General features: G+C 59.3%; 48 protein-coding genes and 2 tRNA genes (1 of these 50 running past the window's edge). 23 read left to right on the top strand and 27 right to left on the bottom strand.

Translation table 11 applies throughout. The features are described 5' to 3' along the window. Both NW806_RS01810 and NW806_RS01805 read right to left on the bottom strand, forming a co-directional pair. A partial coding sequence (locus tag NW806_RS01810) for a hypothetical protein (protein WP_414409789.1) occupies positions 1-193 on the bottom strand: 193 nt, incomplete at its 3' end. Between the two features lie 182 nt (positions 194-375). Next, the gene (locus tag NW806_RS01805; RefSeq protein ID WP_414409788.1) at positions 376-1,770 is read right to left on the bottom strand and encodes a malic enzyme-like NAD(P)-binding protein; all 1,395 of its coding nucleotides are present in this window, start codon (positions 1,768-1,770) and stop codon (positions 376-378) included. A gap of 97 nt (positions 1,771-1,867) precedes the next feature. On the opposite strand from NW806_RS01805, the gene NW806_RS01800 reads away from it, so the two are divergent. Then, positions 1,868-2,440, top strand: a complete 573-nt coding sequence (locus tag NW806_RS01800) for a chromophore lyase CpcT/CpeT (protein WP_414409787.1) — start codon at positions 1,868-1,870, stop codon at positions 2,438-2,440. Between the two features lie 23 nt (positions 2,441-2,463). On the opposite strand, the gene NW806_RS01795 is transcribed toward NW806_RS01800, so the two are convergent. From NW806_RS01795 to argC, 7 genes are all read right to left on the bottom strand, one after another. Further along, positions 2,464-2,772, bottom strand: a complete 309-nt coding sequence (locus tag NW806_RS01795; protein WP_414409786.1) for a hypothetical protein — start codon at positions 2,770-2,772, stop codon at positions 2,464-2,466. Positions 2,773-2,792: 20 nt separating this feature from the next. Then, the gene (locus NW806_RS01790) at positions 2,793-3,404 is read right to left on the bottom strand and encodes an ATP-dependent Clp protease proteolytic subunit (RefSeq protein WP_414394862.1); all 612 of its coding nucleotides are present in this window, start codon (positions 3,402-3,404) and stop codon (positions 2,793-2,795) included. Between the two features lie 117 nt (positions 3,405-3,521). Beyond that, positions 3,522-4,157 (bottom strand): ATP-dependent Clp protease proteolytic subunit, encoded by a 636-nt coding sequence (locus NW806_RS01785; protein ID WP_414405295.1) that lies wholly within the window; start codon positions 4,155-4,157, stop codon positions 3,522-3,524. 108 nt (positions 4,158-4,265) lie between these two features. Further along, entirely contained in the window at positions 4,266-6,740 is a 2,475-nt protein-coding gene (locus NW806_RS01780; RefSeq protein WP_414394865.1) for an ATP-dependent Clp protease ATP-binding subunit, read from the bottom strand. 119 nt (positions 6,741-6,859) lie between these two features. Continuing rightward, positions 6,860-6,933: transfer RNA gene (locus tag NW806_RS01775), tRNA-Arg, on the bottom strand. A gap of 145 nt (positions 6,934-7,078) precedes the next feature. Continuing rightward, entirely contained in the window at positions 7,079-8,542 is a 1,464-nt protein-coding gene (locus tag NW806_RS01770) for a hypothetical protein (protein ID WP_414409785.1), read from the bottom strand. 5 nt (positions 8,543-8,547) lie between these two features. Continuing rightward, positions 8,548-9,654, bottom strand: coding sequence for an N-acetyl-gamma-glutamyl-phosphate reductase (argC, locus tag NW806_RS01765; RefSeq protein ID WP_414409784.1), 1,107 nt, complete (start codon positions 9,652-9,654; stop codon positions 8,548-8,550). Positions 9,655-9,869: 215 nt separating this feature from the next. Between argC and NW806_RS01760 the strand changes: the two genes are divergently transcribed. Beyond that, positions 9,870-10,154 (top strand): hypothetical protein, encoded by a 285-nt coding sequence (locus NW806_RS01760; RefSeq protein ID WP_414409783.1) that lies wholly within the window; start codon positions 9,870-9,872, stop codon positions 10,152-10,154. Here the strand turns inward: NW806_RS01760 and NW806_RS01755 are convergent. Together NW806_RS01755 and NW806_RS01750 are read right to left on the bottom strand one after the other, a co-directional pair. Then, complete coding sequence (locus NW806_RS01755; protein WP_414409782.1) at positions 10,151-10,879, bottom strand: 2-phosphosulfolactate phosphatase family protein; 729 nt, start codon at positions 10,877-10,879, stop codon at positions 10,151-10,153. The two genes, NW806_RS01760 and NW806_RS01755, sit on opposite strands and share 4 nt — an antisense overlap. A 25-nt stretch (positions 10,880-10,904) precedes the next feature. Further along, complete coding sequence (locus NW806_RS01750) at positions 10,905-11,678, bottom strand: ABC transporter permease (protein WP_414409781.1); 774 nt, start codon at positions 11,676-11,678, stop codon at positions 10,905-10,907. A gap of 59 nt (positions 11,679-11,737) precedes the next feature. Between NW806_RS01750 and purS the strand changes: the two genes are divergently transcribed. Continuing rightward, positions 11,738-11,995 carry a phosphoribosylformylglycinamidine synthase subunit PurS gene (purS, locus tag NW806_RS01745; protein WP_414409780.1) on the top strand — a complete coding sequence of 86 codons (258 nt, stop codon included), beginning with the start codon at positions 11,738-11,740 and terminating at the stop codon, positions 11,993-11,995. A gap of 65 nt (positions 11,996-12,060) precedes the next feature. After that, entirely contained in the window at positions 12,061-12,738 is a 678-nt protein-coding gene (purQ, locus tag NW806_RS01740) for a phosphoribosylformylglycinamidine synthase subunit PurQ (protein WP_414409779.1), read from the top strand. Here the strand turns inward: purQ and NW806_RS01735 are convergent. The 3 genes from NW806_RS01735 to psbB form a co-directional block, all read right to left on the bottom strand. Then, entirely contained in the window at positions 12,735-13,142 is a 408-nt protein-coding gene (locus tag NW806_RS01735; protein ID WP_414405289.1) for a response regulator, read from the bottom strand. The genes purQ and NW806_RS01735 overlap by 4 nt on opposite strands. Positions 13,143-13,305: 163 nt before the next feature. Next, positions 13,306-13,404: a photosystem II reaction center protein T gene (locus tag NW806_RS01730; protein ID WP_414405288.1), complete on the bottom strand. Its 99-nt coding sequence runs from the start codon at positions 13,402-13,404 to the stop codon at positions 13,306-13,308. 85 nt (positions 13,405-13,489) lie between these two features. Then, positions 13,490-15,022 carry a photosystem II chlorophyll-binding protein CP47 gene (psbB, locus tag NW806_RS01725; RefSeq protein ID WP_414409778.1) on the bottom strand — a complete coding sequence of 511 codons (1,533 nt, stop codon included), beginning with the start codon at positions 15,020-15,022 and terminating at the stop codon, positions 13,490-13,492. Between the two features lie 351 nt (positions 15,023-15,373). Here psbB and NW806_RS01720 point away from each other — a divergent pair, with 351 nt between their 5' ends. From NW806_RS01720 to cobS, 8 genes are all read left to right on the top strand, one after another. Continuing rightward, on the top strand, positions 15,374-15,670 hold the full coding sequence (locus tag NW806_RS01720) for a 2Fe-2S iron-sulfur cluster-binding protein (protein WP_414394882.1): 297 nt from the start codon (positions 15,374-15,376) through the stop codon (positions 15,668-15,670). A gap of 78 nt (positions 15,671-15,748) precedes the next feature. Then, entirely contained in the window at positions 15,749-15,856 is a 108-nt protein-coding gene (gene psbM / locus NW806_RS01715; RefSeq protein ID WP_414394884.1) for a photosystem II reaction center protein PsbM, read from the top strand. A 342-nt stretch (positions 15,857-16,198) separates the two neighbouring features. Further along, complete coding sequence (locus NW806_RS01710) at positions 16,199-18,043, top strand: NAD(P)H-quinone oxidoreductase subunit F (protein WP_414409777.1); 1,845 nt, start codon at positions 16,199-16,201, stop codon at positions 18,041-18,043. Between the two features lie 18 nt (positions 18,044-18,061). Further along, on the top strand, positions 18,062-19,555 hold the full coding sequence (locus tag NW806_RS01705; protein ID WP_414409776.1) for an NADH-quinone oxidoreductase subunit M: 1,494 nt from the start codon (positions 18,062-18,064) through the stop codon (positions 19,553-19,555). A gap of 58 nt (positions 19,556-19,613) precedes the next feature. Next, the gene (locus tag NW806_RS01700; RefSeq protein WP_414409775.1) at positions 19,614-20,924 is read left to right on the top strand and encodes a CO2 hydration protein; all 1,311 of its coding nucleotides are present in this window, start codon (positions 19,614-19,616) and stop codon (positions 20,922-20,924) included. A gap of 141 nt (positions 20,925-21,065) precedes the next feature. Beyond that, positions 21,066-21,530: a fasciclin domain-containing protein gene (locus NW806_RS01695; protein WP_414405283.1), complete on the top strand. Its 465-nt coding sequence runs from the start codon at positions 21,066-21,068 to the stop codon at positions 21,528-21,530. A gap of 690 nt (positions 21,531-22,220) precedes the next feature. Then, a complete protein-coding gene (gene rpoD, locus NW806_RS01690) occupies positions 22,221-23,426 on the top strand; it encodes an RNA polymerase sigma factor RpoD (protein WP_414409774.1) in 1,206 nt (401 codons plus the stop codon). An 81-nt stretch (positions 23,427-23,507) separates the two neighbouring features. Then, positions 23,508-24,272 (top strand): adenosylcobinamide-GDP ribazoletransferase, encoded by a 765-nt coding sequence (gene cobS / locus NW806_RS01685; RefSeq protein WP_414409773.1) that lies wholly within the window; start codon positions 23,508-23,510, stop codon positions 24,270-24,272. Here cobS and NW806_RS01680 read toward each other — a convergent pair. Both NW806_RS01680 and NW806_RS01675 read right to left on the bottom strand, forming a co-directional pair. Then, positions 24,203-25,216: a bifunctional riboflavin kinase/FAD synthetase gene (locus NW806_RS01680; protein ID WP_414409772.1), complete on the bottom strand. Its 1,014-nt coding sequence runs from the start codon at positions 25,214-25,216 to the stop codon at positions 24,203-24,205. The genes cobS and NW806_RS01680 overlap by 70 nt on opposite strands. Before the next feature lie 24 nt (positions 25,217-25,240). Next, a complete protein-coding gene (locus NW806_RS01675; protein WP_414394899.1) occupies positions 25,241-25,726 on the bottom strand; it encodes a CGLD27 family protein in 486 nt (161 codons plus the stop codon). A 131-nt stretch (positions 25,727-25,857) separates the two neighbouring features. Between NW806_RS01675 and NW806_RS01670 the strand changes: the two genes are divergently transcribed. Next, complete coding sequence (locus tag NW806_RS01670) at positions 25,858-26,877, top strand: FHA domain-containing protein (protein ID WP_414409771.1); 1,020 nt, start codon at positions 25,858-25,860, stop codon at positions 26,875-26,877. A 31-nt stretch (positions 26,878-26,908) separates the two neighbouring features. Here NW806_RS01670 and NW806_RS01665 read toward each other — a convergent pair whose 3' ends face one another. Both NW806_RS01665 and NW806_RS01660 read right to left on the bottom strand, forming a co-directional pair. Then, on the bottom strand, positions 26,909-27,157 hold the full coding sequence (locus tag NW806_RS01665) for a hypothetical protein (protein WP_414409770.1): 249 nt from the start codon (positions 27,155-27,157) through the stop codon (positions 26,909-26,911). Further along, entirely contained in the window at positions 27,157-29,013 is a 1,857-nt protein-coding gene (locus NW806_RS01660; RefSeq protein WP_414409769.1) for a S8 family serine peptidase, read from the bottom strand. Before NW806_RS01660 ends, NW806_RS01665 begins: the two co-directional genes overlap by 1 nt. Before the next feature lie 337 nt (positions 29,014-29,350). On the opposite strand from NW806_RS01660, the gene NW806_RS01655 reads away from it, so the two are divergent. The 3 genes from NW806_RS01655 (at position 29,351) to NW806_RS01645 (ending at position 31,992) form a co-directional block, all read left to right on the top strand. Then, positions 29,351-30,046: a TPM domain-containing protein gene (locus tag NW806_RS01655; protein WP_414395147.1), complete on the top strand. Its 696-nt coding sequence runs from the start codon at positions 29,351-29,353 to the stop codon at positions 30,044-30,046. A gap of 114 nt (positions 30,047-30,160) precedes the next feature. Further along, positions 30,161-30,233: transfer RNA gene (locus NW806_RS01650), tRNA-Thr, on the top strand. 169 nt (positions 30,234-30,402) lie between these two features. Next, on the top strand, positions 30,403-31,992 hold the full coding sequence (locus NW806_RS01645) for a DUF6930 domain-containing protein (protein ID WP_414409768.1): 1,590 nt from the start codon (positions 30,403-30,405) through the stop codon (positions 31,990-31,992). Between the two features lie 5 nt (positions 31,993-31,997). Here the strand turns inward: NW806_RS01645 and thiL are convergent, their stop codons facing one another. Both thiL and atpC read right to left on the bottom strand, forming a co-directional pair. Further along, entirely contained in the window at positions 31,998-32,957 is a 960-nt protein-coding gene (gene thiL / locus NW806_RS01640; RefSeq protein WP_414409861.1) for a thiamine-phosphate kinase, read from the bottom strand. Between the two features lie 139 nt (positions 32,958-33,096). Next, entirely contained in the window at positions 33,097-33,504 is a 408-nt protein-coding gene (atpC, locus tag NW806_RS01635) for an ATP synthase F1 subunit epsilon (protein ID WP_414394905.1), read from the bottom strand. Positions 33,505-33,755: 251 nt separating this feature from the next. Here atpC and NW806_RS01630 point away from each other — a divergent pair, with 251 nt between their 5' ends. Next, positions 33,756-34,388 (top strand): Crp/Fnr family transcriptional regulator, encoded by a 633-nt coding sequence (locus tag NW806_RS01630; protein ID WP_414409767.1) that lies wholly within the window; start codon positions 33,756-33,758, stop codon positions 34,386-34,388. A gap of 486 nt (positions 34,389-34,874) precedes the next feature. Here the strand turns inward: NW806_RS01630 and NW806_RS01625 are convergent, their stop codons facing one another. Both NW806_RS01625 and NW806_RS01620 read right to left on the bottom strand, forming a co-directional pair. Further along, positions 34,875-35,429, bottom strand: a complete 555-nt coding sequence (locus NW806_RS01625) for a Uma2 family endonuclease (RefSeq protein ID WP_414409766.1) — start codon at positions 35,427-35,429, stop codon at positions 34,875-34,877. A 94-nt stretch (positions 35,430-35,523) separates the two neighbouring features. Continuing rightward, positions 35,524-36,348, bottom strand: coding sequence for a creatininase family protein (locus NW806_RS01620; protein WP_414395149.1), 825 nt, complete (start codon positions 36,346-36,348; stop codon positions 35,524-35,526). Between the two features lie 133 nt (positions 36,349-36,481). On the opposite strand from NW806_RS01620, the gene NW806_RS01615 reads away from it, so the two are divergent. Next, positions 36,482-36,901, top strand: coding sequence for a hypothetical protein (locus tag NW806_RS01615; protein ID WP_414409765.1), 420 nt, complete (start codon positions 36,482-36,484; stop codon positions 36,899-36,901). A 5-nt stretch (positions 36,902-36,906) separates the two neighbouring features. Here the strand turns inward: NW806_RS01615 and NW806_RS01610 are convergent, their stop codons facing one another. Further along, the gene (locus NW806_RS01610; protein WP_414409764.1) at positions 36,907-38,169 is read right to left on the bottom strand and encodes an aspartate aminotransferase family protein; all 1,263 of its coding nucleotides are present in this window, start codon (positions 38,167-38,169) and stop codon (positions 36,907-36,909) included. A 96-nt stretch (positions 38,170-38,265) separates the two neighbouring features. Here NW806_RS01610 and cysC point away from each other — a divergent pair, with 96 nt between their 5' ends. The 3 genes from cysC to lspA all read left to right on the top strand — a co-directional run bounded on the left by cysC (position 38,266) and on the right by lspA (position 39,728). After that, positions 38,266-38,793 (top strand): adenylyl-sulfate kinase, encoded by a 528-nt coding sequence (gene cysC, locus NW806_RS01605; RefSeq protein ID WP_414394914.1) that lies wholly within the window; start codon positions 38,266-38,268, stop codon positions 38,791-38,793. 90 nt (positions 38,794-38,883) lie between these two features. Next, positions 38,884-39,108 carry a hypothetical protein gene (locus NW806_RS01600; RefSeq protein ID WP_414405271.1) on the top strand — a complete coding sequence of 75 codons (225 nt, stop codon included), beginning with the start codon at positions 38,884-38,886 and terminating at the stop codon, positions 39,106-39,108. Positions 39,109-39,242: 134 nt separating this feature from the next. Further along, positions 39,243-39,728, top strand: coding sequence for a signal peptidase II (lspA, locus tag NW806_RS01595; protein ID WP_414409763.1), 486 nt, complete (start codon positions 39,243-39,245; stop codon positions 39,726-39,728). A 10-nt stretch (positions 39,729-39,738) separates the two neighbouring features. Here lspA and NW806_RS01590 read toward each other — a convergent pair whose 3' ends face one another. Then, positions 39,739-40,587, bottom strand: a complete 849-nt coding sequence (locus NW806_RS01590) for a carotenoid biosynthesis protein (protein WP_414409762.1) — start codon at positions 40,585-40,587, stop codon at positions 39,739-39,741. A gap of 364 nt (positions 40,588-40,951) precedes the next feature. Here NW806_RS01590 and NW806_RS01585 point away from each other — a divergent pair, with 364 nt between their 5' ends. Further along, complete coding sequence (locus NW806_RS01585; protein ID WP_414409761.1) at positions 40,952-41,776, top strand: M23 family metallopeptidase; 825 nt, start codon at positions 40,952-40,954, stop codon at positions 41,774-41,776. 8 nt (positions 41,777-41,784) lie between these two features. On the opposite strand, the gene NW806_RS01580 is transcribed toward NW806_RS01585, so the two are convergent. The 3 genes from NW806_RS01580 to NW806_RS01570 all read right to left on the bottom strand — a co-directional run bounded on the left by NW806_RS01580 (position 41,785) and on the right by NW806_RS01570 (position 44,650). Continuing rightward, entirely contained in the window at positions 41,785-42,432 is a 648-nt protein-coding gene (locus tag NW806_RS01580) for a hypothetical protein (protein WP_414394924.1), read from the bottom strand. Positions 42,433-42,492: 60 nt separating this feature from the next. Further along, positions 42,493-43,581 carry a polysaccharide deacetylase family protein gene (locus NW806_RS01575; protein ID WP_414409760.1) on the bottom strand — a complete coding sequence of 363 codons (1,089 nt, stop codon included), beginning with the start codon at positions 43,579-43,581 and terminating at the stop codon, positions 42,493-42,495. 73 nt (positions 43,582-43,654) lie between these two features. After that, positions 43,655-44,650 carry an NAD(P)/FAD-dependent oxidoreductase gene (locus NW806_RS01570; RefSeq protein ID WP_414409759.1) on the bottom strand — a complete coding sequence of 332 codons (996 nt, stop codon included), beginning with the start codon at positions 44,648-44,650 and terminating at the stop codon, positions 43,655-43,657. 119 nt (positions 44,651-44,769) lie between these two features. On the opposite strand from NW806_RS01570, the gene NW806_RS01565 reads away from it, so the two are divergent. Continuing rightward, positions 44,770-45,601: the 5' portion of an SPFH domain-containing protein gene (locus NW806_RS01565; protein ID WP_414409758.1), read on the top strand. The gene runs 143 nt beyond the window's last position; the window shows 832 of its 975 coding nt (coding positions 1-832); its start codon is at positions 44,770-44,772; the stop codon falls past the right edge of the window.

Genomic DNA, 45,601 nt, shown 5'->3' with positions numbered 1-45,601 from the left:
CCTCAATCTGGCTTCTCAAAGCTCGAGCCCGACTGCCGTGACGTTGGGCAACTTCCGCGGCTACCGCACTCCCAATTCCAGCGACTAGACCCACTCCCCCGGCCTTACTGAGTCGATCCAGGGGCGCGGCAGCTATACCAGCAGCGGCGAGGGCAGTAACGAGGTGAACATAGAAGGGCTTGCGTAAGTCCATTGAGAACCCCAGCTAGGCAGGAAGCTAGAGCTCAAGATATAGAGAACTCCACTTCCAGAAGAGGCGCTCTGAAGAATTGTTAAATTACGAAAAATTACGAAAAAGAGGCCCGCTGCTGCCTTTCCCCGAGGACTTGCAAGCCGTGATGCTCGTGTGCTGAATTAGCCTGTTTATTGAACAAGTTATGGGATCCCGGCCACTCCCGTTTGGCGGGCCGCTTGGATCACGGCGGCAGCTACCTGAGGAACCACTCGCCCATCGAAGACTGAGGGGATGATCCACTGGGGATCCAAGTCTTCAGGTGAAATCAAATTGGCGATGGCGTGGGCGGCAGCCAGGCACATCTCGGTGTTGATCTGCTTGGCGCGGCAGTCAAGAGCGCCGCGAAATACCCCCGGAAAGGCCAGCACGTTGTTGATCTGGTTGGGGTAGTCGCTCCGACCCGTAGCCATCACGGCGACTCGATCCGCCACTAGCTCGGGCTGGATCTCGGGCACTGGGTTGGCCAGGGCAAAGACGATGGGATCTGGCGCCATTGTCTCCACCATCTCCGGCGTCAGGGCATTGGCCACGCTTACCCCAATGAACACATTCGCTCCCACCAAAGCCTCTGCCAGGGATCCGCTCTCCTCAACGGCGATGGCTGCCTTTTCCGGGGTGAGGTCAGAGCGGGAGCGGCTGAGGATCCCTTGGCGGTCGCAGACAACAACATGGGTAGCCCCCGCCCGCTGCAGCAGGTGCGTCACGGCAATTCCAGCTGCCCCTGCACCGTTGATGACAATACGCACCTGGTCCAGGTTTTTTTTGACCACCTTCAAGGCATTCAGCAGAGCTGCTAGCACCACAATTGCCGTGCCGTGCTGATCGTCGTGAAACACGGGCAGGTTGAGGCGGGCTTTGAGCTGGGATTCAATAGCAAAGCAGCGGGGGGCGCTGATGTCTTCCAGGTTGAAGCCGCCAAACCCCGGCGCCAGGCGCACCACTGTCTCCACGATTTCTGCCACCTCCTGCGTGGCCAGGCAGAGCGGGAAAGCATCGATATCGGCAAAGCGCTTAAACAGGGCTGCTTTCCCCTCCATCACGGGCAAAGCGGCCTCCGGGCCGATGCTTCCCAGGCCCAGCACGGCACTGCCGTCGGTAACGATGCCCACACAGTTCCCCTTGATGGTGTACTCATAGACAGCGCTGGGATCGGCGGCAATCTCCAGCGCCACCCGGCCCACGCCCGGGGTATAGGCCATGGCCAGGTCAGCGGTGCTCTCCAGGGGGCTTTTGGCCACCACCTGCAACTTTCCTCCCCTGTGCAGCTCAAAGGTGCGATCCACCACCCGTTCCACCTTCACATTCGGCAAAGAGGCAACGGCGGCCTGAATTTGCTGGGCGTGCTCGCTGCTAACGGCATCGACACAGATCTCCCGCACGGTTTCAGCAGCCGATTGGTGGATGAGGTCGATCCGGCTGAGGCTGCCGCCCACCTCGGCAATGGCTTGAGTGACACGGGCCAGGGCTCCGGGCCGGTTGGGCAGACGTAGGCGTAGGGCAATACTGTAGCTGGCGCTGGGAGTGAGCTGGGTCATAGTCAAACTGCCCTTAGCAGAGTCAAGAGGCTACCCCCGCCGCAGCACCCGCGGGGGAGTAGAATTGGGAAGCGCAAGAGACTCTTTCGCGTTAGCCTTGGCAACTTTCGATCCCGACCTCAACACCTTAGCCAATTGGCTGGAAGGCTACTACAGCAACCGCGCTCAGGCAATGGCGGAGCCGGTGTGGTTTGTGCCAGTAAGCCTTTGGTACGTGCGTCTGCCTCACCTGTTTCCCGAGGGAATTGGCTTTTTTACCGAGCAGTTTAACGAACACACACCGGGCCGATTCTACCGCAGCCGAGTGCTACAGTTGCTGGCGGATCCCTTGCGGATAGAAAACTACAAGTTGCGAGATCAAGCGGCTTGGGCAGGCGCCTCCCAGGATCCGCAGCGTTTAGCGCAGCTGTCACTCTCAGACCTCGAGCATTTGCCGGGCTGCCGTATTTTGGTCGAGAAACGCCCAGGCTGTTTTCACGGCGAGATGCTGCCAGGGGGAGCTTGCCGCCTCAACCCCGGCGACAGTACCTATATCCACATTGAGTTCGACCTCACAGCTCGGGAATTCATCAGCTGGGATCGCGGCTTCGACGCCACCACTGGTCAGCAAACTTGGGGATCCCGCGCTGGCCCCTACCGCTACCAGAAAGGGATCCCTCCCCGCCCATAGAAATAGATAGAGGGTAGGCTGGATTAGGGGAGCAAGAAAGGAAACAGGTCGCGAACTCCTTTGCGCAGCTTGAGTAGAAAGATCAGCCGTTCCACCTTTGGCGAAACTGATCCCATGGCGGGACGGGTTGCTAGCTCTGCCTGCAGCTTCTGTGCTTCGCTGGCAGTGAGGAGCTGGTTATCAACCGGCGAACGGGCACGCAGGTCAGGTTGAGCCCGCAACACCTCCTCGGGAATCTCGGAAGCTGGCGGCAATGACCAGGCTTGGCTACCCCAAAGCAGCAACAAGCCGCTGCAACCGCCCAGTCCCAGCCTCCAGAGCTGTCGGCCCATCCGACCGCTTCCCCTCGCGTTTAGCTGGCCATGGCTTCCGAGCGCTCCTGGATTACCCGGTCGACAATTCCATAGGCCTGGGCTTCTGTAGCCGAGAGGTAAAAGTCTCGCTCCACGTCCCGCTCAATTTTCTCCAGCGGCTGGCCGGTCATTTGCGACAGCAGCTCGTTCATGCGCCGTTTGACCCGCAGCGTTTCGCGGGCTCGAATTTCAATGTCGCTGGCTTGGCCTTGGATCATTCCCAGCGAAGGTTGGTGCAGCATGATGCGAGCGTGGGGCAGGGCAAAGCGTTTTCCCTTAGTGCCGGCAGCCAGCAAAAAGGCTGCCATTGAGGCCGCTTGGCCCACGCAAACCGTAACGATGTCCGGCTTGACGTGGTTCATGGTGTCATAAATGGCCATCCCTGCCGTCACAGAGCCGCCGGGGGAATTGATGTACATCACGATATCTTTTTGGGGGTCCTGGGAATTGAGGTAGAGCATTACCCCCACAATGGTATTGGCCAAGTTGTCGTCAATCGGCTCGCCGATAAACAAAATCCGCTCTTGGTAGAGGCGGTCATCGAGGCTAATCCATTGGGTGTAAGGATCGCCGGGCAAACGGTAGGGAACGCGAGGCACTCCAATTGGCATAGATGTCTCCTGGCAAAGTTTGAACCAGAATAGGGCGCTTGCCAAATTGCTCCCGCACTCAGGCTCAGCCAAGGCAAAACCCGCCACAGCCCAGTGCGGGTATTTCAAGGTCGACCCTTAGGTTTTGGCTGCTGCCAACTTTGGCAAGCCTTTGGAGCTGGTCAGCACCTGGTCAATGAGGCCATAGGCCTTAGCCTCTTCCGGGGTCATGAAAAACAGTCGCTCCGTGTCCTTTTTAATGCGCTCCACGGGCTGACCCGTGCTGCGGGAGAGTTCCTCCAGCATCATGTTGCGCAAGGTCAGGATCTCGCGGGTGCGAATTTCAATGTCGCTGGCCTGTCCACGGGCACCCCCATAGGGCTGATGCAGCACAATCGTGGCATTGGGCAAGCTAGCCCGAAACCCCTTAGCACCCGCTGCCAACAGCATGGCCGCCATGCCGATGGCACTGCCAATGCAGATAGTGTGCACTGGCGGCTTGATGTAGTTCATGGTGTCCAGAATGGCAAAGGCTGCCGTGTCGTAGTTATAGGTGCCCGTTGAGTTGATGTACATCTTGATCGGCTTTTCCCGATCCTCGTACTGCAAGTACAGCAGCTGCTCAATGATTAGCTTGGTGACGTTGGCATTTGACTCTTCCGCCAGAGGTAAACCCAGGTAAACAATGCGCTCCTGGAGCAGCAGGGAAGCTAGATCCGGGGGAGGCGTCCGAACCGGAGCGCCACCGTAGTAATAGTAGGTAGATTGCACCATGCCAGAGTTCTCCTATAGCCAATCCCTTGTTAGTCAAGAACAAGGGATCCGGAAATAGCAGCGGATCCCTTGTCCAGTAACCAGCAACAGAAGAGCGTCCTGGCGACCTTACTCAGCTCCCTGCGGCAAGAGCACCCGATCTGACTGCGTGACTAGGACTTTGGGCTTGCGCTCCTCGTCCACGTCGATGAGCACTTCAGATCCCTCTTTGACGCGGCCAGTCAAGATCTCCTCTGCCAGCAGGTCTTCCAACAAGCGCTGGATGGCCCGGCGCAGGGGACGTGCCCCGTAGCTGGGGTTGTAGCCCTCCTCCACCAGCAGGTCTTTGAAGCGATCGCTGACCGTGAGGTGAATTTTCTTCTCCTTCATGCGGTCGAAGACTTCCTTGAGCAGGATGTCGGCGATCTGCTTCACCTCGTCCTTGGTCAGTTGCCGGAAGACGATGATCTCGTCCACCCGGTTGAGGAACTCGGGCCGGAAATACTGCTTCAGCTCTTCGTGCACCAGGTTGCGGATGCGGTTGTAGTTGGCCTCTTCCTCATTGGTGTTGAACTCAAAGCCAAGGCTGCCGCCGCCCTTCTCGATGACCTTGGAGCCAATGTTAGAGGTCATCACGATCAACGTGTTCTTGAAGTCCACCGTGCGACCTTTGGCATCTGTCAGGCGGCCATCTTCGAGAATCTGCAGCAGCAGGTTAAACACATCCGGGTGAGCTTTCTCAACCTCGTCAAAAAGCACCACCGTGTAGGGGCGGCGCCGCACCGCTTCGGTCAGCTGACCCCCCTCGTTGTAGCCGACGTAGCCGGGCGGGGATCCAATAAGCTTGCTGACCGTGTGCCGCTCCATGTACTCCGACATGTCAAGGCGGATCATGGCTGACTCGGAGCCGAAGAAGTAGGCGGCTAAGGCCTTGGTCAGCTCCGTTTTGCCCACCCCAGTTGGGCCGCAGAAGATGAAGCTGGCGATGGGGCGATTGGGATTTTTCAATCCCACGCGCGCGCGACGAATGGCGCGAGAGATAGCCCGCACAGCCTCATCTTGACCGACAATGCGCTGGTGCAGGGTCTCCTCCATGTGGAGCAGCTTCTCCGACTCACTTTCGGTGAGCTTGGCCACCGGCACCCCTGTCCAAGCGCTCACCACCTGGGCCACATCTTCCTCCGTTACCTCTGGCAGCTCCGTGCGGCTGCTGTCCTCGGCTTTCTTGGCCGCTGCAATGGCGCGGATCTGCTGCCTAATCTCCATCTCCCGGTCCCGCAGCTCACCAGCCCTGTCGAAGTCCTGGGCTCGCACTGCGGCATCCTTCTCCCTGAGAACCCGCCGCAGCTCCTGATCCAGCTCCCGCGCCGCTGGCGGCAGTTGGGAGTTGATCAAGCGCACTCGCGAAGCCGCTTCGTCGATGAGGTCAATGGCCTTGTCGGGCAAGAAGCGGTCGGAGATGTACTGGTCGGCCAGCTTGGCTGCCGCCTCCAGAGCCGCATCGGAGATCCTCAGCTTGTGGTGCTGCTCATAGCGCTCCCGCAGGCCATAGAGAATCTCAATGGTCTCAGCCACGCTTGGCTCGCCCACCATGATGGGCTGGAAGCGGCGCTCCAGAGCCGGATCTCGCTCAATGTGCTTGCGGTACTCATCCAGAGTGGTGGCCCCGATGCACTGTAGCTCGCCGCGAGCCAAAGCCGGCTTGAGGATGTTGGCAGCATCGATAGCACCCTCCGCCGCCCCCGCCCCAATCAGGGTATGCACCTCGTCGATGACCAGGATGATGTTGCCGGCGTTGCGGATCTCATCCATGATCTTCTTGAGGCGCTCTTCAAACTCGCCGCGGTACTTGGTGCCAGCCACCAACAGGCCGATGTCCAAGCTGATCACTCGCTTGTCGGCCAAGATGTCGGGCACATCGCCTTGCACAATGCGCTGGGCCAAACCTTCGGCAATGGCGGTTTTGCCAACCCCCGGCTCGCCGATGAGGACGGGGTTGTTCTTGGTGCGGCGGCCCAAGATTTGGATCACCCGCTCGATCTCCCGCGTCCGGCCTACCACTGGATCCAGCTTGCCTTCCTGAGCCAGTTGAGTCAGGTTGGTGCCAAATTCATCCAGGGTAGGTGTCTTAGTACGGCTAGAGGAGCCACCGCCTGCCGTTACTTCGGCGGTTTCGCCCAGCATGCGGATGACTTGGGTGCGCACCTTGGACAAATCCACCCCCAGGTTTTCCAGAACGCGGGCGGCTACTCCCTCCCCTTCTCGGATCAGGCCCAGGAGTAGGTGCTCCGTGCCAATGTAGTTGTGGCCAAGCTGGCGCGCCTCTTCTAAGGAGAGCTCCAGCACTCGCTTGGCGCGAGGAGTAAAGGGGATCTCAACCGCCACAAAGCCGGATCCCCGACCGATAATTTTCTCAACCTCAATTCTGGCGTCTTTTAAGTTGACCCCCATAGATTTGAGGACTTTGGCGGCGATCCCCGTGCCCTCGCCAATGAGCCCCAGCAAAATTTGCTCAGTGCCAACGAAATTGTGACCTAACCGCCTGGCCTCCTCCTGGGCCAGCATGATCACCTTGATGGCCTTTTCTGTAAAGCGTTCAAACATGATCCTCGAGCTCCCTACGCCTGCATCAAGGCGGACCTGATAGGCCTGATCCTAACACAGGATTCAGGCCAGCTAAGGGACAGCGAACACCCCAGACGAAAAATCATCTGGGACTGGAACGCGCCTGGAGAGATTTGAACTCCCGACCGCGTGGTCCGTAGCCACGTGCTCTAGTCCACTGAGCTACAGGCGCAAGAGGGGTAGACTAGACTATCTGGCTGTCATCTACTGATGGACATCCCTAAACATGGCTTACCCATTGTAGCACAAGAGCATCTCTTGATATCCGCCACCATTCAAGAAGGCCCTGCCCAGGAGGGGGGGTACCCTTGAATGGCTCAGTCGTCCGAGGGTTCTATCTCGGGATCCAAGCTCTTGGCGGTAAGGCGCAGGGCCTCTGCCTGCTCCATCACCCGTGGCGCTTGCACTGCCGCCTCAACCCCTTGCCGATAGCTCTCCCACAGGGGCATTTCCGGGTAGGTCTGCTGCAATTCCTTGATCTGATCCAGCAGAGCCTCTAGCCAGCCAGACGTACCCCAGGTGAGCAAAAACTGCAGGGGATTCCAGAGGTTGAGCTGCCGCCCCAACTCGTTGAGGCTTTCGTTGCGAAGGGGCGGGTCGAAGATGTCGGCCACCGTCATCAACTGGCGCCCCAGTAGTGGCCTGAGGGTTGTCTCAGCAGCCTCCACAACGGCGGGAAGGGCGGCTTGGATGCGCTCGGGACTGGGAATGTGCCGGGCCTGGGGCAAAGCTTGCAGCAGCAGCTCCAGGCGTCGTTCAGCTTCTGCCGACTCTAAAGCCGCTTCTAGGGTTGTGCCCACACTGAGAAACACTTCCCCCGTCAACAGCCGCACAGCGTCGATAACCAGGTGATACAGGGGAGGGATCACCAGCTTGATCCATTCGCTTTGGAAAAACTCCCGCAGCCGTCGCGCCAGATAGTCCCCCACCTGCGTGGTTTGGATCCCCAGTTGGGTGAGGGAGAGGTACCAGTCGGGGGGGGATCCTTTGGGATCGAGCCACTGGCGCAGGGTTTGCCACTCCTCTTCGGTGAGGGCAGTTCGCCCCTGCTTTAAGACGCTGCGCCGCAGCTTGCCCTCGGCATTCAAGAGCTTGCGCAGCTCCGGCGTGCCCAGCAGAGAGAGGGCCCCTGCCGATCCCACGCTGCCGATCTCGACGGCAATGAGGGCGGCCAAGAGGGCGGCTGAGGCTTTCACCTGGATCTCGCCGCTTTTGTCCACCACCAGAGGTAGGCGGCTATTGCCATAGGCCCGCAGGCTCATCGCCTCCAAGGTGGAGCGTTGCTCAGCGGTTAAGGCCCCTGCCCAAGAAGGGATGCCGTTGGTTTCTGCCCCAGAATAGGCCTGGTCCTGCAGGCTGTGATACAGCAGGCTGGCCAGCCAGGCGCGGTCGGCGGCCCGTTCCAGAGAGCCAATGACCACCTCCCATTGGCGGGGGCTGAGCAGAGGCAAAAGCGCTTGCAGGTCTTGCTGGAGCGGCTCTGGAGAGCTGGTGGCTCTAGCTTTGTCTAAAGTTGCCTGCAGCCGATCCCTCGCCTCACGGCACAGGCCGCCCCACTCCAGTTGCAAACGAGCTAGGGTTTGCTGCAGGGTTTCTTCAGAGCGCCGGGGCAGCTCCTGCCAGCCCGCTTCCAGTTGCCGCCACAGCCCCTCCCAGTTCAGGTCCCCAGCCCTACCGGATGAAGGTGGAGAGTTCGCCGGCGTGGCGGGCCTGTTGAGATCAAGATTGGGGGAGAAGAGGTTAGGCATGGGCAAACTGGGCTGCAGGGGAATTACCGGCATTATAGCTAGGGGTAAAAGGCAAGCTGCGGTAAGCCCAAGGTTTCCGGCCACCCCATCATGAGGTTGAGGCATTGCACCGCCTGCCCGGCCTGTCCCTTCATGAGGTTGTCGATTACCGACAGGACAATGACTCGGTTGGTGCGGGTATCCACTTCCACCCCGATCATGCAGGTGTTGGTGCCGGCAACCCACTTGGTTTGCGGGTAAACGCCGCGGGGCAGCACCTTGACCCAGGGGGATTGGCGATAGAAGGCGTTGTAAATGGTGATGAGATCTTCGCCCACGAGGCCGGGATCCCGCAGGTTGGCGTACAAGGTGACGTGGATACCCCGCACCATCGGCACGAGGTGGGGCGTAAATTGTACAGTGATGGGGGTGTGGGTGAGGTCACTGCAGGCCTGCTCGATCTCGGGCGTGTGCCGGTGTTGGGCCACGCCATAGGCCCCCAGAGAGCCATCTACCTCGGCAAATAGGGATCCCAGCTTGGGGGTGCGGCCCGCGCCAGAGACGCCGGACTTGGCATCGAAAATAAGGCTGTCCAGCTCCACCAACCCCTGCCGCAGCAGGGGGGCAACCGCCAACAGGGAGGCGGTGGGGTAGCAGCCGGGGCAGGCTACCAGTTGGGCTTGGGCAATGGCCTCCCGGTAGAGTTCTGGCAGCCCGTAGACCGCTTGCTCGTTGGCCTGGCGATAGGCAGGGCTGGGCCAGTTGGGATCCGTCTGCCCCAGGCGATACCAGGATTGGTAGGTGGCCAGGTTGCGAAAGCGATAGTCTGCCGAGAGATCTAGAACTTTGCACCCTTTGGCTAGCAAAGGCGGCGCCAAGCCTGCTGCCAGGCCATTGGGCAGAGAGAGGAAGACAACGTCGCTGCTGGCGGCAATGGCCTCCACATCTACCGGCTGGATGGTCAAATCCACCGCTTGGGCCAGGTGAGGGTAGAGATCCCCGTAGCGTTTGCCGGCGCTGTCTTGACCGGCCAGGTAGGTGATCTGCACGCCGGGATGCTCGCTGAGCAGCCGCACCAACTGCACCCCTCCATAGCCGGAGGCCCCGACGATGGCGACGCGGACAGGATTGGTGGGAGGAAGAGAGTGAGGCGCCGTAGTGGCCATGGGGGCTGCCTGTGCAGAATTGCAAAACTGACGGTTTGCCTTACTATTTATCGCATTTGCCGCTACCTTGGTTGAACTCACCTGCTCTGTTGGGCTCAGTGTTGCCTGAGCCGGGAAGTTATACTGGGCTCACGCGAGCCGCCCAAGCCTCGGCAGCCGCCTTGGCTGTTGAGGTCTTGCCCAGGGATGTTCCCTACCTCGTCGGGAAGGGTTGTATGTACTACGAACAATTGATCAACATGATCCTGCGAGCCCGCGGCCAAAGCAGCTGTCACGGCCTGGATCAGGAAACGTTGACCCTCTACTCCGAAGGCCCCTACACCCTCTACAAGCTCACCTCCCATTTCGACCGCCGCTCCATTTTGGTTTTGGCCCAAAACCAGCAGGAGGTGTTTGTCTCCGGAGATGCGTTTCACAGCAAGTTGATCCCGGGAGAATGGCAGGAGTGGCTGCACCAGAAGGCTTTGGCTGTTGCCGCCGAGACACCCCAGGCCAGCTAGCCGGCGAGGGCCAAAACGCCGGGCTGAATCTGCCGGGGCACCACTGAGAGCCGATCCAACTCCGCACAATAGGCCAGGTCGCTGTCGCTTTCAGGGCTAATGGCCAGTAGCCGCTGCCCATGGCTGGAGCGCCGCAACAGGCTCAGGAGATTGTCTTGCCAAGTTTGGTAGAGGGCCAGGGCGGCCACCGCCTCGTCGTTGCCCAACTGCTCCTCCGAACAGCCCAGGCGATGCAGAATGGCTCCGGCACAGGCGGTGTCTTCCAAAGCAAAAGCCCCCTCCCAGCCAGCTCCCACCAGCCACACCTCGGCAAAAGCTCCTTGCCTGAGAAACTCCACCACTGCTCCCAAGTTCACCAGGGCTGCTGTGATCAACACCGGGATCCCTTCTAAGCGCTGAAGGGTGCGGGTGCCGTTGGTGGTGCTCATGAAGATGCGCTTGTCCCGCACACGCTCCGGCGTATACTCGCGGGGGGAGTTGCCTAGGTCAAAGCCCGCCACCGTTTTGCCGCCTCGCTCGCCGGCCAAGAGCCGTTTGGAGGCCGGCCAGCTCTGGCTGGTCGCTTGCAAGGGCTGTAAATCGGCAAACACCTGCACGGCCTCTGCCCCTGCGGCCAGGGCTGTGGCAATGGTGGTGGTGGCCCGCAGCACATCAATGGCCACCGCGCAGGCCGGGATCCCTGACGAGGGGACTTGCTCAGGGGTGTGGAAGTGGAAAAATCGCATGAGAGAAGGATCCACCGAGAGCTTATTAGAACTCGCGCCGGGCAAACACCAGCGCCGTCAAAATGAGCAGCAAAACGGTGTAGATCAGGCCGTAAAGCGCATCGCCAAGAAGCTGGGTGGGCGGGGGAATTTGTCCGTAAACGGCAGCATCTCTTAGGTTAAAGCGCTCCAGATCTGGCAGGACTAAGTAGATTACCTCGAACACCTTGCCGAAGCCTGTATCTTCCACTAGCCTGCTTAACTGCAGCAGGGCACGGCTCGTGTGGCCCATAATGAACAGGGCAATGGTGTAGAGGGTAGCCAAAATCGGGGAGGTAAAAACCCCAAACAGCAGCGCTGCTGCCACAATCAGCACCAGTTCCAAAAAGGTAAAAACTGTTGCCCAGAGAACGGCCCAGGGGGAAATGGGAGCCTGCACCACCCGCAGGCTGAGCAAAAAGACAGCCGTCATCATTGCTAGCAGCACCGACAGCAAAGCCGACAGGCCCAGATGCTTGCCGACAATAAACTCCGCCCGGCTCATGGGTTTGGCAATCAGCACGTAGACCGTGCGCCTCTCGATCTCTTTATTTACCAGCCCCGTGCCGACGAAAATGGCCACCACCAGCAACAGGAAGTGGATGGCGGCCAGACCCAAATCGGCAATGATCTTGTTGTGGGCCTGGTTGGCTACCTGGGGAATCAAAACGATGGCCCCCAGCATGGCCACCGCAAACACCATCACCAGATAAAGAACGCGATCCCGAATGGTTTCCCGAAAAACATTCTGGGCAATGGCCACGACGCGCCCTGCATCCATAGGCTGGCCTCAAGCGAGCGACAACCGGCTATACACTTGTAGAAGCCCAGCTTCATTCTATGCAGTTCCAGGCTCAGATTCAGATCCACCTGCGCCCCTCGGTACTGGATCCTGCCGGGGCTGCTCTCCAGGCTAGCTTGCATCAGCTAGGGCATACCCAGGTGCAGGGAGTGCGCATTGGCAAACACATCCAGCTGCAGCTAGAGGCCCCTGACGCCGAAACTGCCCGAGAGCAGGTGAGCAAGCTGTGCGAGCAACTGCTGGCCAATCCAGTAATCGAGACCTATCAAATCCAAGTGGAGCCTCTAGAGGGCTGATCTCTCACCAAGAAGCTCTCTCGCTCCAGCCCTCACTGCTTTTGCCTTCGCCCCAAGGGATCCCCATGGCCAAGGTAAGGTTTGGCATTGTCGTTTTTCCTGGCTCCAATTGTGACCGCGACGTAGCCTGGGTAACCCGCGGCCTCTTAGGCTGTCCGACGCGACTCATCTGGCACCGGGAAACCGATTTGTCAGGGCTGGATGTGGTGGTGCTGCCGGGGGGATTCAGCTACGGAGATTACCTGCGGGCGGGCGCGCTGGCCCGTTTTGCGCCGGTAATGGGGTCTCTAGCCGAGCACGTAGCCCGGGGGGGCTATGTCTTGGGCATTTGCAATGGCTTCCAGATCCTGACAGAGGCGGGCTTGCTGCCAGGGGCGCTGCTGCGCAACGCTAATCTGCACTTTATCTGCGACCGAGTGAGGATCCGCGTGGAGCGGCCAGATCTGCCCTGGACAAGCGCCTACCCCCCGTCCGCCCTTGTAACCCTGCCGATTGCCCATGGAGAAGGACGCTACGTCTGCGAGGCCGACACCCTGAAGCAGCTGCAAGATGAGGGTCAGATTGTCTTCCGCTACGATCCCGTTGCCCCCAACGGCTCGGTGGATAACATCGCCGGCATTTGCGATCCCAGCGGTCGCATCCTCGGCTTGATGCCTCACCCAGAACGCGCTGCCGACCCCGATTTGCCAGGCCAGGATGGGATCCCTTTTTGGCAGTCGATTGTGCAAAGCCTGTCCAGTTAGCCCTGCTGAGCCTGAGCCAACACCTGGCGCACTTGGTTCACCATCTCCTCGTGATCCACGACTGGCTTGGCAATGTAGCCATCGGCCCCACTCTGGGCCAAAAAGGTCTCCCGGTCGCCCCGCATGGCGTGGGCCGTTACCAAGAGGATAGGAATGGAGCTGGTGCGGGGATCCCCCTTAAGCAGCTGGGCAATGCGGATCCCGTCCACTGCCTCGCCGCGAAAGGTGCTCTGGGAGAGGGAGACATCTAGCAAAATGACGTCTACTTCACGGGCTTGGGCCAGCTGCAGAATCTGCTCCACATCCTGGCTGTGAAGAACCTCAAACCCACCCCGTCGCTGCAGCACCTTCTCGAATACGCGGGCATTGGCCGGATCATCCTCTACCAGGAGCACCTTTGCCATCGTTCCCCTGAGCTCTAGAGCCCAGCTAGCACCAACCCAAGGCAATTGTAGCGATCCCCAGGCTAGTCTCGGGGCAACTGCCCTTGCCCAGGGATCCAGGCAATTGTTTGCGCGGCCTCCTAGCCTCAGACCCTACTAGCGTGGCGGACCCAATTGGTGGGGCTTACTTCTTAGGGATCTTGGGAGTTTCGCGAAAAGCAACAGCAAAAAACAGAAGGCCCAACGTCAAAAACAGGATAAAGGTGTAGGTGATGGTTTCCATAGCAACCTCCCATGGACTCTCTAGAGCCGCCAGCACCCCATTCCCAAAGAGAACCGAGTGCCGACGGCTAGGAACCAAGAAAGCTCTAGGCTTCTTGCACCTTGCGAGTGGTGGGATCCCCCACTTTTTGGAAGACGCCAAATTCCACCATCTCCTCACTCATGTTCGGGTCAATGCCAGCGAACACGTCGCGGAAGAGGGTACGGGCGCCGTGCCAAATGTGGCCGAAGAAAAATAGCAGGGCAAAGACAGCGTGGGCAAAGGTAAACCACCCGCGGGGGCTGGTGTGGAAGGTGCCGTCGGCCTTGGGCGTTTCACGGTCAAACTCGAAGAGCCGACCCAACTGGGCCATGCGGGCATACTTCTTAACCGTTGGCGGGTCCGTAAACACCTGCCCGTCCAACTTGCCGCCGTAAAACTCCACCGTCACGCCCACTTGCTCAAAGCTGTAGCGCGACTCGGCCTGGCGGAAGGGAATGTCAGCCCGCACTACGCCATCGGCATCTCGCAGGATGACGGGAAACGTCTCAAAGAAGGTGGGCATGCGCTGCACCGTCAGCTCCCGCCCCTCGCGATCCCGGAACACTGGGTGGCCCAACCATTCGATGGCAATGCCATCCCCTTTGTTCATGGGGCCAGCCCGGAATAGGCCACCCTTGGCTGGGTTGTTGCCCACGTAATCGTAGAAGAGTAAGGACTTAGGCAGAGAGTTGTAGGCTTCGCTGAGGGTCATCCCAGCTTCCACGGCAGCATTGACGCGCCGGTTAATTTCCTGGTTGAAGTAGCCGGAATCCCATTGGTAGCGGGTGGGGCCAAACAGCTCGACAGGTGTGGTGGCGCTGCCATACCACATTGTTCCAGCTACCACAAAGCCAGCAAAGAATACTGCTGCCAGCGAGCTGGAGAGCACGCTCTCTATATTCCCCATGCGCAGAGCCTTGTAGAGGCGTTGGGGTGGACGAACCGTAATGTGGAACAAGCCGGCAATGATGCCGACGATGCCCGCGGCAATGTGGTGGGCCACCACCCCGCCAGCATTGTAGGGGTTAAACCCGGCTGGCCCCCACTCCGGCGCCACCGGCTGCACATGCCCTGTTGTGGCATAGGGATCGCTCACCCACATCCCTGGGCCAAAGACGCCCGTCAGGTGAAACGCGCCAAAGCCAAAGCAGAGAATCCCCGCCAGGAGCAGGTGGATCCCAAAGATTTTCGGCAAGTCCAAGGCTGGCTCACCGGTACGGGGGTCCCGGAACAGCTCCAGATCCCAGTACACCCAGTGCCAGCAGGCAGCCAAAAAGAGCAACCCCGATAGAACGATGTGGGCGGCGGCTACCCCCTCAAACGTCCAGAAGCCTGGGTTGGCAACGCTCTCGCCATAGATGTTCCATCCACCCCATGAGTTGACCACTCCCAGGCGCACCATAAACGGCATGACAAACATGCCCTGGCGCCACATTGGATTCAAGACCGGATCCGATGGGTCGAAGATGGCTGCTTCGTACAGGGCCATCGATCCGGCCCAACCCGCCACCAGGGCAGTGTGCATTAGGTGTACCGCAATGAGGCGGCCTGGATCGTTGAGTACAACAGTGTGGACCCGATACCACGGTAGTCCCATAAAGCTCGATCCTCCACGTTTTCAACACTTGGGCAATATCCAGTCAAAAAGCGAAGTCGACACCCCCCTAGGTTCTGACCTGAGCAGTCCCTTCTAGCTTGAGGGGTGCCATGCCTACCTAACCTAAGGGCACACCCACTGAAAGTATTGCCGGCAGAATTTCCCTCCCAGAGATCAGACAGTATAACGAAGCGCAACCGACCTGAGTGGCTTCAGGCGGGATGCCCCTCATATTTGGCACCATCTTCCCCGATCTCTGGCCAAAGATTAAAAACATGACTTAAAATGTAACAATACTTAGCAACATCGCTCTTTCTTGGCTCAGTTCGAGCGAGGTTCTTTGGCAGAGCTATGGCAACGATTCGGTTTGTGAACGAGAACCGGGAGGTCGTCGTCGCAGAGGGGTCGAACCTGCGCCTGAAGGCGCTGGAGAACCAGGTTGACCTCTATAAGATGGTGGCCAAGCTGCTAAACTGCGGCGGCAACGGCCAGTGTGGCACCTGTGTGGTGGAGATTGTCGAGGGGGCTGAAAACCTCTCGCCACGCACAGAGGCAGAAAACCGCAAACTCAGGCGCAAGCCTGAGACCTATCGCCTCGCCTGCCAGACTAAGGTGCTGGGGGATGTTGCGGTGAGAACCAAGCCCTAGGGCTGGCTGGGTCGTTTGGGCAAGGTGCACCTGAGAATGGTATGCTAGCTGCCAGTTGGATTTGCGGCGTGCGGAGCGATGGAGACAAACTACCTGGGCATCTTGGCCACTCTTTTGCTTATCTTGGTACCTTCCATCTTTCTAGTAATCCTATACGTGCAGACTTCTAGCAAGTCGGAAAGCTAGTCGAGCAAGCTCTGGTTGCTCAGGGCAGGCAAAGGCCCTAGTAGGGCTGGCGGAAACCTAACTGGCGGTAGCCCCCAAAACTCGGCAGGGACTTCTACAGGGGGCTCTTTACTTTTTGCAACAGCATGCAGCTGCGGCTGAAGTGGCCTGCAGGCGGGATCCCTTAGGTGGGCCTTCCTGACTTCCCAGCGTTTTTTTGGCGGATAGACCTAAGTCTACGGTCTTCATCGGAAAACTTGACTTTTGTCTATCCTAGTTGGCCACTAGGATGCCTCTTAAGATTTTTTACAGAATCTCAGCCAGCGATAGGGTCAGGCGAGATCCCGGGTCGGAAGGAGGATTATGAGCTTGAACGGGCTGGTTACAACCGCATGGTTAATTCCCCTCTATGCGCTGGTGGGGTGGGGGGGAGCGCTGATCTGGTCCCCAGGAATCACCCGCCGCACTGGCCCTCGACCGGCGGGCTACCTAAATGCGCTGCTGACTTTGGTAGCGTTTCTGCACAGTGTGGGGGCGCTGGTGGCGATTTGGGATCAGCCGGCGCAGGTGATTCGGCTGCCCTGGCTGCAGGTGGGGGATCTGGTGGTGGAGCTGCCGCTAGAGGTTTCTTCGGTAACGCTGGGGGCCTGCGCTGTGGTGACGGGGCTGAACCTGGTGGCCCAGATCTACGGCTTTGGCTACATGGAAATGGACTGGGGCTGGGCGCGCTTCTTCTCCCTGCTGGGCCTGTTTGAGGGGGGAACGTGCGCCTTGGCCATGTGTGGCTCTCTGTTTTTTAGCTACGTCATCTTGGAGATTTTGACCCTGGGCACCTACCTATTGGTGGGCTTTTGGTATAACCAGCCGCTGGTGGTGACGGGAGCGCGGGATGCTTTTTTAACCAAGCGCATCGGCGACCTCTTGCTCTTGATGGGGGTTATTGCCATTTATCCCCTGACGGGATCTTGGGAGTTTGAGGACTTGGCGGCCTGGGCAAAGGCGGTGCAGGCAGGAGCCATCTCTGTGGACCCAACTTTGCTCGCGCTGGCAGGGCTGGGCTTGCTGGCTGGACCTGCGGGCAAGTGTGCTCAGTTCCCCCTGCACCTGTGGCTGGATGAGGCGATGGAGGGGCCGATCCCTGCCACAATCTTGCGCAACGCCGTGGTGGTGGGCACAGGAGCCTGGGTGTTGATCCGCCTGCAGCCGCTCTATGCTCTTTCCCCAACGGTGTTGCGGGTGATGCTGGTAATTGGGGGGCTGACGGCAGTGGGGGGAGCCTTTGTGGCCCTGGCTCAAATTGACGCCAAGCGGGCCTTGTCCTACCTGGTGAGCGCCTACATGGGCTTGATCTTTGTAGCAGTGGGCACCGGCCATGTCCAGCAAGCGTATCAGTTGCTGCTTACCTATGCGCCGGCGATGGCTTTGCTGGTGATGGCGCTGGGCATGGTGATCTGGAACAGCATTACCCAGGATCTGCGTTCTCTAGGGGGCTTGTGGTCGCGGCGACCCATCTCAGGTCTGTGCTTTTTGACGGGGATGGCCGGAATCTTTGCTTTGCCTCCCTTTGGCTCCTTCTGGGTGCTGACGGATCTGTGGCAGCAGTTGGTGCAGTCAGGGCAGGGGCTGGCGGCAACAGTTGTGCTGGTTACCAACGCGGTGACGGCACTGGGCCTAACTCGGGTATTCGGCCTTGTTTGGGGGGGTAGGCCACAGCAGATGAGCGAGCGCTCGCCAGAAGTGCATTGGCCGATGATGCTGCCCAGCACGGTCATGATGGGGGTGGTTCTGCACATAACCATGATCCTGGCGGCGCTGGGTTTGACGCCCACGCTGGAAGGGATCCCTGTTGCCCTGATGGCCGCATCCAGCCTTGTAGGCATGGGTTTGGGGGCAGTGCTCTACCTGCCGCGGGAGCGGCGGCCGGTGGACTGGGCTTTCTTGGCCGACTGGCAGGACCTACTGGCCAACGACTTCTACACTCCCAAGCTCTACCGAGCCAGTGTGGTGTTTGTGGTGCGCATCATCTCTGAGGTCACGGCGCTCTTTGACCGCTACGTGGTGGATGGCCTGGTGAATTTGACCAGTTTGGCGGTGCTGGCAGGCGGCCAAGTCCTGAAGTACACCACCTCCGGCCAGTTGCAGGCCTATGTGCTGACAATTGTGGTGGGGGTGGCCCTGCTGGGTTGGTGGTTCTCTAGGCTTGGGTAGGTCGAGGGGGTAAAGACCATGCTGAGTGCCTTGATTGTGTTGCCGATTTTGGGATCCCTGCTCCTGTTCCTGGGCTTGGGAGGGCGAAAGCTGGCGGTGGTCCTGGCCGGGATCCCGTTGGCCATCTCGCTGTTTCTATTTACCCGCTTTGACGTGCAGGCAACTGGCTTTCAGTGGGAGCAGCGGTGGGATTGGATCCCAGAGATTGGCTTGAGCTACTCCCTGGGCTTGGACGGCTTGTCCCTGCTGATGGTAGCTCTGAACGGGCTGCTTACCCTCATCGCCATCCTGACGGCTGAGCCAGAGGTGCAGCGTCCCAATCTCTTTTACGGCTGCATTCTGCTGATGAGCGGCTCGGTCAACGGGGCTTTTGCTGCGCAGAACCTGCTCTTGTTTTTCCTCTTCTACGAGCTGGTGCTGATCCCGATCTACCTACTTATTTCCATCTGGGGCAGCCCCAAGCGGGATTACGCCGCCATCAAGTTTTTGATTTACACCGCTGTCTCCGCCATCTTCCTGCTGGGGGCCTTTTTGGCTATCTACTGGCTTGGGGATCCCTATACCTTTGAGCTGGCTGAGATTCGCATCAGCTCTCTGAGCCCTGCTGCCCAAACTCTGGCGCTCTTGGCGTTGATGGTGGCCTTTGGCATCAAGATGCCGCTGGTGCCCCTCCACACCTGGCTGCCTGATGCCTACGGAGAGTCTTCTCCGCCGGTGGCGATACTGCTGGGAGGGGTGCTCTCCAAGTTGGGCACCTATGGCCTATTTCGCTTTGGGCTGCAGTTGTTTCCCCAAGCTTGGGCTGACCTGGCCGGTCTTCTGGCCTGGTGGGGGGCCATTGCCGTGCTCTCGGGAGCTTTGGCGGCTATTGCCCAAAAAGACATCAAGCGCATGGTGGCCTACAGTTCCATCGGCCACATGGGCTACATCCTGCTGGGCATGGCGGCGGCCACGCCGATTAGCTTGACGGGAGCAATGGTGCAGATGGTCTCCCACGGCCTGATTTTGGCGCTGCTGTTCGATCTGGTGGGCCTGGTGGAGCGCAAGGTCGGAACGCGGGATCTCAACGTGCTCAACGGCCTGCTCAATCCCCTGCGCGGCCTGCCCACGGTGAGTGCCCTGCTGATTTTAGGCGGCATGGCCAGTGCCGGGATCCCGGGCTTGGTGGGCTTTGTGGCCGAGTTTTTGATCTTCCAGGGCAGCTACCAAGATTTTCCCTTGCCCACTTTGATCAGCATCTGCGGCACCGGCTTGACGGCGGTGTATTTTGTGATTTTGCTCAACCGCACCTGCTTTGGCAAACTGGACAACCGCACTGCCTACTACCCACGGGTGCAGGGCTGGGAGCGGATCCCGGGCTTTGTTTTAACTGCCTTGATCGTCTGGTTTGGGATCCAGCCCATGAACTTGGTGAAATGGCCGCAACCCTTGGCCTTTACCCTCTCCACCCAAGTGGCTCAGGCCCAAACGGTTATCTTGGCCTCAGCCGGTAACCCGGATCATTCTCCCTAGAAACGGGGTCACCAGGTAGTTGGGAGACTCCCAGGAATTGAAGCGTTGGAGACTTGCCATGGCAACAACCCTAGTTGCACCTAAGCTACCTCCTTCCACTCATCCTTTTGCCGAGATAGTCCATCGCCTCGAGGCAGGGGGATCGATGCTGCCGGATACGCCGGAAAACTTGATGCAAATTATCGGCATCTACAAGGCCTATGCCGTGCCGATGGACTTTTATTGGCGTGATCTGCTCTACATTGCCGAGCAGGTGTTTGTGGATCCCTTGCCCTTTTTTAAGTACATCATTCCCGAAGAGTATCTGAAGCTGGCCAACCACTACGCCGGGGATGATGCGGATCTGCGCATTTGGCGTGGCCCCGCCACAGCCCACCCAGAGCTTCTGGAGTTCATGGAAAAAGGAGAGCTCAAGCGCAAGCTGCCGCGGATCTTGCATCACCTCTGGCATGACCGCATCAACATGGAATTTGCGGAAGAGTGTATGCGGGCCATGCTCTGGCACCGGGGTATGGGGGGCCTGCTGGATCCCTATATGGATTCGGAAGAATACAAGCAAAATGCCGACCGCGCCATCCGCGCCTACTGCCAAGGCAACCCTCTGTTGATGGGGCTATACAAGCTCTTCCCAGACATGTTTTTAGAGCTATGCCGCCAGGCCACCATGTATTCAGTGCTGGGACTCTTTTGGGAGGCGATGGCGCCGGTTTTCTTTGAAATGAGCGATCTCTACGACGAGGGCAAAATTACCAGCGTGCCGGAGGCGATGAACTTCTTGGTCAGGGGGATCTTCGCCATTGCCGGACGGCCCATTTATCACCGGGTGCGCATCCGCGGAGAATGGTACGATATTGTGCCCAAATCCAAGGGATTTACCTGGCTATACGAGGCGGCTTTCCCCTACGTAGAGGCGGTGTTTTATCGCTCTTCTCCCTTCCGCGGCACCAAGTCCTATAACGCCCAGGCCAACCAAGTGCCCGTTAACCAGTTGGACTTTCACTACGGGGTTCTCTACGCCGACAAGTTTCCCGTGGCCAGTGCCGGGATCCCGCCGACGCTTTTGCACCAGGATATGTACCACTTTTTGCCCCAGTATTTAGTGGAGTATTACCGCAAGCATTGCCGCGGCGAAGATGACATGCTGATCCAGATTGGGATCAGCTTTCAGCGCTCCATGTACAACGTCACCTCAGCCGTGATCCAGGCAGGTAGAGCAGCTTTTCTCTATCCTTTGGACGATCCCAATCCGCGACATTTGATGATGAACCGCCGTTACTTTGAGGGGCAACTCAATCGCTTCACCCGGCCGGAATACGGGATTCGAGAAGCAGCTCGCCTGGCCTACATTCAGGATCAGAACTATCGCTAGCCGACTTCAAGTCTAGGCATTGACTCTGCCCATTTTTGACTCTGCCCATTTTCAGTTGTATTCAGGCCAGGTAGCTCTGAAACTGCCCACCACTTTGACTTTCCTGTCATCCCAACTTCTAGCAAAATAAGGATTTTGGCCATGCCTGATATTGTCGATATTGCAGTTGCTACGGAGGGTTTCTCCACCCTAGTTACAGCCGTGAAAGCGGCAAACTTGGTGGATACTCTGAAAGGCCCTGGCCCCTTTACTGTTTTTGCGCCTACCGATGCCGCTTTTGCCAAGTTGCCCCCTGGCACCATTACCACCCTGGTGCAAAACATCCCTCAACTGACTCGCATCTTGTGTTACCATGTGGTGCCCGGTCGCTTGAAAAAGGCGGACTTGGCCAAGTATCGAAGTGTAGGCTCGGTGGAGGGATCCCCCATCGATTTGTTTATCGAAGGGGACGTGTTTGAGGTAAACAATGCTACCGTTATCCAGGCCGATATTGAAGCCGACAACGGCATCATTCATGTCATCGACACGGTGATCCTCATGCGGCCCCACTGGTTCTGGCCAATCCTGCGCTCTGCGGAAAAAGAGGGCTTAGCTAGCGCCCCCTGAAGCGACACCACCACCGGCAGGCAGATCCCCCACTGGGCAGGTTCCTGCTGCAAGGTATGGGTCTTGATGACCTAGAAAGCCTTGGTGGAGTTGCTCCACCGTCTCCGGCCCACCAAAATCGGCTCCTGGAGGATCCTCGAGCGCCCCGTCAAGTCGTAGGGATCCCTGACATCGGGATTGGAGCGTTGTGAGGCGGCGGGACAAAGTTTAGATTTTCTTCACCTGCCCCGTTGCTGTTTCCCCAAGGGCGGGCTAATTTAGGGAAGGCGTTTGGTGTGAACGGCTACAGCTGCCTGCAGGGATCCCTTGCCGGCGGCTGTGGTGTGCCCCTTCCTCCAAGCGTGGGGAGGGGTCGAGGTAGCCAGCCCTTCCAGGAGGTGCCTTGCCCTGCGCCAGGGAAGAGCAAAAGGTGGGCCTCCTCAATTTCGAGGGGGCTTGCCCGTCCAACAAGTTTTGCACCAGTTTCGTTGAGCCCCATGAGCCACCGTTGCTTCGAGAGTAACCCCAGCCCTTGGCTGTCTAGAAGCGGGCCAGCTTGCCTAGCGCGAGCGGGGTCTAGTTCTGCAGCTCTTGACGCCCTAGAGCTGGCGTTCTGGGTTGCAGTGGACTTGGGACTTGCTGCTTTTGCCTTGGCGTCTAGAAGCTCTTAGTTGCCTCCAGTTTTGTGATTAGCGTCACGAGGAAATCAGCATGGTGCAAGCAAAGGAGTTGGTGACATCTGGTCAGACGGCTCTTCTCGACTCGGATCTGGAAAGCTCCTCTTCCATCCTCCTGGATACAGACAATGGAGCGGATCCCCTCGAGTTTGAACTGGATGCCAGTGACCCTGAGGCTTTGGACGAGGAGGAGGGCGACGAAGAGTTCCTCGAGGAGGAGGATGAGGCTACTGCTGCCAAAGGGCATGCGAAACGCAAATCGGCTAGCAAGAAAAAGGTCTACACCGACGACTCTATTCGCGTCTATTTGCAAGAAATTGGGCGCATTCGCCTCCTTCGGCCTGACGAAGAAATTGAGCTAGCGCGAAAAATTGCCGATCTGCTGGAGCTAGAGCGCGCCCGTGAGGCCGTTTTCGAGCGAATGGGCCTCTGGTCCAGCCCGGAGGAGGTGCCGGAGGAGCTATGGGCAGAGGAAGTCAAAATGCCCTTGCCGGAATTCCGGCGGCGCCTACACCAGGGGCGGCGGGCTAAAGAAAAGATGGTGCAGTCCAACCTGCGGCTGGTAGTCTCTATTGCCAAGAAATACATGAACAGGGGTCTCTCCTTTCAGGATCTGATCCAGGAGGGCTCCCTAGGCCTCATTCGGGCAGCCGAGAAGTTTGATCACGAAAAGGGCTACAAGTTTTCCACCTATGCCACCTGGTGGATCCGCCAAGCCATCACCCGCGCCATTGCCGATCAATCGCGCACCATTCGCCTGCCGGTTCACCTCTACGAAACCATCTCGCGCATTAAGAAAGTCACCAAGCAGCTTTCCCAGGAGTTGGGCCGCAAGCCCACGGAAGAGGAGATCGCCACTCGCATGGAAATCACCATCGAGAAGCTGCGCTTCATTGCCAAGTCGGCTCAGCTTCCTATTTCCTTGGAGACGCCTATTGGCAAAGAGGAGGACTCGCGGCTGGGAGACTTTATTGAGTCGGAGGGAGAAACTCCCGAGGAGCGGGTGGCCAAGATGTTATTGCGGGAAGATCTGGAAAGCGTTTTGGCAACCCTCACCCCTCGCGAGCGGGATGTGTTGAGGCTGCGCTATGGGCTGGATGACGGCCGCATGAAAACCCTGGAGGAGATTGGCCAAATCTTTAACGTTACCCGGGAGCGCATCCGGCAGATCGAGGCCAAAGCGCTGCGCAAGCTGCGCCATCCCAATCGCAACAGCGTGTTGAAAGAGTACATCCGCTAGCCGGGCCTAGTTAGACCTGGCTGCTACCTCCCCAGATCCTGGGAGGCTGGATCCCAGCTCCTCGAAGGGAGGAGGACACCATTGCGGCGTTTCTGGGCAGCTCTAACTTTCTACACCGCCTTGCCCCTAGGACGGGCAGCAGATCTGCAGTTTGAGGGCATCGCCGCCTGGCTGCCGGCGGTGGGTCTATTCCTGGGTGGGATCCTCTTTTTGGCCTCCCTCTTGCTTCAGGTTTTTCCAGCGGGAGTACGGGCGGCTTTACTGGTAGCGCTGTGGGTGGTGTTAACCGGGGGGCTGCACCTGGATGGGGTGGCCGATACCGCCGATGGCCTGGCGGCCAATCTCCACACCAGCTCAGAGCAGTCAGCCAGCAATTCCCACCGCCTCCAAGTGATGAGCGACAGCCACACGGGAGCCTACGGGGTACTGGCCCTAGGGCTGGTGCTGCTGTTGAAGTTTGCTGCCCTGAGTAGCCTACAAGTCTGGCCCCTTCTGCTCTTGGTGCCAGCCTGGGGTCGCTGGGGCCAACTGCTGGCCATTGCTCTCTACCCCTACTTGCGGGAGCAGGGATCCGCCCGCTTCCTCAAAGACTCCACCTCCCTGCCGGGATCCCTGTGGCCGGGCACCCTGCTCCTAGGGGTTACCACAGCCGGTTTGGGGGGAAGCGGGATCCTGGCCTGGGGGCCTCTGCTACTTTGGACGCTGGGCGCTGCTCTGGGAGCCTTGGCCGTGGGCCATTGGATCTACCGCCAACTGGGAGGACACACGGGGGATACCTACGGGGCCACGGTGGAGTGGTCTGAGGCGATAGCCCTGCTGTGGGGATCCCTGATTAAGCTCTCCTGAGGTCTCTCTTGCGCTGGGAGAGGAACCGGCTCCGCCAAGCCCAATTGTTGCCGAGCCTTCTGGCAATCCTGCTGGATTTGGTGGATCAAGTCCGCCACTTTGGGGAAGCGCCGCTCTGGGCGGATAAACCCCTGCAACGCCACCCGCACCTCCTGCCCGTAGAGATCGCCCGTCCAATCCAGCAGATGCACCTCAACCGTGTGCCGCAGCCCAGCAAACGTAGGACGGTAGCCGATGTTCATCACTCCTGGCAGAGCTCCCGCGGCAGCGGGCACCTCCACCCAGGCGCTGTACACTCCGTTGCGGGGCAAGAACTTCTCGGGCGGCAGGCGCAGATTGGCAGTGGGAAAGCCCAGCTCCCGTCCCCGGCGATCCCCTGGCACCACCTCTCCAATGAGCTGATAGGGACGACCCAAGAGCTCTGCAGCTGCTGCCACCTCCCCTGTAGCTAGGGCAGCGCGAATGCGGGAGCTGCTGACTCGCTTCCCGTTTAGTTGCACCTCCGGGATGACCTCTACTGGAATACGGCACTGGGATCCCCAGGCCTTCAGGGTTTGGGCAGTACCGGAGCGGCGATGGCCAAAGCAAAAGTCCCAGCCAACGCTGAGGTGGCGAACGCACAACCCTTGCTCAAGAACTGTCTGGATGAAGTCTTGGGGAGGCTGGCAAGCCAGGGCAGGGGTAAAGGGGAGCAGCACCACCTGTTCAAAGCCCATTTCAGCCAACAGCGCCAGCTTCTCCGCCGGCGGAGTCAGCAGCCATTGCTTTTGCCCCGTCAACACCTCCTGCGGGTGGGGATGAAACGTGAGAACCGTGCGCACCCCCTCTGGGGAGTCTCGAATTGGCTGCAGCACTTTCTGATGGCCCAGGTGCAAGCCATCGAAGTTACCAATGGCAACGGCAGTGGGCCGCAAGGCTTGAGCCAGATCAGAAGTTACATGCACCGCTTGGGATCCCCTTGGTTCTCCCTACCAGAGTGGCCAAAGCAAGGCCGTCAGGGCACTCAGCCCAACCACCCCCCACAAGCTGCGTCGCAGGCGCTGCAACACCGGCTCAACCTGATAACGGACAATGAGCCGATGCTGAGCCAGCTCCTCTTCCGATTTGACGTACATTGCCCCGTCGTACCAGCCGCTTTCTTCGTAAGGGATCCGCGGCTGCACCAAGCGCCGCCGCACGTGGGCCCAGCCCAAGTAGAGGTGGAGCAGCACTAGGCCTAGCAAGGCATTGGCTCCCAGGATCCATGCCAAGGTGAAGTGGCCCCAATCCCCGACAAAGCTGCCCCACACCAGTGGCAAAATTCCCACCGCAACCGCTCCCCACACGCCCAGGAGCCGCCGTAAGTAGGGGAGCCAGGCCAGTGTTGGCCAGCGAAAAAGAAAAGCTTCCCTTAGCTCCGCATATTGCCGCAGAGGCTGCTGCTCAGCAGGAATGGGATGGGAAGGATTCGCCATAGGGCCTTAACATATCTACACAACATGATATTAGTTGGCCTGATGCCCGCCAAGCCCAGCCTAGCTGCGGTTCAAATGCAGGGGAGAGGGGTATCGTATTAGAGTGGGGTTGCCTTATCTCCTCTCCTACCATGAGCGTCCCAGGCGAACCTGCCGCTGCTCCCTACCTGATTCTTAGAGAGCCGGACGGCAGCCAGAGGAAGTACGTTCTTGCTGGAGCCACAGCTTGGACGCTGGGCCGCGATGAGGGCAACGCCATTGTCCTCAACGATCCCAGTGTCTCCCGCCAGCACGCCCTGCTGCAGTACTTGGATGACAACAGCATCTATCTCATCGATCTGGGCAGCCGCAACGGCTCGTTTGTTAACAATCGCCGCATTAGCATTCCCACGCTGCTGCAAGACGGGGATCGCCTTACTCTTGGCCAATCCCAGCTTGAGTTTCACAGCGGATCCCTGACTAGCCCAGAGCCCGGCTCTGCCGGCAGGCCCTCGGACACCCTGGTGCTGCAGACCCGCTGGCTCATCTCAGTGGCCGTGGTTGACGTACGCGGTTACGGACAACTGACCCAACAACTGGACGAGCGGCTGCTTTCCCAGGTGATGGGCGACTGGTTCCGGCGCGGCGGCGACATCATCCAGCAACAGGGAGGCAGCGTTGATAAGTACATTGGCGACGCCATCATGGCCGTCTGGTTCCATACACCCCATGCGGATCCCTTGCCAGCCGGCCAGGCGGAGATCGAGCTTGACGTGAAGTCAGTTCTGCAGGCCCTGGTGAAGCTGTTCCAGATGACCGAACAACTGAATAGCGAGTTTCCCCTGCCCTCTCCCCTGCGCCTGGGAGCAGGCGTCAACACTGGCCCAGCCATCGTGCGCCAGGTAGGCAACACCACTCGCCAGGAGTACACGGCTCTGGGCGACACCGTCAACCTGGCCTTTCGCCTCGAAAGCGCCACCCGCACCCTCAACACTGACCTGGCCATCAGCCAGAGCACCTACGCCTACTTGACCCGACAACTAGGTCAGTCAGCCACTTGCTTCTCCCAGCAGGTGGTGGAGCTCAAAGGGTATGCCCGCCCGCACCAGGTGTACTGCTGCGATGTCCGCTCTCTGCAAGCAGTTCTCAGTCAAATCCCAAGCTCGGAGTAACTGCCGGCCTGGGGATGGCTGGCAGGGGGTACTAGGGTCCTCCCAGAGGTTCAGTTGGCCAGGGCTGCTTCCGGAAGCTTTTTACCTCCAAGACTGGGCCCACCTGCGCTGTTGTTACCCAATCTTCCCTCACCTGCCCCTGAATGGTAACCTGCAATCCCTCCTGCAGGAGCTCTTTGGGGGCGCGGAAGAGGGCGTAGTGCTGACCTGAAGGGAGCGTCAGCACCCACACCCCCCCCTCAATGTCGAGAAACTCAATGGTACCCCTAAATTCTTGCATCACTTCCTCAGAGCTAGGACGGTGCTGCTGGGCTGCAAATCCAAGATGGCTTGTGCTCCCAAGTAGGCCAGGCCCAGGCAGAGCAAGCCATTGAGGAGCAAGAAGGAGCGCCCCAACCAAGCAGAGGATCCAAGCCATAGTACCCCCTCATAGAACAGGGATCCCGACAGGAGCAGATGGGAAGCCACCCCCAGGCAGAGGCCGATGACCGCCCAGCGCCAGCGCCGATGGCCCAGGAGGAGCACCATCAACAGGCCAGGGATCAACACGCTGGCAAACAAGGGATCTAGGGCAGTGGTTGGGGCTAGGGCGGTGCCTAGCTCTGGCAGGGAGCTGCCCAGCAGTTGCAAGGGCCAGCGGGGGAAACCCACAACGGCCAACCCTTGCAGGGGGAAGAGGCCAGCGCTGCCCAGGAGGATTCCGGCCAACAGGGGCACTGTCACCGGTACGGGCTTGGGAGCTAACCACCAGCGAATGAGCACCAGGAGGATGTAGCCACCTACCACCATCAGCAGCTTGGGCACCAGGGCAATTGCGCCGCCATCAAACCAGAAGCGAGGGTTGAGGTAGCCGTTGTCGTTTAGGTACTTCAGGAAGTCCTTCAGCCACAGCACCAAGGGGTTTTCCTCCTGCTGACCCCTGGCTCGGGCCAAGGCTCTGGCTGCGTCCAGCAGACCGGCGCCGTAGAAGTTCTGTTTGTCGCCAGGCACTGGGGCAGCTGACATCTTGAGGATGGCCTCCACCTTGTCCGGATCCTTGATGCCCTGAGCCTGGATCAGCGCCGCCACGCCAGCCACGTGGGGGGCAGCCATGCTGGTGCCTTGGAAGTAGGCGAAGACCGGCTCGTCGGGGTTGCGGCGGTTGATGGTCTGCTGCAGGATGCCGTACTCCGGGTGCTCGGGCGTCTTGGCCCCACCAGGAGCAGCAATATCCACGCCCACCCCATAGTTGGAGTAGGGAGCTTTGGTGCCATCAGGCCCCGTGGCTGAGACGGCGATGACATGGGGATAGCGGGCTGGGTAGCTTACCTGGCTGGAGTTTTCGTTGCCAGCAGCTGCAACGACGGTCACTCCTTTACTGTGGGCGTAAGCTACCGCCTCTTCCATCAAGCGAGCTGAGGCGCGACTGCCCAAGCTGAGGTTGATGACGGTAGCGCCATGGTCGACGGCATAGCGGATCCCTTCCACCACGTCCGACAGGGATCCAAAGCCGTTGGCATCCAGCACCCGCACGGGCATGATCTTGGCCTTGAAGGCAACACCTGCCACGCCCAGGGCGTTGTTGGTGGACTGGGCAAGGGTGCCAGCCACATGGGTGCCGTGGCCGTTGAGGTCGGTGGGATCCTCATCGTCATCCACGAAGTCGTAGCCCTTCACAAATTCGGTCTGGGCCAGATCCGGCACCCGCGTCACCCCCGTGTCCACGACTGCCACCGTCACCCCTTCCCCTTGGGAAATCTCCCAGGCTTCGGGCATGCGGATGGCCCGTAGGTTCCACTGCTGGGAGTAAAGGGGATCGTTGGGCACGAAAGCGGCCTGGAATTGGTAGTTGGGGTGGGCATACTCAACGAGGGCTTCCCGCTGAAGCCGCTGGAGCAGCCGCCGGGTGGCCCTGGGATGAGTCGCCTCCCCAGTGGCTAGGTAAATAACCTCTTGGCGGGCAAAGGCACTGTTGCTGCTGGGTCGCAGCGTCAAGTTGTACTCCTTGGCAAGGGCAGCGATCTCACTAGGAGTAGCCGTGTTAACAAAGTTGATCACAATGCTGTCGTAGGGAGTGGATCCCTGGCCGCAGGCCGTGAGGAGTAGCGCCATCAGGCCGGCCCAGCAGAGACCCAACCAGCGTCTGAACTTCATCATGCACGCCCCCGGCATCCAAAATTGTTGCCACCAGTATGCCCTCTCGATGGGCAATTGACCAGAAAAGACTCTGCTGCCAACCCTTCCCGCAGTTGCCTGGAAAACCCAGAAAGAACTCCCTCTGGCCAAATGTTGGCTTCCAGGGCATGATGGATCTGTAAGAACTTGAAACACTTCTTAACATCAGTTTTCAGGATTGGGTCTTTAAAGAGGGAGCAGCATGAGCATCCAGTGGCAAAGGGTACTTTGCTTTGGAGTGAGTCTTTGCCTAGGGCTATGGATTTGGCTGGGCGGGGGATCTCCCCTGTGGGCGCAGCCTGCCCTGCCAGCAGTGCCGATGGAGTTGCCTCAGCCGCCTGTTCCGGTTTTGGACTTGGCGGATCAGTTGAGCAGCAAGGAGGAAGCCGAACTGGCCGAGCACCTGAGCCGGCTGGAGGAAGAAACTGGCTGGAAGCTGCGGGTGTTGACCCAGTTTGACCAAACCCCGGGCCGCCAGGTGAAGGAGTACTGGGGCCTAAACGAGCGCAGCGTTTTGATGGTGGCGGATCCCCGGGGGGGCAACCTACTGGCCTTCAACGTGGGGGATGCGGTGCGGGAGATCTTGCCGCGCACCTTTTGGATCGAGCTGCAGTCTCGCTTTGGCAACCAGTTCTATGTGCAGGAACATGGCGCCCACCGCGCCATTCTAGAGGCCGTTGAGGTTCTGGATCGCTGTTTTCGCCAAGGCGGTTGCCGGGTAGTGCCCGGGCTGCCGCAGGAGCAGTGGATCCTGACGTTGATTACCTCTATCTTGGGTGGGATTGTCTTCGGGTTTGCCGGCAAACCCCGCCAGGGAGAGGAGGTGTTTAACTGGCGCTGGGCTTTGCTCATCTCTCCCTTGTGGTTCATTTTGTTTGGGGCCTTTGGCCTTGGCCCAGTGGTTGCTCGCACCCGAGATTGGCTGCCAGTGGTGCGCAATATCTTGGGCTTTCTGGCCGGAGCTTTGGCTATTTACCTAGCTCCCATTCCACAGCCAGCAGAGGATCGGCAGTAGCTTCCTTGCCTCTCTCGGCTGTCAGCTCAATCCCCTGCCTGCTGCCCCCTAGCAACAAACTGGCAGGCGGGGACAACTTGCAAGGGAGGTGCTAGTATAATCCAGGTAGAACGGGCTGATGTAGCTCAGTTGGTAGAGCACTCGACTTGTAATCGAGCGGTCGTCAGTTCGAATCTGACCATCAGCTCTTCACTCGGGTTTGCTTGGCCATTGTCCCTAGCGGGGATCCAGCTTCTCCGGGCTCGGTTAGAGTGGCTGGAGGAGGATCCCCCCTCTCAACTTGGCTGAGGAGAGAGGGATCCCTACCCAAGGCATCTGCTAAGCCTTTGGGTGGTTTTTGTGGTCTCGGGATGTCTATGTCGCGTCTGCCAGCCGCTACGGTTCGTCGACTGCAAAAGCTGCCCCAGATTCCTTCCGTGTGGGAAGGGGATCGCCACAGCCTGCCAAGCTCGCCAGTTGCTGGCTCCCAGCCTTCTCCCGGCGAGGGGGAATGCATTCTCTGGGTGGACGGCGTTCAGGGTGTGGTGCGAGCTATGGAGGTGGTGCCTGCTGGCTCTGGCATGGAGCCAATGGTGCGGGCCTTGATCGCGGCCATGGAGCGGCCCAATGCGGGCTTGCCAGCCCGTCCCCAGAAAATCGTCGTGCGCAACCGGGAGGTGCAGTTTTTCCTGCGCGGCATTCTGCACGAGCTGGACATCAAAGTGGAATACCAGCCGGAGCTACCGCTCATCGATGAGATCCTACAAAGCTTTGCCGAGGCTCAGGAGCAGATCCCCCCACCTTTGCCAGAAAACTACGCAGAACTCCTGGCTGGCAAAGCCTTCACCCTCTGGCAGGATGCCCCCTGGGAGTACCTTGAGGATCACCACATTCTAGCCATCGAGCTGCATCAGTGGGACGTCGAAACTCTCTACGTCTCAATCATGGGACGGGCAGGAATGGAGTATGGGGTGATTTTTTACCGCTCCCTGCCCTCCCTCAAACAGTTTCGCCAGCAGGCCAGGCAAGCGGACCCTGATGAGATGGAGGAAGTCTTCCTGAGGCAGGACTGTCTCTACCTGACTTTTCAACCCCGCCATCCCGAACTGGAAGACTGGCCAAACTTGGACTTGGCAGAGTTGGATCCCGAAGAAATCGAGCCGAACTTCGGCACCATCCACCCGCTGGAGGGCTTGCGCGGTGTTTTACAGGAAGAGGAGGCAGCAACCTTGGCCGTGGCCTTGGAGGCCTTGCATTGCTTCTTGAAGCAGTACCGCCGCAAGCTGGAAAAGGGCTTTCAACCTTGTCAGGGGCAGTATTGCGTTCCCAATCCCCAAGGGGAAGCCCTGTCGGTGCAGGTGCGCACCCTGCCTGAGTTGGCGGCAGAGCTGCTGGCATTAGAGGAAGAGAAACCCACCCAAGCTCTGCTCCGAGAGGATCTGTTGCCTGAGGGAGCGCAGCTTGGCCTGGGACTGCTGCCTTGGGCCGCAGTGGAGGTGTTGCGCCGTGCAGGGCAAGTGCATCCTCTCCCTCAGAGCAAACTGGTGCAGAAGGGGGAGGGGCTGCCGGTGGTGATTGTGCGCACCTCTCGCTCCAAGGCCAAGCAACTGATTGAAAACCTGCGCGGCGAGGGGGGCCCCCAAGGGGTTTGTTTCAATACGGGAGTGGATCCCTTCGATGGCCATCGCTACGAGCTAGAAATTGTCCAGACGGGTAACCGCGACCTGCACTTGTTTGGCGAATTTCCCAAAGACGATCCCGTGCACTCAAGGGCTCGCAGGCGCTGGGAGCGGCGTTGCCGCGATACGGGGGGCTGCTGCGGGTTGGTAATCGCGATGGGGGCAAATTCCCACCAGCCAGAGCTGCCGGTGCACCATATTTTGGCCGTGTTTGAGATGCAGGCCCTCAGTCCCAAGCGGCTAGGGCTGGGTCCCTTGGTGCGCGTCAGCCGACACTTGCACTTTTGACCCGCTCAAAAATGCTGGAAGGCCTGCTGGCGGCTGAGGATCTGGCCGTTGTCTAGCCGCACCGTCCCCTGTGGATCCCAGCCGGTGACTTCGCCAATCCAGGTTGCCCCTGGCAGCTTTTCCAAGAGGTACTGGGCTATGGAAGGCTCGGCGCTAAGGAGTAGCTGAAAGTCTTCCCCGCCGTAGAGGGCCCACTCTAGGGCCTGGGCCGGAAAGACCTGCTGCAAAGCCTCTGAAATCGGGATCCGCTCCGCCTCGATCCTCGCTGCCACCCCGCTAGCCTGACACACCTGCACCAGGGCATCGGCCAAGCCGTCGCTAGTGTCCATGCCGGCAAGGCGCATAGGGTCAGGGATCGCTGCCAACAGCGGCAACAGATCCAGCCGCGGGTGGGGGTATTGGTGGGCCCTAATTAACTGCTGCTCGGCTGCCGGGACTGTAGATCCCTGCTCAGGGTGAAGCAAGAGCTCCAGGCCAGCCCGCGCATCCCCATGGGGCCCAGTTACGATGAGCCAATCGCCCGGCTGCGCCCGCTTGCGCTCAATGGCCCGCCCTGGCTGCACCGATCCCAGCGCCGTAATGGCCACAAACCGCTGGGGCGAGCGGCACAGATCCCCTCCCACCACTTGGCATCCCCAGGGGGCGCAGCAAGCCTGTATTCCCTGGTAGAGCTCCTCCACCCAGGCCACTGGTGTGGAGGGCGGCAGGCCCAGGCCTACGAGCAACGAGTGGGGACGGGATCCCATTGCCGCCAAGTCCGACAAATTGGCAGTTGCCGCGCGCCAGCCCACGGCATGCGGTGGGGTGGTCGAGTTGCTAAAGTGAACTCCCTCTACCAAGACATCGGTGGTTACCACCAACTGTCCTTGGGGAACAGCCAACACTGCGGCATCATCCCCTACCACCTGCTCAGGACAGTAGCGTTGCACCACCTGCAGTAGACCTGCCTCGCCAATGGCTGAGATCGGGAGAAGCTGGTGAGAATCCTCGGGAGGATCAGAAAACAGAGGAGGCTTCTGGGGATGCACGTGGGCGGAAGGGTCTTGAGGATCCTACTCTGCTAACCTACGGGTAGCTAGCCTCACCTTAACCAAGAGGTATCCCCTAGCTTTTGGAACCCATTTCGGCAGCTTGGAGTAAAGCCCTGGCCCGTTGCTGATCCAACTGAGCCTGCAGGCGCTCCTGCTTGTCACTGCTAGTGTTCAAAACTTGGTTGGCCTTCTCCAAAAGAGCTTGAGCTGCAGCCTTGTCGACTTGTTCTCCTCGCTCGGCCCGGTTGACTAGAACCGTTACCTCGTTGTTTTCCACTTCTGCAAAGCCACCCATCACGGCAATGGCCGACCACTTGCCACCGGCCTTGACCCGCATCACGCCGTTGCCGATGGCTGTCAACAGGGGAGCGTGATTGGTCAGGATACCCAGCTGGCCTGAGGTGGCAGGGAGGATCACTTCCTCGGCAGGGGCATCCCAAACAACGCGGTCAGGAGTAATCACGCGAACCACCAGCGTCACGGCAAGTCTCCTGAAGCTTGAGCTTGGCTGTTTTTATCCTACCGGATGGCGGTTGCACCCAGCTCTGCCCGTTTCCAAGCCGAGGGCAAGACTTAACCCAAGCATAACCTCCTCTTTACTTCAGCGGGAAAGGCAAGCGATATGGTGTAGTCGAGAACACGGATCCTTGGTCCCAAGGCCGACTCTTGTTCTCCCTCAACAGGGGAAAGGCCGCCCGCTGGAACCCAAGTTTGCCCCAGCAGAGCTAGCTCATGACGCCTGAAACGACGCCCAGCCAGTATGTCAAACGGGAGCGTCAGCTCCTAGAAGACCTCTACCGAGGCCGCAGCCTATCTTCCTACAGCCCTCGCCAAATCATTCCTCTGCCGCCCGAAGAGTGGGTGATTGTCTGCCGGGGCGTAGTGCAGTTGAGCACTGTCTATGCCAACGGGAGCGAGGCCATTTTGGGCTTTGCCGTTCCCTCCATGCCGCTGGGATCCCCGCTGACAAAGTTGGATCCCTACCAAGCTAAGGCGTTGACGGCAGTTGACGTGCTGCGGCTGTCGGCAGCCGAGGTGGAAGCCTCAGAAACCCTGAGCCAGGGGCTGCTCAAGCAGTTGGTGCGGCGACTGCGCCAAACCGAAGCGCTGCTGGCTCTGGCCGGGCGGCGGCGAGTGGAGGATCGGCTGCGTCAGTTGCTCTCCCTGTTGGCAGTGGAGTTGGGATCCCCCATCGCGACGGGAGTGCGCCTGCAGGTGCGCCTTACGCACCAAGACTTGGCCAATGCCATCGGCACTACCCGCGTCACCATCACTCGTCTTTTGAACCGTTTCCGCCAGCAGGGCTGGATCACGGTGGACAAAAACCACCATCTCATCATCAAGCTGGCCCAAACGCCGCTCTGAAAGACTTATACAACGCTGGACAAAAGCGGACTTTTGCTCCAGGTTGAGGCTTTCTTCCTGCTTCCACGACCCATAGCTAGTAGCAGGCTCAACACCTACCACCCCGCCAGAGGGATCTCCACAGGCGTGACTTCCCGTCGAGCTGACGGTAGTTGCTCCTTACCCTTAGAGGGCACACAGGCTAAAGACGGAGCCAACTTTAGCCTAGGCAAAGTGCCTACCAGAAAAGATGTACTAAAAGATGTACTTGCAAGCCTACTAGCTCAGCCAATCTACGTCAAGGCAGGAGGTTGGTTATGCCGCAAAGTGGCCGATTGTACGGACTCCGTCCCGCTTACGCTATCGGTGAATCAAGGACTAGAGGAGAGCCCTGATGGCTTTAAGCCTGGCGTTGGAGCTGTTGGAGAAGCCAGTTGGCGGCCGCCGTGTTGGTTTCGTTGGCCAAGCGTTCCAGAGTCTGCTCAAGCAGGGCTATCGGCAGGCCCGCTAGCACCTGCGACTGGGCAATGGCCCGGTAGCGTCCATCCTCGGCCAGGGCAAAAGCAAAAACACGCCGCCCTTTGACATGATGACCCAGTACTCAGGAATGCCCAGGCTGGCGTAGAGCTGCTTTTGCTCGTCTAGGTCAAGGCTGAGGGTGGTGTCGGCAATTTCGCCCACCAGGTCGGGAGACCTTTGGAAACGCAAGTCAATCCGCCGCGGCTCGCCGGCTTGGTATCTGGGGATGTTTTCTCCCTTGTAGAGCACTAGGTCGGGGGCGCAGGCGTGGGTTTCTGGGTACTCAATCAGGCAGCGACCGTAGGACTGCAGCGGCACGTCCGGGTGCAGAAAGGCCCAGGCGAAAAAGATTGCCGTCATCAAATCGCTGACGGAGGCGTGCTCTGGCCCTTCCTTGCCCATGCTGACCCACAACCAGCCCTGGTAAAAAGAAATCTTCTGCCAGTCCAGGGTGGGATGGTTGCAAATGGTCAAGTAGTCCTGCCAGGTGGCGTCGTGCCGCTCGAGGATGGAAGGGGTAGCCGGCTTTGAGGCAAGAACCATTGCTCTTCCCTCAGGGGGTGGGGGAACTTTCCCTCAAGCCTATCACCCGTCCTCGCGAAGAGGCAGGCTAGGGACGGCCAGAAGCCTCAGAAGTCTAGGCCGGCAGCGGGGCTTTGCGCCAAGCCTGGGGCTGTCGGAACTTGTACAGATCCCGGATTAGCTGCACCCAGCCATCGGCCATGGACTCCACCAAAAGTTTGCCTTTCTCGGGCGTGGCAGCGGTGGCATCCCCCAGGACGCCGCTCTGGCTGAGATCGCGAGTTGTCCAAGCAAAAGAGATTCGCCCTTCCAGGCTGAGCAGACTGTCTTCCGGCAAATCTTGGGGGTACTCGCAGACTAGGCGGTCGGTGCGCACCGTCTCGGGCAACAGGTACATCAGCATGCTGGTCTCGCCGTCGCCAGCGTGGATGCCCAATTCCCGTTCTTTTTCTGTCATCAGCTCCTGCCCTTGGTGGGGAACGCGCCAGACGGAGATGGGGAAAAGAAGGAAATCTTCGTACTTCTGGTGTAGGTCGCGGGCCACAATCTGCAGCACCTCAGGTTGGCCGCCGTGGGAGTTGAGGAAGACCAGCTTGCGAAATCCAGCCCGGTAAATGCTTTCGGCTACTTCGGTGAGCAAAGCCATCAGGGTCTGGGCCGAGAGGGTGATGGTGCCCGGGAAATGCCAGTGCTCGTTGGCCTTGCCATAGCACTGGGTGGGCAGAACGTAAGCCGGGATCTCCGGCTCCAGTTTTTCCATGGCCCGCCCGATGATTGCTGTGCCGATGCAGGCATCCACCACCAGGGGCAAATGGGGCCCATGCTGCTCGATCGAGGCTACTGGCTGGATGATCACCACATTCTCTTTGTTGGGCATGGCCTGGATCTCTGTCCAGGTCAGGTAGGGGAAAAATCGGTGGGGCGGGATAAAGGTGTGCATCATGGCGGGATCCGGTTGCAAGGAGTTTATGCCTTGCCTGCAAGGCTAGCACCGTGGGCAATCCCTGGATCTGAGAAGGCATCTCTTAAGATCAGGTGGTGGTTGTTCTTATTAGGCAAAAGCCAGCCATCCCATGACCCTGTGGCCCTGTTTGCCTGCCCGCTGCAGCTTTGGTGGGGATCCCTCCCTTGGGGGACGTCCTCTGCCTGCTGGAAGGGGGGAAGAAGGGAGTGTCCCCACCTTGCCCCGCCCCATCCTAGCCCTGCCAGGGCCGCAGGCCACTCTCTATGGGGAGCTGATTCAGGCTTCTCTCCACCGCCTTGAGGCGGGATCTCGAGCCCTGCTCTGGGTGCGACCCCTGCTGCTTAGGGAGGGATCCCAAGTTTGGAAGCTGCGGGCCACGCCGGACTTGCTCTGGCCTGCTGCCGGTTTTGTTCCAGCCTACGCCGAGGAGATCCTGCCCCTGCTGGAGCAGGCTAGAGATCCTGGCCCCCATGAGCCCTCTGCGCGCCAGCGGCTCCAGGGGTTTCTGCGGCAGCTCTGGCAAGGCTAGGCTTTTTAGGAATCGCCAACGGACTGGCCACCAGCCAGCTCCTGCAGAGCCGATTCCAACCGCGCCAGCGCCTCGTCAATTTCCGCAGGAGTGACGATCAAAGGGGGCACAAAGCGCACCACCTGGGATCCTGCTGGCACCAGCAACAGCCCTTGCTCCATGGCAGCCCTGACCACCTCAGCCGCCGGGATCCGCAGCACCAGCCCCTGGATCAGGCCCCAGCCGCGTACCTCTTGAACAAGCTGTGGGAACTGCTCTGCCAAGCAAGACAAACCCTGGCGCAGATAGCTGCCCGTCTGCTGAGCATTCCAAACCAGGCTCTCCGCCATCAGGGTGCGGCAGACCGCTAGGCCAACCGCACAGGCCAAGGGGTTGCCGCCAAAGGTGCTGGCGTGATCCCCTGGCTGGAACACCGCGCAAAAGTCCTTCGCCAACAGGGCACCAATGGGGATCCCGCCGGCCAGGCCTTTGGCCAGAGTAAACACGTCCGGCTCCACCCCCAGGTTGCAGTAGCCCCAGAGCCTGCCGGTGCGGCCCATCCCTACCTGCACCTCGTCCAACATCAGCAGGATGCCCCGCTCGCTGCAAACCCGGCGCAGCCACTGAAAGTAGGCGGGATCCCCAGGGACAACCCCCCCCTCCCCCTGCAGCGGCTCCAGCAGCACGGCACACACCCGCTCGCCCCAGCGCTCCAGCACCGCTGCCGTGCCCTCGATATCGTTGTAGGGGACGTAGTCGAAGCCAGGCACTAGCGGCGCAAAGTCTTTTTGGTATTTCGGCTGGCCGGTGGCCGTGAGGGCAGCCAGGGTGCGGCCGTGGAAACTGCCGTGGGCGGTGAGGAGGATGGGATCCTCGATCCCGCGCACCGTGTGGGCATACTTGCGGGCCAACTTGATGGCACCTTCAACGGCTTCTGCCCCCGAGTTACAGAAAAACACCTTGTCGGCACAGGAGTGCTGGGTCAGCCACTGGGCCAGTTGCGCCTGGGGGCGGTTGTAGTAGAGGTTGGAGACATGGTGCAACTGCTGCGCCTGCTGCGTCAGCGCCTGGATCCAGGCAGGATGGGCATGGCCCAGCGTGCAGGTGGCAATTCCTGCCACAAAATCCAGGTACTCCCGCCCCTCTTCGTCCCAGACCCGGCAGCCTTCCCCGCGCACTAGGGTCAGGGGATAGCGAGCATAGGTGGACATCACATGCCGCTCAAACAGCTCGGCAGCGGTTGCAGGGCTTGGGAGAGTGTCAGGGGGAGAAAAGCCTGGCGGGGACATGCTCGGCAGGGGAAAAATGGAGACAGCGTCTCGAGTGTATCACTCTGCCCTGGGGATGCTATTCTAGCGAAGCCCAAGGACGAGGAATGCCTACCCATGGGGCGGCGGGGGGTAACAGTCTGGTTTACAGGGCTAAGTGGGGCGGGCAAAACCACCCTTAGCTGCGGCGTGGCCCAGCAGTTGCAAGCTCTGGGTTTGCCGGTGGAAGTGCTTGACGGCGACCTAATGCGGCAACACCTCACCAAAGGGCTGGGCTTCAGCAAAGAAGACCGGGACGAGAACGTCCGCCGCATTGGCTTTGTGGCTAAGATGCTGACTCGCCACGGCGTGATCGTGCTGGTCTCGGCCATTTCTCCCTATCGGGCAACGCGGCAGGAGGTGCGGCAGCAGATCGGCAACTTTATCGAAGTCTTTGTGGATGCCCCCCTAGAGGTGTGCGAACAGCGCGATGTCAAGGGTCTCTATCGCCAGGCGCGAGCAGGCCTCATTCGGAACTTTACCGGCATTGACGATCCCTACGAGCCGCCGGAATGCCCAGAGGTGGTCTGCAAAACTGCCGAACAGAGCATCCCCGAATGCATTGAGCTGGTTATGCAAAGTCTTAGAAGCCGTGGCTATCTCTAACGAGGCTCAGAGAGCACCGGGCCTGGCCGACTAGGGATCCCTTGTGGGAAGATGTGAACGAGTATTTCTTTTCTGAGAGTCAAGGTAGCCATGGCAGTAACTCGTGCTGGACAAACCTTTGTGATGCGGGGCAGCAGCGAGGGAAACCCCGCCAAGTTCCTGGAGATGGCCAGCTCTCTGCTCAGCACCCACACCCGCCAGGGCAGTGGCAAGAAGGTTCAAGATCGCGCCTCCTACGGCAAGGCGGGTAGCCCCCGGGAGTTTCTGCAGATGGCTAGCGAACTGCGCCGATCTCTAGAGCAACGGGGGCGGTAGCCATTGGGATCCCTGTCCGGCTGGCCCAGCCAGGCGCTTTTGTTTTCGCCGCTTGGATCTCCCAGCAGGCTCTGCAACTCTTCAGCCGAAAGGTACCTATCTGGGCCAGCAAACCGCCGGGGAGCGCAAGCAGCATGAAGAACAAAGGCTTTTGGCTGGTCGGGATCCTGGGGACGGCCTTGGATCAGCTGAGCAAGCGCTGGGCGGTGGAGCGGCTGCTGCCGGGCCCGGAGATCCAGCTATGGCCAGGGGTGTTCCACCTCACCTACGTGGAAAACACCGGTGCTGCCTGGAGTCTGTTTGCCGATTCGGCGGAGTTTCTCAAGTGGGTCTCGCTAGGGGTGGCAATAGCCCTGGCGCTCCTGGCCCTGCGCAGCAGCAGCCTCAACCTTTGGGAGCAGGTGGGCTATGGCCTCATCTGGGCAGGAGCGGTGGGGAACGGCGTCGACCGCTTTCTCAACGGCTACGTGGTGGATTTTTTCAATTTCGTCTGGATTGGCTTCCCCGTGTTTAACGTGGCCGATGTGGCCATCAACCTGGGGGTGGTCTGCCTGGTGATTGGCCTGTGGCAGGGCAGCCCGAAAAAGACGGGGCGGGGATCCCTGCGAAAATTCGACTAAGCTGCCTACTTCACCCCCCCCCACCGACAATCCTCCCGCTTGCTGCTCCCTCGGAAGGAGAGGGAAGAGCTGGCGGCGCACTCCACCACAACCCCAGGGCTGGCCCCAGTCCCAGGAGTAGGCCCAACCCTGCCGGCGCGACAATGCCAGATCCCAGGCTTACCAGTAGGGCAAAGGCAAAATTGGCCCCATAGAGCAGCAGCGGCCCCAGCAACTGACGGCGGTTAAGGACAGGCTGATCTTTCCCCCAGAGGAGGTTGGCCACGGTCATAAAGGCAGTCCCTGTCAGCATCCAGCCGCCGAAGTTTTGCAGCGGCATGCCAAAGAATGGCCCTGGCTGAAACCAGGCCCAGAAGGGGATCAAGCCGCGGGTCATGGCCGGATCCAGCACAAAGTCCCAGGCAGTGAGCAAGAGCGCTCCCAACAGAATGGCTTCAAAGTGGATCAGCCAGTGGCGCCCCGCTTGCAGAGCCACCCGCGCCAACAGGTAGGCCGATAACCCCACATAGAACCAGGACAGAGGGATTGTAAAGGGAACCAAGCCGGCAATCTTGTAGCCCAAGCCGCTGAGGTAGCCGTAGTCACCAAAGGGGATCCCAGTGCTGGTGCCCAGCAGCTCGCTGGCTAGGGAGATGCCCACCGCTGGGATCAAGAACATCAGCAGGCGTCGCACCCCAAGGAGGCGGGATCCCATTAGAACTGCCGCCAGCGCCCCAAACATCATGTAGGCAACGCCGCCGTTGCCCATGCTCCAAGAGAAGGCCTGTAGGCCAATGGGAGGCAAACTGGCCACCCACTCGGGATGCGGTACTACCCAAAGTAGGCCCACTAGGCCGAAGAGCAAGGAGAGAATGTGCAAGCCTAGCGCCAAAGCTTCCAACCACTGCCAGATTGACCCAGACCAAAGGAGAACACCTCGCTTGTTAGAAAACTGGAAAGGCAAGCTAACCAGAACACCAGAGGATAACAGCCAACGCATGAGAAGCTCCCGCGGGGTGGTTGGTCAGAGCCACTGCGCTTTCCCACAGCTTGGGCAGGGGCTGAGGAGAAAAGCGGGTGGCAAAAAGGAAAGTGGCACCCGAGCCAAACCGCCTGGTCTGCTCAAGGTATGCCTACTGATACTTTGCTGCCTATTGTATCAATTCGTAAACATTCTGCCTGGCTTTCCCCAGAGGCCCCCTTCCTCCGTATCCCAGGAAGTCCTGAGGGGAGTCTACGCCCAGTTGAGCCGGGCTGTGGAGCGCCGGGACTGGGCTCAGGCCCTGCGCTTGGTGGATCTTTTGCGGCAGCAGTTGCAGGACCCCGCTCAGCTTCAGCAGCTGGAGAGCTACCGGCGGCAACTAGAGAGCTATCGTCAAGTCCAAGGGGATCCGCCGCCGCCCCAGTGGCCGCTTTTGCACAAACCCTTTATCGGTGACTTCCCGGTCACCAACCTCTTCGACCACGACCTGCCTTTGGGCGAAGGAGACGGCAATGGCCGATTTGTCAGCGGCCAGGGCCAGGTTTGGACTCCCAGTCCCCAGCACCCCTGTGGCAAAAGCGATGGCCACGCCGGCTACGACTGGGCCATGCCGGTAGGCACCCCCATCCTGGCCGCCGCCCCTGGACGAGTTACTGTAGCGCGCCCGGAACCAGAGTTTTTCTGCCCCAGCCTAGGCCGTCCAGTCAGAGGGCTGCGGGTGCGCATCCTGCACGAAGGAGAATCCCCGGGCGGGATCCGCCTAGAAACCCTCTACGCCCACCTCAGCCAAATCCGGGTACACGAGGGGCAGAGGGTGGCAGCTGGGGAGGTGATTGGCCTGTCAGGGGAAAGCGGCTGTGCCAGCGGGCCCCATCTCCACTTTGAGGTGCGCCGCTTTGACCAAGCCAATTCCGGCCAGCCCGCCCCTGTCGATCCCTACGGCTGGTTTGGGGCTGGCCTGGATCCCTGGAGCATCCATTCCCTGGGAGCAGAGAGCCTGTTTCTTTGGCAGGTGGGCCAAGCCCCCAGCCTAGGGGCCTGTTGGCAGGCTCAACAGCTTCCTGGTCATAGACACCTACGACCCTAGAGCGGTGGCTAGAGATCGCGGCGGACAAAGCCATCTCCCTCCCACTGGTAGAGCGTAGCCCGCAAGTCGCGGCTAGCTCCCGGGGCACTGGAGAGGATTAGGATCCCCTGGGGACTAACCCGCAGGCTGGCGTTGTTCAAATCTGTTACGCTCAGCAGCGGCACAAGCCCCTCTGCTCGGTGTTCTAAGATCAGAACCGACCGCAGCAGGCTGATTCCCCCTCGCTCAGTGAGGAGCACCAACTTGGGCTGGGGAGTGGGTGTGATGTCGGTGCGCAGCTGAGCCTCGATTAGCCGACCTGGGATGGGCTCAGCCATGTGGAGCAGACGAAAATCGTACCCTCCTTGATGGTCAAAGCTGAGCACGCGCACTACGGGCTCCACCGTCGGCTGCCGCTGGATCTCAAACACGGCCACCACTCCCTGCTGCGAGGAGGAGAGCAACTGAGCAGGAAACAAGCGCAGGTTTTCCCCACGATTGCCGCGGATAAAATCCCACCAGATGGACTGACGAAACAGGGCTACAACTCCCTCGCGAGCAGTACTGCCTGCAGAGGCAGCAGGCAATAGCGGCAGCAGCGGCTGGGAATAGGCGGAAGCTGAGGCGACTGGCAGGGCCAAAGCCAAGGCCGCTCCCCCTACTATAAGCTTGCGCATGCTTCCCCCTCCTCCACCAAAAACTGACTGCTCCTTTGGATTCAACCGTCATCCAGAATATCAGGCAGCATTCTTAGAAGTCGGCCAGGGCAAAAAGCGATAGCCTGCCTCCTCAACGGCAGCCACGATACCTGGCAGGGCCTCAGCGGTATGGGGCCAGCGGTCATGAAGCAGCAAAACTAGCGGTTGTTCCGAGTTCCTGAGCGCCTGCAACTGAGCGCGAACCCGCTCCACCAGCTGGGCCGGTATTTGGTCGGCATAGGCATCTTCAGGGCTAATGTTCCAGTAAACAACCTGATACCTCGCCTGTTCCAAAGAGTGGCGTAAAGCTGGATCTAGGCGAAAGCCCCCCGGTGGCCGAACAATCAGCTGAGGATCCAAGCCCAGCCTCTTCATCAGCTCGGTTGTCTGCTCCACCTCGGCATAAAATATCTCGTTGCTGCTGTAGAGACGTCGATAATCATGAGTAAAGGTATGGTTGGCTATCGTGTGGTGGTGAGCTTGAATGGACTGGGCCAACTCTGGAAATTGGGAAACATGAGTGCCGATAAGAAAGAAGGTGGCCGGAATCTGTAGCTGATCCAAAACCTCTAAAAGGCGAGGGGTGGACTGAGGCCAAGGCCCATCGTCAATCGTGAGGAAGGCAGAACGGGCCGGCACCTCCAACAAAGGCCCCAGCACTTCTTCCAAAGGCAGTTGCAAGGGCTGGCTATTTTCCGCTGGGTCGAGAAAGCTAGGATCTGGAACCCAGCCATGCTGTAGAAACAGCTGTACATAAGCAGGCGCGGGTGTAATCAACAGACGCCCAGTGTGCTGGTCCTGGTTGCCCCAGTTGAGTTGATAGGGCAGTTCCTTGGCAACCTCAACCCTTGTGGAATGAGTGATTACAGCATAGGGAATGTCGATTAGATAATGCCCGTTCAGCCGCTCTTGATAGACCCAAGCAGCAGAGGGAGCCGATAGGTAAATGAGTAGTTCTTGCGGATGGCTGCCTTGCAGAATGCGAACACTCTCAATTGGGAGAACAGGGCTGTATCCTAGGGTCGAGGTGAGGTTGAGGTTGAAAAGAGGGCGGGCCCCCGCAGCACTGTAATATAGACCCACCAAGAGGAAAGCCAAAAAAAAGATCACCGCCTTCAGAAAATGCATGGAGTTGCCAAGGTTTTCACAACAACTACAGAGCAAAAGACTATCACCACTCCCTGCAGCAAGTAGGATGAACCTAAATTGTGTGCAGGCGCTCTTCCCACTTACGGGGAGGTGAGGATCGGCGGATGTCCCGCCAGATGGCCGTGGCGGCCAGCGCTCCATCAGCCACGGCAATCGCCACCTGGTTGAGGCCCTGCTTCAAATCTCCTACTGCAAACAGGCGCGGGTGGGAAGTGCGGCACCATTCATCGGTGAGCAGGTTCTCCCCTTGCCATGTCAAGCCGGGGATCCCTTTCAAATAGCCGTTGTGGTATTTGGCGCCCATGGCTACCAGGCCAGTAGTAGCCTCGATATAGGTGCCGTCCTCCAGCTCTACTCCTTGCAGCTGGTGGTTTTCTCCAAGAAAGCGACGAATGGGAGCTTCGTAGAGAGGGTAACCATGATCTGCCAGCTTTTTGCGTATCTCGGGGCCAACCGAGCACAAGCCATGGGTTAACACCGAGATATAAGGCGTAAACCAGTTGAGGACAAAAGCTGTATTAATCCGATCTTCTGAATTGACAATCAATACTGCTTTCTGATCCCGCATTTCATAACCGTCGCAGATCATGCAGACATGTAGCGAGTAGCCTGCATATTCGTAAACATTCTGCATATCAGCCAATTGAGGCAGATAATCAATAATACCTGTTGCCGCAATCAAATACTTGCTGCGAAAAATAGGGTAGACACTGTTGACTTTCCCCACCTTGACCTTGACAGCAAAAAGCTCCCCTTCATCTGTAACATCTTCCACATAGCCCCCTAGATAGTCCACCCCCAAGCTAAGGGCGTGCTCCCTTCCTTGTCGCAACAGCTCTCGTCCTGGCGTGTTTGGCGGCAGGCCCAAATAGTTGCGCAAGTCCTGCATCCAAAAAGAGCGGCCCCTGCCCTTTTCCACCACCAAGCAGCTCAAGCCGTAGCGGGCCAAGTAAATGGATGCCGACAACCCCCCCGCGCCACCGCCAGCAATAATGACATCGTAAATTTTGTTTAAGCCAACTTCTAGGTTCTTGCTGTTTAGTTTCATAAGAAGGGATCCTCTCGCAGGCTTTCTACTAGATAGCCTTCAGGCGTATCGAGGTGAAGGGATCAGTTCCAGCAACCGTCTAGAATAGGGGCTGAACTCTCTGTCAGGAGAAGAGTCGTATGCCGGTCATCCCAGCCGCCATTGCCCTCATCTTTATCGGCTACCTGTTCAGCTCTGTCAAGATCATTAGCCAGGGCTATGAGGCACTGGTAGAACGTCTGGGTAGGTTTCACCGCAAGCTGACACCCGGCTTGCACGTCATCTTTCCCCCCATCGACAGGATTGTGTTCCAGGAAACCATCCGCGAGAAGGTACTGGACGTGCCACCGCAGCAGTGCATCACCAGCGATAACGTTTCACTAATGGCCGACGCAGTGGTTTACTGGCGCATCACGGACATGATCAAGGCTCGCTATGCGGTAGAGGATGTGCAGCGAGCTTTGGTGAACTTGGTGCTGACGGCGCTGCGGGCTGAGATTGGCCGCATGGACTTGGATCAGACCTTTTCCTCGCGCGCCGAGATCAACGCCCGCCTTCTAGCCGAACTGGACGAGGCCACGGATCCCTGGGGGATCAAGATCACGCGCGTGGAAGTCAGGGATATTCAACCCTCCAAAACCGTGCAGGACTCGATGGAAAAGCAAATGGCTGCCGAGCGGGAGAAGCGGGCCGCCATCCTCAGGTCAGAGGGGGAACAGCAGGCCAGCATCAACCAGGCGGCAGGGGCTGCCAAGGCTCAACTCCTGCGGGCAGAAGCCGAAAAGCGACAGCGGCTGCTATTGGCCGAGGGTACAGCTGAGGCCATCAAAACCATTGCCGCTGCCTTGCAAGAACACCCCGAGGCAGCCAACGCCTTGCAATACCTGATGGCCCAAAGCTACATCGATATGGGCCTCAAAGTGGGCAGCAGTCCCAGCTCGAAGGTCATTTTTATGGATCCCCGCTCCATCC

Source organism: Synechococcus sp. W65.1, from assembly GCF_047461615.1.
In the GTDB taxonomy this organism is placed as follows: Bacteria; Cyanobacteriota; Cyanobacteriia; order Thermostichales; family Thermostichaceae; genus Thermostichus.
The sequence above is the reverse complement of the archived record's forward strand: the minus strand, read 5'-3'. Positions and strand labels throughout refer to the sequence as shown.

Bases quoted from the DNA above. Each gene is read 5' to 3' on its own strand.
- NW806_RS01710 (WP_414409777.1), top strand. From the start codon at position 16,199: ATGAGCTTGAACGGGCTGGTTACAACCGCATGGTTAATTCCCCTCTAT.
- NW806_RS01625 (WP_414409766.1), bottom strand. From the start codon at position 35,429: ATGGTTCTTGCCTCAAAGCCGGCTACCCCTTCCATCCTCGAGCGGCAC.
- NW806_RS01630 (WP_414409767.1), top strand. From the start codon at position 33,756: ATGACGCCTGAAACGACGCCCAGCCAGTATGTCAAACGGGAGCGTCAG.
- NW806_RS01790 (WP_414394862.1), bottom strand. From the start codon at position 3,404: ATGCCAATTGGAGTGCCTCGCGTTCCCTACCGTTTGCCCGGCGATCCT.
- NW806_RS01760 (WP_414409783.1), top strand. From the start codon at position 9,870: ATGTACTACGAACAATTGATCAACATGATCCTGCGAGCCCGCGGCCAA.
- NW806_RS01655 (WP_414395147.1), top strand. From the start codon at position 29,351: ATGGAGTTGCCTCAGCCGCCTGTTCCGGTTTTGGACTTGGCGGATCAG.
- NW806_RS01665 (WP_414409770.1), bottom strand. From the start codon at position 27,157: ATGCAAGAATTTAGGGGTACCATTGAGTTTCTCGACATTGAGGGGGGG.
- NW806_RS01610 (WP_414409764.1), bottom strand. From the start codon at position 38,169: ATGTCCCCGCCAGGCTTTTCTCCCCCTGACACTCTCCCAAGCCCTGCA.
- NW806_RS01730 (WP_414405288.1), bottom strand. From the start codon at position 13,404: ATGGAAACCATCACCTACACCTTTATCCTGTTTTTGACGTTGGGCCTT.
- NW806_RS01600 (WP_414405271.1), top strand. From the start codon at position 38,884: ATGGCAGTAACTCGTGCTGGACAAACCTTTGTGATGCGGGGCAGCAGC.
- NW806_RS01805 (WP_414409788.1), bottom strand. From the start codon at position 1,770: ATGACCCAGCTCACTCCCAGCGCCAGCTACAGTATTGCCCTACGCCTA.
- cysC (WP_414394914.1), top strand. From the start codon at position 38,266: ATGGGGCGGCGGGGGGTAACAGTCTGGTTTACAGGGCTAAGTGGGGCG.
- NW806_RS01575 (WP_414409760.1), bottom strand. From the start codon at position 43,581: ATGCATTTTCTGAAGGCGGTGATCTTTTTTTTGGCTTTCCTCTTGGTG.
- NW806_RS01780 (WP_414394865.1), bottom strand. From the start codon at position 6,740: ATGTTTGAACGCTTTACAGAAAAGGCCATCAAGGTGATCATGCTGGCC.
- argC (WP_414409784.1), bottom strand. From the start codon at position 9,654: ATGGCCACTACGGCGCCTCACTCTCTTCCTCCCACCAATCCTGTCCGC.
- NW806_RS01570 (WP_414409759.1), bottom strand. From the start codon at position 44,650: ATGAAACTAAACAGCAAGAACCTAGAAGTTGGCTTAAACAAAATTTAC.
- purS (WP_414409780.1), top strand. From the start codon at position 11,738: ATGCAGTTCCAGGCTCAGATTCAGATCCACCTGCGCCCCTCGGTACTG.
- lspA (WP_414409763.1), top strand. From the start codon at position 39,243: ATGAAGAACAAAGGCTTTTGGCTGGTCGGGATCCTGGGGACGGCCTTG.
- NW806_RS01755 (WP_414409782.1), bottom strand. From the start codon at position 10,879: ATGCGATTTTTCCACTTCCACACCCCTGAGCAAGTCCCCTCGTCAGGG.
- NW806_RS01580 (WP_414394924.1), bottom strand. From the start codon at position 42,432: ATGCGCAAGCTTATAGTAGGGGGAGCGGCCTTGGCTTTGGCCCTGCCA.
- purQ (WP_414409779.1), top strand. From the start codon at position 12,061: ATGGCCAAGGTAAGGTTTGGCATTGTCGTTTTTCCTGGCTCCAATTGT.
- rpoD (WP_414409774.1), top strand. From the start codon at position 22,221: ATGGTGCAAGCAAAGGAGTTGGTGACATCTGGTCAGACGGCTCTTCTC.
- NW806_RS01695 (WP_414405283.1), top strand. From the start codon at position 21,066: ATGCCTGATATTGTCGATATTGCAGTTGCTACGGAGGGTTTCTCCACC.
- NW806_RS01615 (WP_414409765.1), top strand. From the start codon at position 36,482: ATGACCCTGTGGCCCTGTTTGCCTGCCCGCTGCAGCTTTGGTGGGGAT.
- psbM (WP_414394884.1), top strand. From the start codon at position 15,749: ATGGAGACAAACTACCTGGGCATCTTGGCCACTCTTTTGCTTATCTTG.
- NW806_RS01795 (WP_414409786.1), bottom strand. From the start codon at position 2,772: ATGGGCCGACAGCTCTGGAGGCTGGGACTGGGCGGTTGCAGCGGCTTG.
- NW806_RS01645 (WP_414409768.1), top strand. From the start codon at position 30,403: ATGTCGCGTCTGCCAGCCGCTACGGTTCGTCGACTGCAAAAGCTGCCC.
- NW806_RS01770 (WP_414409785.1), bottom strand. From the start codon at position 8,542: ATGCCGGTAATTCCCCTGCAGCCCAGTTTGCCCATGCCTAACCTCTTC.
- NW806_RS01675 (WP_414394899.1), bottom strand. From the start codon at position 25,726: ATGGCGAATCCTTCCCATCCCATTCCTGCTGAGCAGCAGCCTCTGCGG.
- NW806_RS01670 (WP_414409771.1), top strand. From the start codon at position 25,858: ATGAGCGTCCCAGGCGAACCTGCCGCTGCTCCCTACCTGATTCTTAGA.
- NW806_RS01700 (WP_414409775.1), top strand. From the start codon at position 19,614: ATGGCAACAACCCTAGTTGCACCTAAGCTACCTCCTTCCACTCATCCT.
- NW806_RS01750 (WP_414409781.1), bottom strand. From the start codon at position 11,678: ATGGATGCAGGGCGCGTCGTGGCCATTGCCCAGAATGTTTTTCGGGAA.
- NW806_RS01735 (WP_414405289.1), bottom strand. From the start codon at position 13,142: ATGGCAAAGGTGCTCCTGGTAGAGGATGATCCGGCCAATGCCCGCGTA.
- NW806_RS01620 (WP_414395149.1), bottom strand. From the start codon at position 36,348: ATGCACACCTTTATCCCGCCCCACCGATTTTTCCCCTACCTGACCTGG.
- NW806_RS01660 (WP_414409769.1), bottom strand. From the start codon at position 29,013: ATGATGAAGTTCAGACGCTGGTTGGGTCTCTGCTGGGCCGGCCTGATG.
- psbB (WP_414409778.1), bottom strand. From the start codon at position 15,022: ATGGGACTACCGTGGTATCGGGTCCACACTGTTGTACTCAACGATCCA.
- NW806_RS01785 (WP_414405295.1), bottom strand. From the start codon at position 4,157: ATGGTGCAATCTACCTACTATTACTACGGTGGCGCTCCGGTTCGGACG.
- NW806_RS01705 (WP_414409776.1), top strand. From the start codon at position 18,062: ATGCTGAGTGCCTTGATTGTGTTGCCGATTTTGGGATCCCTGCTCCTG.
- NW806_RS01720 (WP_414394882.1), top strand. From the start codon at position 15,374: ATGGCAACGATTCGGTTTGTGAACGAGAACCGGGAGGTCGTCGTCGCA.